46 protein-coding genes, 1 tRNA gene and 1 pseudogene (1 of these 48 running past the window's edge) are annotated in these 57,671 nt (G+C 60.4%); 28 read left to right on the plus strand and 20 right to left on the minus strand.

Annotation, left to right across the window (positions count from 1 at the left end; genetic code table 11):
- Positions 1-1,330, plus strand: partial view of a UdgX family uracil-DNA binding protein gene (locus ACRQ1B_RS04475; RefSeq protein WP_432292454.1) — the 3' portion only. 143 nt of this gene lie to the left of the window's left edge; 1,330 of the gene's 1,473 nt are visible here — the last part of the coding sequence; its start codon lies beyond the left edge, outside the window; the stop codon is at positions 1,328-1,330.
- A gap of 21 nt (positions 1,331-1,351) precedes the next feature.
- On the opposite strand, the gene ACRQ1B_RS04480 is transcribed toward ACRQ1B_RS04475, so the two are convergent.
- Both ACRQ1B_RS04480 and carB read right to left on the minus strand, forming a co-directional pair.
- Entirely contained in the window at positions 1,352-2,539 is a 1,188-nt protein-coding gene (locus ACRQ1B_RS04480; protein WP_432292455.1) for a T6SS phospholipase effector Tle1-like catalytic domain-containing protein, read from the minus strand.
- 133 nt (positions 2,540-2,672) lie between these two features.
- Positions 2,673-6,158, minus strand: a complete 3,486-nt coding sequence (carB, locus tag ACRQ1B_RS04485; RefSeq protein ID WP_432292456.1) for a carbamoyl-phosphate synthase large subunit — start codon at positions 6,156-6,158, stop codon at positions 2,673-2,675.
- 277 nt (positions 6,159-6,435) lie between these two features.
- Here carB and ACRQ1B_RS04490 point away from each other — a divergent pair, with 277 nt between their 5' ends.
- Positions 6,436-7,602 carry a glycosyltransferase family 87 protein gene (locus ACRQ1B_RS04490; protein ID WP_432292457.1) on the plus strand — a complete coding sequence of 389 codons (1,167 nt, stop codon included), beginning with the start codon at positions 6,436-6,438 and terminating at the stop codon, positions 7,600-7,602.
- A 145-nt stretch (positions 7,603-7,747) separates the two neighbouring features.
- Entirely contained in the window at positions 7,748-8,959 is a 1,212-nt protein-coding gene (locus tag ACRQ1B_RS04495) for an MFS transporter (protein WP_432292458.1), read from the plus strand.
- Between the two features lie 80 nt (positions 8,960-9,039).
- Here the strand turns inward: ACRQ1B_RS04495 and ACRQ1B_RS04500 are convergent, their stop codons facing one another.
- Entirely contained in the window at positions 9,040-10,485 is a 1,446-nt protein-coding gene (locus ACRQ1B_RS04500; RefSeq protein WP_432292459.1) for a methyl-accepting chemotaxis protein, read from the minus strand.
- 322 nt (positions 10,486-10,807) lie between these two features.
- Between ACRQ1B_RS04500 and ypfJ the strand changes: the two genes are divergently transcribed.
- Positions 10,808-11,704 (plus strand): KPN_02809 family neutral zinc metallopeptidase, encoded by an 897-nt coding sequence (ypfJ, locus tag ACRQ1B_RS04505; RefSeq protein ID WP_432292460.1) that lies wholly within the window; start codon positions 10,808-10,810, stop codon positions 11,702-11,704.
- 3 nt (positions 11,705-11,707) lie between these two features.
- Here ypfJ and ACRQ1B_RS04510 read toward each other — a convergent pair whose 3' ends face one another.
- Entirely contained in the window at positions 11,708-12,187 is a 480-nt protein-coding gene (locus tag ACRQ1B_RS04510; RefSeq protein ID WP_432292461.1) for a DUF2938 domain-containing protein, read from the minus strand.
- 221 nt (positions 12,188-12,408) lie between these two features.
- On the opposite strand from ACRQ1B_RS04510, the gene ACRQ1B_RS04515 reads away from it, so the two are divergent.
- Entirely contained in the window at positions 12,409-13,815 is a 1,407-nt protein-coding gene (locus ACRQ1B_RS04515; protein WP_432292462.1) for an MATE family efflux transporter, read from the plus strand.
- 39 nt (positions 13,816-13,854) lie between these two features.
- Here ACRQ1B_RS04515 and carA read toward each other — a convergent pair whose 3' ends face one another.
- On the minus strand, positions 13,855-15,072 hold the full coding sequence (gene carA, locus ACRQ1B_RS04520) for a glutamine-hydrolyzing carbamoyl-phosphate synthase small subunit (RefSeq protein ID WP_432292463.1): 1,218 nt from the start codon (positions 15,070-15,072) through the stop codon (positions 13,855-13,857).
- Positions 15,073-15,352: 280 nt separating this feature from the next.
- Here carA and ACRQ1B_RS04525 point away from each other — a divergent pair, with 280 nt between their 5' ends.
- Positions 15,353-15,805, plus strand: coding sequence for a GatB/YqeY domain-containing protein (locus ACRQ1B_RS04525; RefSeq protein ID WP_432292464.1), 453 nt, complete (start codon positions 15,353-15,355; stop codon positions 15,803-15,805).
- Positions 15,806-16,162: 357 nt separating this feature from the next.
- On the opposite strand, the gene ACRQ1B_RS04530 is transcribed toward ACRQ1B_RS04525, so the two are convergent.
- A complete protein-coding gene (locus ACRQ1B_RS04530; protein WP_432292465.1) occupies positions 16,163-16,555 on the minus strand; it encodes a hypothetical protein in 393 nt (130 codons plus the stop codon).
- Positions 16,556-16,693: 138 nt separating this feature from the next.
- On the opposite strand from ACRQ1B_RS04530, the gene dnaG reads away from it, so the two are divergent.
- Both dnaG and rpoD read left to right on the plus strand, forming a co-directional pair.
- Positions 16,694-18,697 carry a DNA primase gene (gene dnaG, locus ACRQ1B_RS04535; protein ID WP_432292466.1) on the plus strand — a complete coding sequence of 668 codons (2,004 nt, stop codon included), beginning with the start codon at positions 16,694-16,696 and terminating at the stop codon, positions 18,695-18,697.
- Positions 18,698-19,120: 423 nt separating this feature from the next.
- Positions 19,121-21,166, plus strand: coding sequence for an RNA polymerase sigma factor RpoD (gene rpoD / locus ACRQ1B_RS04540; protein WP_432292467.1), 2,046 nt, complete (start codon positions 19,121-19,123; stop codon positions 21,164-21,166).
- Positions 21,167-21,246: 80 nt separating this feature from the next.
- Here the strand turns inward: rpoD and ACRQ1B_RS04545 are convergent, their stop codons facing one another.
- From ACRQ1B_RS04545 to ACRQ1B_RS04560, 4 genes are read right to left on the minus strand one after another with little or no spacing between them, the layout of a single operon-like run.
- Complete coding sequence (locus ACRQ1B_RS04545) at positions 21,247-21,669, minus strand: type II toxin-antitoxin system VapC family toxin (RefSeq protein WP_432292468.1); 423 nt, start codon at positions 21,667-21,669, stop codon at positions 21,247-21,249.
- A complete protein-coding gene (locus ACRQ1B_RS04550; protein WP_432292469.1) occupies positions 21,669-21,929 on the minus strand; it encodes a type II toxin-antitoxin system Phd/YefM family antitoxin in 261 nt (86 codons plus the stop codon). Before ACRQ1B_RS04550 ends, ACRQ1B_RS04545 begins: the two co-directional genes overlap by 1 nt.
- A 55-nt stretch (positions 21,930-21,984) precedes the next feature.
- Positions 21,985-22,329 (minus strand): DMT family transporter, encoded by a 345-nt coding sequence (locus ACRQ1B_RS04555; RefSeq protein WP_432292470.1) that lies wholly within the window; start codon positions 22,327-22,329, stop codon positions 21,985-21,987.
- Positions 22,326-22,895, minus strand: a complete 570-nt coding sequence (locus ACRQ1B_RS04560; protein WP_432292471.1) for a TetR/AcrR family transcriptional regulator — start codon at positions 22,893-22,895, stop codon at positions 22,326-22,328. Before ACRQ1B_RS04560 ends, ACRQ1B_RS04555 begins: the two co-directional genes overlap by 4 nt.
- Positions 22,896-23,005: 110 nt before the next feature.
- On the opposite strand from ACRQ1B_RS04560, the gene ACRQ1B_RS04565 reads away from it, so the two are divergent.
- Positions 23,006-24,196 (plus strand): DUF930 domain-containing protein, encoded by a 1,191-nt coding sequence (locus tag ACRQ1B_RS04565; RefSeq protein ID WP_432292472.1) that lies wholly within the window; start codon positions 23,006-23,008, stop codon positions 24,194-24,196.
- On the opposite strand, the gene ACRQ1B_RS04570 is transcribed toward ACRQ1B_RS04565, so the two are convergent.
- Positions 24,190-25,062, minus strand: a complete 873-nt coding sequence (locus ACRQ1B_RS04570; RefSeq protein ID WP_432292473.1) for a polysaccharide deacetylase family protein — start codon at positions 25,060-25,062, stop codon at positions 24,190-24,192. The genes ACRQ1B_RS04565 and ACRQ1B_RS04570 overlap by 7 nt on opposite strands.
- 192 nt (positions 25,063-25,254) lie before the next feature.
- On the opposite strand from ACRQ1B_RS04570, the gene ACRQ1B_RS04575 reads away from it, so the two are divergent.
- Together ACRQ1B_RS04575 and ACRQ1B_RS04580 are read left to right on the plus strand one after the other, a co-directional pair.
- Positions 25,255-25,677 carry a secondary thiamine-phosphate synthase enzyme YjbQ gene (locus ACRQ1B_RS04575; protein ID WP_432292474.1) on the plus strand — a complete coding sequence of 141 codons (423 nt, stop codon included), beginning with the start codon at positions 25,255-25,257 and terminating at the stop codon, positions 25,675-25,677.
- A gap of 134 nt (positions 25,678-25,811) precedes the next feature.
- The gene (locus ACRQ1B_RS04580) at positions 25,812-26,156 is read left to right on the plus strand and encodes a hypothetical protein (RefSeq protein WP_432292475.1); all 345 of its coding nucleotides are present in this window, start codon (positions 25,812-25,814) and stop codon (positions 26,154-26,156) included.
- A gap of 101 nt (positions 26,157-26,257) precedes the next feature.
- Here ACRQ1B_RS04580 and ACRQ1B_RS04585 read toward each other — a convergent pair.
- A tRNA-Ile gene (locus ACRQ1B_RS04585) sits at positions 26,258-26,333 on the minus strand.
- 160 nt (positions 26,334-26,493) lie between these two features.
- Between ACRQ1B_RS04585 and ACRQ1B_RS04590 the strand changes: the two genes are divergently transcribed.
- The 3 genes from ACRQ1B_RS04590 (at position 26,494) to ACRQ1B_RS04600 (ending at position 28,761) form a co-directional block, all read left to right on the plus strand.
- Entirely contained in the window at positions 26,494-27,252 is a 759-nt protein-coding gene (locus ACRQ1B_RS04590; RefSeq protein ID WP_432292476.1) for an SIMPL domain-containing protein, read from the plus strand.
- A gap of 241 nt (positions 27,253-27,493) precedes the next feature.
- A complete protein-coding gene (locus ACRQ1B_RS04595; RefSeq protein WP_432292477.1) occupies positions 27,494-27,703 on the plus strand; it encodes a hypothetical protein in 210 nt (69 codons plus the stop codon).
- 80 nt (positions 27,704-27,783) lie between these two features.
- Positions 27,784-28,761: a LacI family DNA-binding transcriptional regulator gene (locus tag ACRQ1B_RS04600; RefSeq protein WP_432292478.1), complete on the plus strand. Its 978-nt coding sequence runs from the start codon at positions 27,784-27,786 to the stop codon at positions 28,759-28,761.
- Between the two features lie 64 nt (positions 28,762-28,825).
- On the opposite strand, the gene ACRQ1B_RS04605 is transcribed toward ACRQ1B_RS04600, so the two are convergent.
- Genes ACRQ1B_RS04605 through ACRQ1B_RS04625 form a run of 5 tightly spaced genes read right to left on the minus strand, consistent with a single transcriptional unit; the run spans position 28,826 to position 33,946 of the window.
- The gene (locus ACRQ1B_RS04605) at positions 28,826-30,094 is read right to left on the minus strand and encodes an ABC transporter substrate-binding protein (protein WP_432292479.1); all 1,269 of its coding nucleotides are present in this window, start codon (positions 30,092-30,094) and stop codon (positions 28,826-28,828) included.
- A 55-nt stretch (positions 30,095-30,149) separates the two neighbouring features.
- Positions 30,150-30,986: a carbohydrate ABC transporter permease gene (locus ACRQ1B_RS04610; protein ID WP_432293810.1), complete on the minus strand. Its 837-nt coding sequence runs from the start codon at positions 30,984-30,986 to the stop codon at positions 30,150-30,152.
- A complete protein-coding gene (locus ACRQ1B_RS04615) occupies positions 30,983-31,933 on the minus strand; it encodes a carbohydrate ABC transporter permease (RefSeq protein ID WP_432292480.1) in 951 nt (316 codons plus the stop codon). Before ACRQ1B_RS04615 ends, ACRQ1B_RS04610 begins: the two co-directional genes overlap by 4 nt.
- On the minus strand, positions 31,926-33,089 hold the full coding sequence (locus ACRQ1B_RS04620; protein ID WP_432292481.1) for an ABC transporter ATP-binding protein: 1,164 nt from the start codon (positions 33,087-33,089) through the stop codon (positions 31,926-31,928). Before ACRQ1B_RS04620 ends, ACRQ1B_RS04615 begins: the two co-directional genes overlap by 8 nt.
- Positions 33,086-33,946: a metallophosphoesterase family protein gene (locus ACRQ1B_RS04625; protein WP_432292482.1), complete on the minus strand. Its 861-nt coding sequence runs from the start codon at positions 33,944-33,946 to the stop codon at positions 33,086-33,088. Before ACRQ1B_RS04625 ends, ACRQ1B_RS04620 begins: the two co-directional genes overlap by 4 nt.
- 250 nt (positions 33,947-34,196) lie before the next feature.
- Between ACRQ1B_RS04625 and ACRQ1B_RS04630 the strand changes: the two genes are divergently transcribed.
- The 5 genes and pseudogenes from ACRQ1B_RS04630 to ACRQ1B_RS04650 all read left to right on the plus strand — a co-directional run bounded on the left by ACRQ1B_RS04630 (position 34,197) and on the right by ACRQ1B_RS04650 (position 36,962).
- A complete protein-coding gene (locus ACRQ1B_RS04630) occupies positions 34,197-34,472 on the plus strand; it encodes a hypothetical protein (protein ID WP_432292483.1) in 276 nt (91 codons plus the stop codon).
- Between the two features lie 86 nt (positions 34,473-34,558).
- Positions 34,559-35,380: a bifunctional allantoicase/(S)-ureidoglycine aminohydrolase gene (locus ACRQ1B_RS04635; RefSeq protein ID WP_432292484.1), complete on the plus strand. Its 822-nt coding sequence runs from the start codon at positions 34,559-34,561 to the stop codon at positions 35,378-35,380.
- Positions 35,381-35,503: 123 nt separating this feature from the next.
- Complete coding sequence (locus tag ACRQ1B_RS04640) at positions 35,504-35,701, plus strand: hypothetical protein (protein WP_432292485.1); 198 nt, start codon at positions 35,504-35,506, stop codon at positions 35,699-35,701.
- Positions 35,702-35,956: 255 nt separating this feature from the next.
- A pseudogene (locus ACRQ1B_RS04645) lies at positions 35,957-36,313 on the plus strand (response regulator); the annotation flags it as partial.
- Positions 36,314-36,413: 100 nt separating this feature from the next.
- Positions 36,414-36,962, plus strand: a complete 549-nt coding sequence (locus ACRQ1B_RS04650; RefSeq protein WP_432292486.1) for a GNAT family N-acetyltransferase — start codon at positions 36,414-36,416, stop codon at positions 36,960-36,962.
- Positions 36,963-37,053: 91 nt separating this feature from the next.
- Here ACRQ1B_RS04650 and ACRQ1B_RS04655 read toward each other — a convergent pair whose 3' ends face one another.
- Complete coding sequence (locus ACRQ1B_RS04655) at positions 37,054-38,379, minus strand: dicarboxylate/amino acid:cation symporter (protein ID WP_432292487.1); 1,326 nt, start codon at positions 38,377-38,379, stop codon at positions 37,054-37,056.
- Positions 38,380-38,661: 282 nt separating this feature from the next.
- Here ACRQ1B_RS04655 and ACRQ1B_RS04660 point away from each other — a divergent pair, with 282 nt between their 5' ends.
- From ACRQ1B_RS04660 to ACRQ1B_RS04685, 6 genes are all read left to right on the plus strand, one after another.
- Positions 38,662-40,491 carry a sensor histidine kinase gene (locus tag ACRQ1B_RS04660; RefSeq protein ID WP_432292488.1) on the plus strand — a complete coding sequence of 610 codons (1,830 nt, stop codon included), beginning with the start codon at positions 38,662-38,664 and terminating at the stop codon, positions 40,489-40,491.
- The gene (locus ACRQ1B_RS04665; protein WP_432292489.1) at positions 40,488-41,843 is read left to right on the plus strand and encodes a sigma-54-dependent transcriptional regulator; all 1,356 of its coding nucleotides are present in this window, start codon (positions 40,488-40,490) and stop codon (positions 41,841-41,843) included. Before ACRQ1B_RS04660 ends, ACRQ1B_RS04665 begins: the two co-directional genes overlap by 4 nt.
- A gap of 1,263 nt (positions 41,844-43,106) precedes the next feature.
- Positions 43,107-45,443 carry a DNA translocase FtsK gene (locus ACRQ1B_RS04670; protein WP_432293811.1) on the plus strand — a complete coding sequence of 779 codons (2,337 nt, stop codon included), beginning with the start codon at positions 43,107-43,109 and terminating at the stop codon, positions 45,441-45,443.
- Positions 45,444-45,609: 166 nt separating this feature from the next.
- Positions 45,610-46,620 (plus strand): iron ABC transporter substrate-binding protein, encoded by a 1,011-nt coding sequence (locus ACRQ1B_RS04675; protein ID WP_432292490.1) that lies wholly within the window; start codon positions 45,610-45,612, stop codon positions 46,618-46,620.
- A 76-nt stretch (positions 46,621-46,696) separates the two neighbouring features.
- Positions 46,697-48,235 carry an ABC transporter permease gene (locus tag ACRQ1B_RS04680; RefSeq protein WP_432292491.1) on the plus strand — a complete coding sequence of 513 codons (1,539 nt, stop codon included), beginning with the start codon at positions 46,697-46,699 and terminating at the stop codon, positions 48,233-48,235.
- Positions 48,232-49,275 (plus strand): ABC transporter ATP-binding protein, encoded by a 1,044-nt coding sequence (locus ACRQ1B_RS04685; protein WP_432292492.1) that lies wholly within the window; start codon positions 48,232-48,234, stop codon positions 49,273-49,275. Before ACRQ1B_RS04680 ends, ACRQ1B_RS04685 begins: the two co-directional genes overlap by 4 nt.
- Before the next feature lie 75 nt (positions 49,276-49,350).
- Here the strand turns inward: ACRQ1B_RS04685 and ACRQ1B_RS04690 are convergent, their stop codons facing one another.
- Positions 49,351-51,138 (minus strand): putative bifunctional diguanylate cyclase/phosphodiesterase, encoded by a 1,788-nt coding sequence (locus ACRQ1B_RS04690; protein ID WP_432292493.1) that lies wholly within the window; start codon positions 51,136-51,138, stop codon positions 49,351-49,353.
- 158 nt (positions 51,139-51,296) lie between these two features.
- Between ACRQ1B_RS04690 and ACRQ1B_RS04695 the strand changes: the two genes are divergently transcribed.
- From ACRQ1B_RS04695 to ACRQ1B_RS04705, 3 genes are all read left to right on the plus strand, one after another.
- Positions 51,297-51,539 carry a hypothetical protein gene (locus ACRQ1B_RS04695; RefSeq protein WP_432292494.1) on the plus strand — a complete coding sequence of 81 codons (243 nt, stop codon included), beginning with the start codon at positions 51,297-51,299 and terminating at the stop codon, positions 51,537-51,539.
- Between the two features lie 355 nt (positions 51,540-51,894).
- Positions 51,895-52,596: an EAL domain-containing protein gene (locus tag ACRQ1B_RS04700; RefSeq protein WP_432292495.1), complete on the plus strand. Its 702-nt coding sequence runs from the start codon at positions 51,895-51,897 to the stop codon at positions 52,594-52,596.
- The gene (locus ACRQ1B_RS04705; protein ID WP_432292496.1) at positions 52,593-55,757 is read left to right on the plus strand and encodes a UDP-N-acetylmuramoyl-tripeptide--D-alanyl-D-alanine ligase; all 3,165 of its coding nucleotides are present in this window, start codon (positions 52,593-52,595) and stop codon (positions 55,755-55,757) included. The genes ACRQ1B_RS04700 and ACRQ1B_RS04705 overlap by 4 nt, the downstream gene beginning before the upstream one ends.
- Before the next feature lie 53 nt (positions 55,758-55,810).
- On the opposite strand, the gene ACRQ1B_RS04710 is transcribed toward ACRQ1B_RS04705, so the two are convergent.
- A complete protein-coding gene (locus ACRQ1B_RS04710) occupies positions 55,811-57,208 on the minus strand; it encodes a TolC family outer membrane protein (RefSeq protein WP_432292497.1) in 1,398 nt (465 codons plus the stop codon).
- Positions 57,209-57,671 lie beyond the last annotated feature (463 nt).

Consider the following 57,671-nt stretch of genomic DNA (forward strand, 5'->3'; position numbering starts at 1 on the left):
CGGTTGCTCGTCCTCGGGTGCAACCGTGCTTCCGGTCGTGAACGGAGATGCGGCACAGGTGTGCGTGCCGCCAGCCTTTCTTCGGCTTGCGGAAGCGGTTGTCTGTCACGCTGATCCCGGGCGATTTGCATTGCTTTATCGCCTTCTGTTTCGCTTGCGGCAGGAGCGGCATCTGCTGGAGGTGAAATCGGATGCCGATGTGGTGGCGGCGCATCGCATGCATAAATCGGTGGGCCGCGATTATCACAAGATGACAGCCTTCGTGCGTTTCAAGGAAATGCCCTTGGCTGCGGGCGTGGCCGGCCGACGCCGCTTTCTTGCCTGGTTCGAGCCGGATCATTTTATCGTCAATCGGGTCGCCCCGTTCTTCCAGCGGCGGTTCAACGATATGGATTGGATCATCGCTACACCGCGCGGATCGGCCTCCTGGGATGGCCAGACATTGCGGACTTCGGCGGAGCCGGCACAAAAGCCTGACATAACGGATGAGACCGACGAGCTCTGGCGTACCTATTACGCCTCCATCTTCAATCCCGCCCGGCTGAAGGTGAAGATGATGATGACGGAGATGCCGAAGAAATATTGGAAAAACCTGCCGGAAGCGGACCTCATCCCCGGCCTGATTGCCGGCGCTGAGGCTCAGGTTCTCGACATGGGGCGACGGCAGGCTACGGAACCGTTGACCTTCCATCATCGCCTGCAGGAAGCGGCAGCGCGTGTGCCGGCTGCGCCAGCGGCGCAGGCCGGCACGATCGAGGCTCTGCGGCAGGAGGCGCGGCATTGCAACCGCTGCGATCTGCATTGTCGCGCCACGCAGACGGTGTTTGGCGAAGGACCGGTCGATGCACAGGTGATGATCGTCGGCGAGCAACCGGGCGATCAGGAGGATCTGGCGGGGCGTCCGTTCGTCGGGCCTGCGGGCCGCGTGTTTGATGAGGCTCTGTCGCTGGCCGGCATGGATCGGCGCAGGCTTTACGTCACCAATGCGGTCAAACATTTCAAATATGAACCGCGCGGCAAGCGCCGCATCCACCAGCGCCCGAACATGGGCGAGGTGCAGCAATGCCGGTGGTGGCTGACCCGCGAGATCGACCTTGTGCAGCCGAAGCTGATCGTGGCGATGGGAGCGACGGCGCTTTTTTCGCTTACGGATCGAAAAGACCGACTGGAGGATGTGCGCGGCCGGCCGATCGAGATGAGCAAGGGCCAGGCGCTGTTTGTGACCGTGCATCCCTCCTACCTGCTGCGCATTCCCGATGAGGGGCGAAGGGCAGCGGAACTGAACCGCTTTCGCGAGGATATCGCGTGTATCGGCCGCCTGTCCGCATAAGCGTAAGCCGTGTCCATTCCCTCAGAATACGAATTCCGCACCGGCTGGCAGATTGGGTGGATTATAGCCTCCGCCATCAATGCGGGCCTGAACTGTTTCATGCAGCAAAGCATTGGCGGGAATCAGGCGCGGATCCGAGCGCGGGATGTAATAACCGCCTGTGGCCGCGGGCTTGCGCCAGGAGTTCTTCGGCACTTTTCGAGGCAGCCATTCCAGCAACGTCCAGCCCGCATTCATCGAGTCGTGAAGGGGCGCGAGTGCGTCCGGTTGCACATAGTCAGCGGTATTTTCTCCGAATACGATCCTGTCGATGGTGTGGTCTTTGTAAAACAAGCCGCTCGGGCGGGTTTCGCGTATCATCCAGGAAAGCGGGATTTTGATCTGGGCGCTGTCCTTTTCCGGAAATCCGCCGCCGACGTCGCGGTGATAGCCAGCGAACCAGACTTCCTTGGCGTTCTGCTTGCCCTGCACCGGCGCAAAAGGATTGCCGCGATAATCCTGGTCCGGAACCCATAATTCCGGTCGGAACATCGTCCTGCGTTCGTCGATCGCCACTGCATGCCGCACCCATTCGACACTGGGATTTTTCTGGGTGAAGGGGTGGGTTTTCAGTTGCAGCCGGCCGTTGCCGTTCTCGATCATCGAGGCGACGGTATCGAACAGGCCGAGCAGCCGTATGGCTGGGCGGTCATTGTCGAGCGTGCGCTCGTAAAGGCGCATGGTTGCAAAGGGGGAGGCGTCGGCGCTTGTCCGGGTCGAGGACTGGTCCGGGATGTCCTTGTATGCGCCGTAGGCATAATCGAGCAGATTGAGATGGGACGCGGACATCAGGCCGAAAGCGTGAATGAAGCCGGCGAGCACTCTCGCCGTGTAGGCGCCCCGGCTGAAGCCGAACAGATAAATGCGATCGCGGTCAAAGTGGCGTCCGTCTTCGCGTGGTCCGGCCTGATAGTTCTCGACGAGAAAACGATAGGCCTGCTTGACGTTGTGATCGAGCCCCCAGCCGGTGGCCAAGCCCCAGATTTCGGCGGCATCGCGACGGAAGGACCACCAGTTCTCGTCGGCCCCGAACGTGCCGACACCCGGATCGTAATAGACCATCTGGCGCTCGGAGCGTTCCAGCGTGCCGAACAGGCGCAGGATGTTGCTTCGGTTGGCTGCAATTTCATTGGACGTGCCGTCGAGCAGTATGACGATATTTTTGCTCACATCCTTCTCCCCCGTTTCCCGAGGGGAGGCTAGCAGCCGGTCTTGTCCGGTGCAATCTTGGGTGCGTGTGGAAAACGAAAAACCCGCGATCGATGTCGCGGGTTTTTGCCTGTTTTCATGCGGATCCGTAGGCTCAGAAATAGCTCTGCAGCGGGCGCACTTCGAGATTGCCAGCCTTGAGCGCCTTGATGGCCATGGCGGCGGCTTCGGCACCGGCCATGGTGGTGTAATAGGGCACTTTCTGCATCAGCGTGGCGCGACGCAGCGACTTCGAGTCCGAGATCGCCTTGTTGCTATCCGTCGTGTTGATGACCAACTGGACCTGACGGTTGCGGATGGCGTCCTCGATATGCGGACGGCCTTCCAGAACCTTGTTGATCTTGGTGGCTTCGATGCCGTGTTCTGCCAGGAAGCGGGCGGTGCCGCCGGTTGCCAGAACCTTGAAACCGATCTCCACCAGAATGCGGATCGCCGGCAGGACACGTTCCTTGTCGCTGTCGCGAACCGATACGAAGACGGCGCCATCACGCGGCAGTTCGACGCCAGCGCCGAGCTGGCTCTTGGCGAAGGCCAGCGCGAAATCGGTGTCGAGGCCGATGACTTCGCCGGTCGAGCGCATTTCCGGACCGAGCAGCGTATCGACGCCCGGGAAACGAGCGAACGGGAAGACGGCTTCCTTGACGGCGATGTGCTTGAGATTGCGCGGATCCGGCTTGGTGCCGTAGGCGGCGAACGTTGCATCAAGCTGTTCACCAGCCATGGCGCGGGCGGCGATCTTGGCGATCGGCGCGCCGATCGTCTTGGCGACGAACGGTACGGTACGCGAGGCGCGTGGGTTGACTTCCAGCACGTAGACCGTCTCGTCCTTGATGGCGAACTGGACGTTCATCAGGCCAACAACGTTTAGTGCCATGGCCATCGCGGTCGCCTGACGCTCGAGTTCGTCGATCATCTCGGCAGACAGAGTGCGCGGCGGCAGCGAGCAGGCGCTGTCGCCTGAGTGAATGCCGGCTTCCTCGATATGCTCCATGATGCCGGCGATGAAGACGTCCTTGCCGTCGCACAGGCAATCGACGTCCACTTCAATGGCGTTGGACAGGTAGCTGTCGAACAGAAGCGGGTTCTTGCCGAGCAGGGTGTTGATCTGGCCGGTCTTGTCGTTCGGGTAACGCTGCTTGATGTCTTCCGGAACTAGTTCCGGCACGGTGTCGAGCAGGTAGGTCTGCAGCATCGCTTCGTTATGGATGATCTGCATCGCGCGGCCGCCGAGGACGTAGGACGGGCGAACGACCAGCGGGAAGCCGATTTCGGATGCGACTGTGCGCGCCTGTTCGACCGAATAGGCGATGCCGTTGTTCGGCTGCGTGAGGTCGAGCTTCATCAGCAGCTTCTGGAAGCGGTCGCGGTCTTCGGCCAAGTCGATCATGTCGGGTGCGGTGCCGAGGATCGGGATACCGTTCTTTTCCAGCGCTTCGGCGAGCTTCAGCGGGGTCTGGCCGCCGAACTGGACGATGACGCCCACAACTTCGCCCTTTTCCTGCTCCGCGCGGAGAATTTCGATGACGTCTTCAGCCGTCAGCGGTTCGAAATAGAGGCGGTCGGAGGTGTCGTAGTCGGTCGATACGGTTTCCGGGTTGCAGTTGATCATGATCGCTTCATAGCCGGCATCCTTCAGCGCGAAGGCGGCATGGCAGCAGCAATAATCGAACTCGATGCCCTGGCCGATACGGTTCGGGCCACCGCCGAGGATGACGACCTTCTTGCGATCCGAAACTTCGGCTTCCGAGCGCAGCGCGCCGACGAACGGGGTCTCGTAGGTCGAGTACATGTAGGCGGTGGGCGAGGCGAATTCGGCGGCGCAGGTGTCGATGCGCTTGAAGACCGGGCGCACATTCAGCGTGTTGCGCAGTTCGGCCACTTCCTTCGGGCGCTTGGAGGTCAGCGAGGCGAGGCGGGCGTCGGAGAAGCCCATGGCCTTCAGCTTGCGCAGGTTTTCGGCATCGGTCGGCAGGCCGTGCTCGCGGATGCGGGCTTCCATGTCGACGATCGCCTTGAACTGGGCGATGAACCACGGATCGATCTTGCAGGCTTCGTGCACTTCTTCCTCGGTGAGGCCGAAGCGCAGCGCCTGTGCGACCTGGCGCAGGCGGTCAGGCGTCGGCGTGCCGATGGCGGCGCGAATGGCGTTCTTGTTGCCTTCGCCCTCTTCCATGCCGGGGATTTCGATTTCGTCGAGACCGGTCAGGCCGGTTTCAAGGCCGCGCAGCGCCTTCTGCAGCGATTCGGCAAAGGTGCGGCCGATGGCCATGACTTCACCGACCGACTTCATGGCGGTGGTCAGGACCGGCGAGGCGCCCGGGAATTTTTCGAAAGCAAAACGCGGGATCTTTGTAACGACGTAGTCGATCGACGGCTCGAAAGAGGCAGGGGTCGCGCCGCCGGTGATGTCGTTTTCCAGCTCGTCGAGCGTGTAGCCGATGGCGAGTTTTGCCGCGACCTTGGCGATCGGGAAGCCGGTGGCCTTCGATGCCAGAGCCGAGGAGCGCGATACGCGCGGGTTCATTTCGATGACGACGAGGCGGCCGTCCTTCGGGTTGACGGCGAACTGCACGTTCGAGCCGCCGGTTTCAACGCCGATCTCGCGCAGAACCGCGATCGAGGCGTTGCGCATGATCTGGTATTCCTTGTCGGTCAGCGTCAGGGCCGGCGCGACAGTGATGGAATCGCCCGTGTGGACGCCCATCGGGTCGATGTTTTCGATCGAGCAGATGATGATGCAGTTGTCCGCCGTGTCGCGGACCACTTCCATCTCGTATTCCTTCCAGCCCAGAACCGATTCTTCGATGAGAACTTCGGTGGTCGGGGAGGCGTCGAGGCCGGAGCCGACGATCTCGAAAAACTCCGAGCGGTTATAGGCGATGCCGCCGCCGGTGCCGCCGAGCGTGAAGGACGGGCGGATGATGGCCGGCAGGCCAACGACGTCGAGCGCCTGCGCGCCGATCGCGATGGCATGCGCCATGTAGCGCTGCTTGCGGTCGGTTTCGCCAAGATTCCACTTGTTTTCCAGCTCGTCGAGCGCCTTGTCGAGATCGGCGCCGGCAAGCGTTTCGCGCAGTTTTGCGCGCTCGGCTTCGTGGGCCTTGCGGTCGGCATCCTTGATGTCGGTGGCGTTGGCCAGCATCGACTTCGGTGTTTCAAGGCCGATGCGGGCCATGGCCTCGCGGAACAGGGCGCGGTCTTCGGCCATGTCGATGGCGGCGGGTTTTGCGCCGATCATCTCGACATTGTAGCGATCAAGGACGCCCATACGCTTGAGAGAGAGCGCGGTGTTCAGCGCCGTCTGGCCGCCCATGGTCGGCAGCAGCGCGTCCGGGCGTTCCTTGGCGATGATCTTGGCGACGACTTCAGGGGTGATCGGCTCGACGTAAGTGGCGTCGGCGAGGCCCGGATCGGTCATGATCGTTGCCGGATTGGAGTTGACCAGGATGACGCGAAAACCTTCTTCGCGTAGCGCCTTGCAGGCCTGAGTGCCGGAGTAGTCGAACTCACATGCCTGACCGATGACGATCGGACCCGCGCCGATGATGAGGATCGATTTGATGTCTTGGCGCTTTGGCATGGTCTCTATCCGCTGTTTTTCTGCGCGAAAAGCCGGCACGGGGCGTGGATGCTCCGGTCGGGTCGCGTGCGTAACATTATTTCTGGCTAGACGCGGCTTATAGGCAAAAGCGGCGCCAATGAGAACCCCATAAATCGGCAAATCGACAGGAAAACGCGAATGTCGTTTGAAACCATCATCGAAGCATTCACCGTTGGTCGGAAGAAATTATTCAGGTGTTGATGACATAGAAGAGCAATTGAAATCGCGGGATCAAGCAAAGGAATAAAGCTTGAGGATGTCTGATGATTTAAATCGTTCGCTGATTGGATTGGCGCTTCTTGGGACATCGCTCGCGGTCGTCACGTTATGTCTATGGCTCATAGGGGATCCCCAAAGCCTCATTTGGACCAATCGGGATTTTTCCAATTACTGGCTAGCGTCGCGGATGTTTCTCGATGGGCAGGTTCAGGACCTTTTCAACGGCCACGAAGCCTATTTTGCCTATATGCGCCAAGCTTTTGGAGCGGACTATCCCTGGCATTCGTGGAGCTATCCGCCCCATTTCCTGTTTCTGATCTGGCCGCTTGCGTTTCTGCCGCATGGCATTTCGATGATCGTCTTTCTGCTGGTGACACTGTTTGTGTACCTGCACGCCGTTTCCATCTTTGCGCGTCGACACCCGCAGTTTCCGGTCATTCTGCTGCTGCCGTTTCTATTGTGTAACATTCTGGCCGCGCAAAATGGTTTCATTACCGCATCGTTGTTTATCTATGGTTTGGTTCTAAGGGACCGGCGGCCAGTCCTCGCAGGGGTGATGATCGGCATGCTGACTGTAAAACCGCAACTCGGAATATTGATTCCGATCTTGCTCATTTATGAGCGCCGCTGGCTCGTCATCGCCTCGGCCGGCGTCACAACTGTCGTCATGATTCTGATGTCCGCACTGATTTTTGGGCCGGATACCTGGTTCGGTTATATTCAGAATACATGGGCCTACCAGAGTTCGGTCATGAATTCGGCGACGGGAATATTCCTCGCGATGATGCCGTCTGTTTTTGGTGCTTTGCGTGGTCTCGGATACGACGCGACATTCGCCATGACGGTGCATGCACCAGTGGCGGTCGTTGCGTTATGTGTCTTCTTGTGGACGCTTCCGAGGATGAGATCGTCAGACAGCCGAATTGCCAGTCTCGCTTTCGCTACCTTCCTCGTCACGCCCTATTCCTTGACTTATGATCTTGGCGCGTTGGTCGTGTTCGCGGCCTTGCTCCATAATCCGGGCCGATGGTCTGGCGCGCGGCGGTCCATCTGTCTTGCCGTCGTCATGACGCCGATGCTCGATTGGTTCGTATTCCTTTTCGCAATTCCACTCATGCCGGTCATTCTTGCGGGGGGATGGGGCGCGTTGATATCTCAGGAAATTCGTGCAGAAAAAGTCGTTTTGAAAGAGTTGCCGACCTAGCGCCTTTGTAGGGACGCGGGACAGCGTACCGATTTACCCTTTACTGTCGTAGACAGGTTGTGATGTCGGGACTACTCCTACGGCTTATCAAAAACGATATCGCAAGGGCCTTCCAAGTCGACGACCGCTTGCGCGGAGGAACTCTATGGCCGATGCGACCTCCAAACCTGTGGCGGCAATTGCCGCCGAGGTGACCGTCTTACCGATCATCCTCGCCGTCAGCTTCAGCCACATGCTGAACGACATCATGCAATCGATGATCGCCGCCATCTATCCGATGCTGAAAGCCGATTATCAGCTCGATTTCTGGCAGATCGGCATTTTGACGCTCGCTTTCCAGTGCACCGCATCTCTGCTGCAGCCGGTGGTCGGTATCGTCACCGACAAGAAGCCCTATCCTTATTCGCTGCCGGTCGGCATGGCGTCCACGCTCATCGGTCTCGTGCTGCTGGCGACAGCGCATGACTACAATATGCTGGTACTTGCCGCATCGCTGGTCGGCATCGGCTCGGCGATATTCCATCCCGAATCGTCGCGCGTGGCGCGCCTTGCTTCCGGCGGTCGTTATGGATTCGCGCAGTCGGTCTTTCAGGTCGGCGGCAACCTCGGCACCGCCATCGGGCCGCTGCTTGCAGCCTTCATCATCGTGCCGCGCGGGCAGGGCAGCGTCGCCTGGTTCTGCATCGCCGCGATTATCGGCATCATCGTGCTTGGCCGCGTAGCGTCCTGGTACAAGGCGCACATGGCCGCCAATGCCGGCAAGAAGAAGGTTGTGCATGCCCATTCCTTGCCGCGCAATACCGTCATCATCGCATTGGTCATTCTGGCGTTGCTGACATTCTCCAAGAACATCTACATGGCCAGCATCGGCAGTTATTACACCTTTTTCGTGATCGAGCGGTTTGGCGTCACCGTGCAGCAGTCGCAATTGATGCTGTTCGTATTTCTCGGTGCCAGCGCGCTTGGCACCGTGGTGGGTGGGCCGATCGGCGACCGGTTCGGCTCCAAGGTGGTGATCTGGTTCTCGATCCTCGGCGTTCTGCCGTTTACGCTCGCCATGCCGTTCGCCAATCTGCCGCTGACAATCCTGTTGTCGGCGATCGTCGGCTTCATCATGGCGTCGTCATTTCCGGCGATCATTGTCATGGCGCAGGAGCTGGTGCCGGGGCGTGTCGGCATGATTGCCGGCGTGTTTTTCGGCTTTGCCTTTGGTATGGGCGGTATTGCCGCCGCGGTGCTCGGCCTTCTGGCTGACGCGCACGGCATCGCTTTCGTTTATGCCGTTTGCGCCTTCCTGCCGGCATTGGGCCTCTTGACGATCTTCCTTCCCAGCAAGGCATCTTTGCGGGTCGCTTGAGGCGACACCCGGTATTCCTCAAGGTGATAAACGACAGAAGCCCGCTCTTGTGAGCGGGCTTCTGCTTTGGGGATGTCAGGTCAGGCGGCGCGGCGATGTGCAGGCTGGTATGAGCGGCCAGCCGTTTCGTCCGCAAAATTGAACTTTGCGACCATCTGCGACAAATCCTGTGCTTCCTTGACGAGGCCGTGGCTGGATGCCGTGGTTTCCTCGACCATGGCAGCGTTCTGCTGGGTCATCTGGTCCATCTGGTTGATGGCGGTGTTGATCTGCTGCAGGCCGGTCGACTGTTCCTGCGTCGAATAGGCGATGTCGCTGACGACAGTGTTGATCTCGTTGATCTGGTTGGAAATGTTACGCAACACTTCGCCGGTCTGATCGACAAGGGCGACGCCTTCCGTCACCTGACGCGACGAGGTGTCGATCAGCGTCTTGATTTCCTTGGCTGCATTGGCGGAGCGCTGTGCCAGTTCGCGGACTTCCTGGGCGACAACGGCAAAACCACGACCGGCTTCACCGGCGCGGGCGGCCTCGACGCCGGCGTTCAGGGCCAGAAGGTTGGTCTGGAAGGCGATTTCATCGATGACGCCGATGATCTTGCCGACCTGTTGTGAGGATTGTTCGATCTGGGACATGGCGGTGACCGTGCTGGCGACGACCGAGGCCGAGGTTTCCGCGACCTTGCGGGCCGACAGGGTAAGTGATGCCGCCTGCTTGGAGCCGGAGGCCGTTTTGCTCACTGTCGAGGTAATCTGGTCGATGGCGGAAGCCGTCTCTTCAAGGGCTGCAGCCTGTCGCTCGGTGCGCGTCGCCAGATCGTCGGAGGCATGGCTGATTTCCGAGGCGGTGCTGTGCATGCTCTGTGTTGCGTGAGCGACGGAAGACACCATGCTCTGAACGGTGCGGACAGCGCGATTGTAATCCTCCTTCAGGAGGCGGGTCTTTTCAGATAATTCGGCATTGACGCGGTAGGTCAGGTCGCCGCTTGCCAGTGCGGAGAGACCATTGAGCAGGCTGTCGATGGCGATCTTGTCCTCGGCCGCCTCACGGGCGGTTTTTTGTTCCAAGAGGATCTGTTCGTGAACGTCCGTCAACGAACCGCAAGCGCGGATGGTCTTGCCGTCAGCCTGATGGCGGCAGCCGCCGGTGGCGCGGAACCAGCGGTAAGAGCCGTCGCGCATCTTGAGGCGGTAGTTGACGCGGTAACGGGCGCGGCCGGTCTTGTCGGTCAGGTGGCCGGCGAATGCAGCGAAGGTCGGCTGCACATCATCGGGGTGAAGCTTGTCGGACCAGGACTGCACGACATTCGGGAAATCGGCGGCATTTTCATAACCGATCATGCGGCGGAATTCCGCCGACCAGGTCCAGCGGCTCTGCGGATGCATGGCATCGCCATCGACCAGCACGGCTTCCCACAAGCCGATGCCGCAGGCTTCATCCAGCAGTTCGGAGCGTTCGCTTACCGCGGCCAGGCGCTCTTCGATCTTTTTGGTATTCGCGCTTTGTTTGCCACCGAAGAACGACATCGAAATATTCCCTTTTGAAATGGTAAGGCGTGGTGGGGAATAGATATCTGTTCATGGTTATTACTTCGTGAATCGGTCAGTACGTCAAAACATGACTATGTGTATTTGTTTCATCTGTTCATGGTTGTTTCTTGCGCTTCGAACGTATGTGCTGAGATGTGCGCTGTCTTCGTTGCTGATCTGATCGTAAGGTGTATTTTGTTCTGCGGATTTTCTTTTAGTTGTATTCGTGGCTTGCTGAAACCGCATTTCTGATGCCGTGGATTTCCTCATCGCCTGATCTATATTGCTCGTCTGAAACTGTTGCGTTGGAGAGCATGTCATGCAGTGGAGAGGTCGGCGCCAGTCGGATAATGTCGAGGATCGACGCGGTGGTGGATCCATGGGCGGCGGAGGTTTCCGTATCCCGATCGGCGGCGGTGGGCGCGGAGGCGGCGGCATCGGTATCGGCGGGCTTATTCTCATTCTCGGCATCTGCTGGCTGACGGGCATCAATCCCCTGACTTTGCTGTCCGGGGGTGACATCATGAGTGGCGGTGGCGGCAGCTATGAGGAGAGCGGCCAGCGTCGAACACCTGCCAATGACGAGATGGGCCAGTTCGTTCGCACCGTTCTTGCGGATACCGAGGACACGTGGGCGCAAATCTTTCAACAGGCGGGAGAGCGCTATCAGCCACCGACCTTGGTGATGTTCAGCGGCGGCACGAATTCCGCCTGCGGAACAGCGTCATCTGCGACCGGGCCGTTCTATTGCCCAAGTGATCGCAAGGTCTATCTCGACACGGATTTCTTCCGCGAGCTCGACCAGCGTTTTGGCGCATCGGGGGATTTTGCCGAGGCTTATGTCGTGGCGCATGAAGTCGGACATCATGTGCAGAACCTGTTGGGTGTGTTGCCAAAATTCAATCAGGCGCGTCAGCGCATGAGCGAGGTGGAGGCCAATCGCATGTCTGTGCGTGTCGAGTTGCAGGCCGATTGTTTTGCCGGCGTCTGGGGCAAATATACCGAGCAGCAGGGTATTCTGGAGCGCGGCGATCTGGAGGAGGCGTTGAATGCCGCCCAGCAGATCGGCGACGATACGCTGCAGAAGCGCAGCCAAGGCTATGTCGTGCCCGACAGTTTCAATCACGGCACGTCGGCACAGCGCATGAAATGGTTCAAGCGCGGTTTCGACAGCGGCAACATCAAGAACTGCGACACGTTTTCGGGCGACGTCTGAGCTTTACGCAAGCAGCAGTGCTGTGCCGTAAAGTCCGATTGCAAACACGGTGTGTGCGGCAAAATTCATCAGCCGCACCTTTCGCGGATTGGCCGTTTTGGACGCGGCCCATCCAAGCCCCATGCCGGGCTGCATCAGGAACCAGCCCGCACCAATTGTGACGATGCCGAGAACCCATGCCGGGATGAAGGTTGGGCCTGAGAACCATTGCGGGCCGACCACAACGGCCAGAATGATGCCGTAAACAATGCCGACGGCATAATGCCCGGTCCAGCCGAGGGCGTTTTCATGGGGATAGGGTTCGGCTTTGCCCATGTCGTCATGAAAGACCTTGCCGCGTGAGAGATGGAAAAACCAGCGGCCGCCGGGTGCCCAATTGGGCTTTGGTTCGCCGAACAGGACATGCAGGGCAAAGGCCCAGATATCCATCAGCGCGGTTGCGCCGAAACCAATCACCGCGCCCTTGAAAAGCAATTCCAGCATTCGCTCCACCCCTTGTTGTTCATCCGTTGTGGGATGAAAACCGGCGGGTTGTCGAGGCGTGCTTCGGCACTTTGGGCGACTGATCACCACAATTGAAGCGATCGGCCAAAAATCCTGCTGGGTTGCCTCTCAAGGTTGCCGTGTCGTGTCATGTGGTCTATGGCGAAGGCACATCGCCGCTCTCCAGACCTGGAAGCGGCGTTTTCCTTTAGGAGGTTAAAATGTCTGTCGCAGCGGCGCGGCCTGAAACGACGCCCGAGAAAGAAATCGACAACTCGTGGTTCACGCATATGCGTGCCACGCTGATGCTTGGCGTGCCGCTGGTCGGTGCGCAGCTTGCACAGGTCGCGATCCATACGACAGACGTCATCCTCGTCGGCTGGCTCGGCACGACGGAACTTGCCTCCGTGGTGATCGCCACGCAGCTCTATTTCATTACCTTCATCTTCGGCAGCGGCTTTACCAGCGCGATCGTGCCGATGGTGGCACAGGCGCTCGGCCATGGCGATACGACCGGCGTGCGTCGTTCGGTGCGCATGGGGCTTTGGGTGGTTCTTGCCTATTGTGTGCTTGTCTCGCCGATCCTGTGGTTTTCCGAGCCGCTGCTGCTGAAGCTGGGGCAGGAGCCGGATGTTGCCGCAACGGCGCAGAGTTATCTGCGCACCGCGATGTGGGGCATCTTTCCGGCACTCGGCTTTTTCGCGCTTCGCGCCTTCGTGACGGGGCTCGAAAAGGGCGGCATGGTGCTGTTCGTCACGCTTGGCATGTTCTTCATCAACCTGATCGTGGCCTATCTCCTGATCTTCGGTCATTTCGGCGCGCCGCAGCTCGGCTTGCATGGCGCGGCGATTGCAGCCGTTTGCGCCAATCTGACGGGTTTTGTCATCATCGTCGCCTATATCGAGGTTTTGCCCGATACCCGCGCCTACGAAATTTTCGTGCGTTTCTGGCGGCCTGACTGGGGCATGATCCGTGAAGTGTTTGTGCTTGGCCTGCCGATCAGTTTTACCATTCTGGCCGAGACCAGCCTGTTTGGCGCAGCGGCACTGCTTATGGGCATGATCGGCAAGCTGGAGCTTGCTGCGCACGGCATTGCTCTTCAATTGGCGTCAATCGCTTTCATGATCCCGCTCGGGCTGGCGCAGGTTGCCACCGTGCGTGTGGGCTTGGCGCATGGCCGCCGTGACATGCAGGGTGTGCGGCGTGCCGGCGTGGCTGCTCTTGTGATCGGTGTGGTGTTCACGACCATCGGCACCATTCTGTTCCTTGGCGTGCCGCGTTTCTTCGGCGGTCTGTTTCTGGATACGACCAAGGCCGATGCCGAAACCGTGCTTGCACTGGCCGTGCCACTGATCATGCTTGCCGGTGTGTTCCAGCTCGTTGATGGCCTGCAGGCCGTCGGCGCCGGTATTCTGCGTGGTTTGAAGGACACGACCATCCCGATGATCCTGGCACTGATCGCCTATTGGCCGATCGGTTTCGTCTGCGCCTGGGTGTTTGCCTTTCCGCTCGGTCTGCGCGGCGAGGGGGTGTGGTTCGGCTTCGTGCTCGGTCTTGCCGCCGCTGCCGCCTTTCTGTGCGGTCGCTTCTGGCTGTTGGTAAAAGACCAAAAAGAAACGGCCCGCTGACAGCGAGCCGTTCGGTATTTCATTCAGAAACTCTGTTGCTTAGCGTTCGGCCAGAGCCGGTTCGCCCTTCTTTTCGCGCACCATGTTGATGAAGCGGCGGAAGAGGTAATGGCTGTCCTGCGGGCCCGGAGAGGCTTCCGGGTGGTGCTGCACGGAGAAGACCGGCTTGCCGGCAAGGCGCAGGCCGCAGTTCGAACCGTCGAACAGCGAAATGTGGGTTTCTTCCACACCGTCCGGCAGCGATGCCGAGGAAACCGCAAAACCGTGGTTCATCGAAACGATTTCCACCTTGCCGGTCGTGTGATCCTTGACCGGGTGGTTGCCGCCGTGATGGCCCTGGTGCATCTTTTCAGTCGTGGCGCCGAGCGCCAGGCCCAGCATCTGGTGGCCGAGGCAGATGCCGAAGGTGGGCAGGCCCGACTTGACGATGTCCTGAATGACCGGGACCGCGTATTCACCGGTGGCTGCCGGGTCGCCCGGGCCGTTGGACAGGAAGACGCCATCCGGGTTGAGGCCGAGGATCGTCTCGCTGGACGTGTTGGCCGGAACCACCGTGACCTTGCAGTCGAGGCCGGCGAACAGGCGAAGAATGTTGCGCTTCACGCCGTAATCGACACAAACCACGTGGTACTTGGCATCAGCCGGGTCGAGGTCGGAAAGTTCCTCGTTCCAGACCCATGGCGTCTGCGTCCACTGCGACGACTGGCCGGACGTTGCTTCCTTGGCGAGGTCGAGACCGACAAGGCCGCCCCATGCCTTGGCTTCGGCCTTCAGGGCCTCGATGTCGAAGACGCCGTTCGGGTCATGCGCGATGACGGCGTTCGGTGCGCCGTTCTGGCGGATCCAGGCGGTCAGCGCACGCGTATCGATGCCCGACAGGCCGATGACGCCGCGTGCCTTCAGCCATGCGTCGAGATGTTTTGCGGAACGGTAATTGGACGGCTCGGTGATATCGGCCTTGAAGATTGTGCCGACAGCGCCGCGACGTGCTGCCGGTGTCAGATCTTCGATATCTTCGTCATTGGTGCCGATATTGCCGATATGCGGGAAGGTGAAGGTGACGATCTGGCCGAGATAGGACGGATCGGTCAGGATTTCCTGATAACCGGTCAGCGCCGTGTTGAAGCAGACTTCCGCCGTCACCTTGCCGGTGGCACCGATGCCGGTGCCTTCGATGACGGTGCCGTCGGCAAGCACGAGAAGGGCGGTGGGTTTGCTGGTGGTCCAAGGGGCGGTAGAAGGGGCTGTCGCGGTCATTCGGTTCGTCTCCGCCCGTGTCCGCCAGAGTGTTCTAGCAGAGTGCAGGGCCATCACTGTGGTCGCAAGGAAAGGGGCACGCGAATGGGCGCGTGAAAACCTTCGTTCAATTGTGTGCTAGGTGCGGGAAAATATCGAAGCGACGCTTTGCGGTCAACTGACCGAGCGGCCTGATACGGTATTTATTCGCCTATCATCGCATTGAACGGGCGGTTTGCCTCGTCTATGTACGCGTTACATTATTATAATAGGCCGAAAACGGCTTTGAAGGAGTGAGATCATGATCCGCGAAACGCTTTCTACCGCCATGAAGGAAGCGATGAAGGCCAAGGACACGCGCCGTCTTTCGACCGTGCGCCTGATCCAGGCTGCCGTGAAGGATCGCGATATCGCCAATCGCGGCGCCGGCAAGGACGAGACCAGCGAAGACGAGATCCTGCAGATCCTGCAAAAACTGGTCAAGCAGCGCGACGAATCGGCCAAGATCTACGACGAAGCCGGCCGTGGCGAACTGGCCACGCAGGAGCGCGAGGAAATCGCCGTCATCAAGACTTTCATGCCCGAGCAGCTGTCGGACGAGAAGGTAGGCGAGATCATTGCCGGCATCATTGCCGAGATCGGTGCGAGCGGCATCAAGGACATGGGCAAGGTGATGGCGGCGCTGCGCGAGCGTTATGCCGGCCAGATGGATTTTGGCAAGGCATCAGGCACGATCAAGGCGCAGCTTGGCTGAGCGAAGACGCTGAGCGCACAAAAGAAAAAGGCCGGGATCCGATCATGGAGCCCGGCCTTTTTGCTCTTCATCCATCCCGCCGGCCGACTGCGGACTGGCCGCCGGCGAGGTAGGCGGTCAACATCACCGTAATGATGACATCTCCACCCGAAGAGCGAAGGAAGTTTGCACCCGGTTGCGCGGTGCATTGTCGGCGCTTCACAAAAAGCCGCTGACGCTTCCTGACCTGAGATGGAGATTGATCCCGCGCGGCGTGCTTTTCAAATTACAAAAATATAATTTTGGGACGGGGCAAGTTGCCGCAAATTCGCCTGAACTGCGGTCAACGGCAAACGCTGTCGTTTTATGTAGCCGGTGTTATCCTTCCGATGGCAACAACGTTTCGAGAGATCCGGTAACGAGCACTTCGCCGATCACCGATCCCACAATGATTGCTGCCACCACGCCGATCATAAAGCCGATGTAAAGAATGACGGCTGGAAGCGGCCTTCTGGATTGCAGGCAGTAGACAAGCAGGCCGAGCGGTGCAAACAGGACCGTCAATATGCGCGCGCTGCGTTTGTACGGTATGTCGCGCATTTTTGCGTCCTCGATCTCCCATAGAGCCGAGAATGTGATGATGAGGATCATCTGGGTTATGTCGTTTAGGATCAGCAGGCGTTCGTTATAGGCAAATATATAGGCATCGATGATCGCGCCGATCATGAGCGTGACCATGAGAGCCACGTAAAGCAGACTGCGCTTGTTCATATGTGCGGTTCCAAGGTGGGCCGGGATGTTTGCAGGACGGTGGTCAGGCATAGACCCTGTGAATTGCGGGTATCACCCGGCATTTGAATGGCGCCGGGGCAATATCGGGCTTATATGGAGGCAGGCTCCGAGGTGACAATGCGCTTTTCCGATACCTTTCTTGATGAAATCCGAGACCGTGTGCCGATCTCTTCTGTGATCGGACGACGCGTCACGTGGGATCGCAAGAAGACCAATGTGTCGCGCGGCGATTATTGGGCCTGCTGCCCGTTCCATGGCGAAAAAAGCCCGAGCTTTCACTGCGAGGACCGCAAGGGCCGCTACCATTGCTTTGGCTGCGGCGTATCCGGCGACCATTTCCGTTTTATGACGGAGCTGGAAGGCCTCAATTTTCCTGAAGCCGTGCAGCAGATTGCCGACATGGCCGGCATTTCCATGCCCGCACCCGATCCGCAGGCGCAAAAGCGCGAGCAGCAGCGCACCAGCCTGCAGGATGTCATGGAAATGGCGACCCTGTTCTTTCAGGAGCAGCTGCACGCGCCGATCGGTGCCAAGGCGCGCGCTTACCTGCGCGATCGCGGTCTGACGGCCAAAACCATTGAGACGTTTCGTCTCGGTTTTGCCGCTGACAGCCGCAATGCCTTGAAGGAGCATCTCGCCAATAAGGGCGTGCCGAAGGATCAGATCGAGGCCTGTGGGCTGGTGCGCCACGGCGAAGGCATTTCGGTTTCATACGACTATTTTCGCGATCGCATCATGTTCCCGATCCTTTCGGTGCGGGAAAAGGTGATCGCCTTCGGCGGCCGCGCCATGGCGGCTGATGCGCCGGCGAAATACATGAACTCGCCCGAGACCGAGCTCTTTCACAAGGGCAATGTGCTTTATAACCATGCGCGCGCCCGCCAGTCTGCCCAGATGGCCGGTCGCCAGGGTGGCCGAGCCGAGCCGGGCGATGTGATCGCCGTCGAAGGTTATATGGACGTCATCGCGCTGCATCAGGCCGGCGTCGAAAATGCCGTGGCACCGCTTGGCACCGCGCTCACCGAAAACCAGCTGGAACTGATGTGGCGGATGACGCCGCAGCCGATCCTCTGCTTCGATGGTGATGGCGCCGGTATTCGTGCCGCCAACCGCGCCGCCGATCTGGCGCTGCCGCATATCAAGCCCGGTCGTTCCGTGCGCTTCGCCATGCTGCCGGATGGCAAGGACCCGGATGATCTTGTCAAGCAGGATGGACGTGCGCCATTCGACCGCGTGCTGGCCGATGCAAAGCCGCTCGCCACGATGATCTGGCAGCGCGAATCAGTTGGTGCGACATTCGATACGCCCGAACGGCGTGCCGAACTGGAAGCGCGACTGAAGCAGATCGTGTCTGTTATCGCCGACGAAAACGTGCGCCGTTATTACCAGCAGCATATGCGTGAGCAGTTGAACGGCCTTTTTCGCGGATCGGAGCGCCGTGGCGGTTTCGAGCCGGGCAGGGGCGGTGGCGGTGGTCGCCAGAATTTTCGCGGCGGTGGACAGCAGGGCCGTGGCGAGTTTCGCGGCAGCATGGCTGTCTCCGACCGGCTGGCAAAATCCGGCCTCGTGCGCGGCCATGTGGAGCTGCCGGCGCTGCGCGAGGTGGTGCTGGCGCTGACCGTGGTCAATCATCCGCTGCTTCTGCTCGATCAGTATGATGATGTTTCGACCGTCGAATTCGAGAACCGCGATCTGCAGCGGTTCTGGGCCTGTGTGCTGGCCATCATCACCAAGGCCGGCACGCGGGCGACGCCGGCGCTGGTGCGCGAACAGCTGGAAGAGAATGGTTTTGCCGATCTTCTGAAGTCGATGACCGTTCAGGTGCGCAATGCGCGCCTGTGGACCGCGACCGAGGAGGCCGACATGCAGGACGCGCTGCAGGCCTATATGCAGACGCTGGCGCTTTACCTGCGCAACAAGGAGTTGCGCTGGCAGAAGATCGAGCTGGAGCGGGAGATTGCCGAAACGCCGGGTGACGAGCCGGAGCGTGGCGATGCGTTGCTGCGGGCATTATCTGAAGTTCACAATGAAATTCTGCGTCTGGAGAACCAGGAAGCGATCATCGATGGTTTTGGCGTGATGTCCGGACGTATCAAGGGAGCAGCCGTTGGTCACGGCTGAGTAAAAGCGCCGGTTGTTTTGTGCGTTGGCGAGGCTTGTCTTTGACGATCCTCTGCCTACATATCAGCCGGACGTAGTGATAGGGCTCTTTAACCCGCGTACCCAGCACTCTCAACTTTTTCTGATTAAAGCCCGATTTCAGTGGGTATTTTCCGGGAAAAGCTTGACGGGAAGGAATTTTGTGGGAATCACCGTTTCAGGCAGAATTAGGTGGATGGATCGGACAGGCCAAGGAACCAAGAGCGGGGCTCCGACGGTCAATCGATCCTTTATGGCGATCGCCGACGGCGTGGTTAAGCACGAATTAAAGGTCAGTCGGTTAGGTGAGTGATTGCGATTCGCGGCGGCGGGTGGCACATCACCCGTAACAGGCAGTACCCGATAACCGCGACGGAATGGCGTCCAGGGAAAGCGACGAATTAAATGGCAACTAAAGTCAAAGAAAACGAAGAAGCAGAAACCGAACGCGAAGGCGCTACGGATGGTCCGCTTCTCGATCTTTCCGATGACGCGGTCAAGAAAATGATCAAGGCCGCGAAGAAGCGCGGCTATGTGACCATGGACGAGCTGAACTCGGTGCTTCCTTCCGAAGAAGTGACGTCCGAGCAGATCGAAGACACGATGGCGATGCTTTCGGACATGGGCATCAACGTTGTCGAGGACGAAGAGGCTGAAGAGAAGGCCGAATCCGACGACGACGGCGATGACGATGGCGACAGCGAAGGCGGCGAACTGGCGCCTTCTGCCGGTACTGCCGTTGCGACCGCGAAGAAGAAAGAACCGACCGACCGTACCGACGACCCGGTGCGCATGTACTTGCGCGAAATGGGGTCCGTCGAGCTTCTATCGCGCGAAGGCGAAATCGCCATCGCCAAGCGTATCGAAGCCGGCCGCGAGACGATGATTTCCGGTCTCTGTGAGAGCCCGTTGACGTTCCAGGCGCTGATCATCTGGCGCGACGAGCTCAACGAAGGCACGACGCTGCTGCGCGAGATCATCGACCTCGAAACGACCTATTCGGGTCCGGAAGCCAAGGCTGCACCGCAGTTCCAGAGCCCGGAAAAGATCGAGGCAGACCGCAAGGCTGCCGAAGAGAAGGAAAAGACCCGCAGGAGCCGGGCTGCCAATGACGACGACATTACCGCCGTTGGCGGCGACATGCCGATCGAGGAAGAGGAAGAGGACGACGACGAGTCGAGCCTGTCCCTGGCTGCCATGGAAGCCGAACTGCGCCCGCAGGTCATGGAAACGCTCGACGTCATCGCGGACACCTACAAGAAGCTGCGCAAGCTGCAGGATCAGCAGGTTGAGGCACGTCTTTCCTGCACCGGTACGCTTTCGAGCGGTCAGGAGCGCCGTTACAAGGAGCTCAAGGATCAGCTGATCACGGCGGTAAAATCGCTGTCGCTGAACCAGAACCGCGTCGACAGCCTTGTCGAGCAGCTCTACGACATTTCCAAGCGTCTGATGCAGAACGAAGGCCGTCTGCTGCGTCTGGCCGAATCCTATGGCGTCAAGCGCGACAGCTTCCTGGAACAGTATCAGGGCGCCGAGCTCGATCCGCACTGGATGCAGTCGATCGGAAATCTTGCCGCGCGCGGCTGGAAGGAATTTGCGAAGTCCGAAAACAGCACGATCCGCGACATCCGTCAGGAGATCCAGAACCTCGCAACGGAAACCGGCATTTCGATCTCGGAATTCCGCCGTATTGTGTCGATGGTGCAGAAGGGCGAGCGCGAAGCGCGTATCGCCAAGAAGGAAATGGTCGAAGCGAACCTTCGCCTCGTCATCTCTATCGCCAAGAAGTACACCAACCGCGGCCTGCAGTTCCTCGACCTCATTCAGGAAGGCAATATTGGCCTGATGAAGGCGGTCGACAAGTTCGAATACCGTCGCGGTTACAAGTTCTCGACCTATGCGACATGGTGGATCCGTCAGGCGATCACCCGTTCGATCGCCGACCAAGCCCGCACGATCCGTATTCCGGTGCACATGATCGAAACGATCAACAAGATCGTTCGTACCTCGCGCCAGATGCTGCACGAGATCGGCCGCGAGCCGACGCCGGAAGAGCTGGCCGAAAAGCTGGCCATGCCGCTCGAAAAGGTCCGCAAGGTCCTGAAGATCGCCAAGGAGCCTATCTCGCTCGAAACCCCGGTGGGTGACGAAGAGGATAGCCATCTCGGTGACTTCATCGAGGACAAGAACGCGCTTCTGCCGATCGACGCCGCCATTCAGGCGAACCTGCGTGAAACGACGACCCGTGTTCTCGCTTCGCTCACACCGCGTGAGGAGCGTGTTCTGCGCATGCGTTTCGGCATCGGCATGAACACCGACCATACGCTCGAGGAAGTCGGCCAGCAGTTCTCGGTGACCCGCGAACGTATCCGCCAGATCGAAGCGAAGGCGCTGCGCAAGTTGAAGCACCCGAGCCGTTCGAGAAAACTGCGCTCGTTCCTCGATAGCTGATCGGCTGACGGCAGCACGAAGACATCAAAAGACCCGGCCCACCGCAAGGTTGGCCGGGTTTTTGTTTGGCTTGAGTTTGGTCAGAGAAGCGTGCAGCGGACACCAAGGGTTTGGGCGGCTGTGGCAAAACGTTTGTCGAGGGTGATGATTTCGGCGGAGAGTTCCATTGCGACGGCGAGGTGGAGGGCGTCGCCGGAGCGGAGGCCGAGCTCCATGTGATCGGCCAGTTGGGCCGCTGCTTTAAAGTGGTGAGAAAGGATCGCTGCCACTTCGAGCGAATTGTTGCCCATCTGATAAAAACCGCTCAAAGCGAGCTTTCGCAACGAGGGTGAGAGTTTTTCGACACGAGCCTTCACGGACAAGGCGGACGAAAACTCCGTGTAAGTCCATTCGCTGATGAACATCCGTTCGTCTCGGTGATGGTCCATCCATCGTGACACGAGGTCGACTGACGGTTCACCAACGAGAAGTGCAATCAGTGCTGATGTATCTATGTAATACATCAGTATCTTTCGCCGTCGCGTACCTTCCGCATGAAATCGCCTGCACTTTCGGTCTGTGTCGGCATCTGATCGCGAATTGCCTTCAGTTGCTCAAGGTCGATTGGGGCTTTTCGGCGTGCCGGCGCTGATTTGCTCTCCGGCGCGCTCAGCGTCGCCACCGGTTCGCCATCGCGCAATATTTCGACCCTTTCGCCGCGTGCGACTCGGTCGATCAGTTCGCCGAGCTTTTCCTGTGCTTCTTCAAGAGAGACGGCTGCCATCGGAACCTCCAGGTCTCGTCCTCTCGATCATACGCTCAGGCGAAAATTCCTGCAATCAATGCGAGACGCTTCTGGAAAACACGTTGACCACCACCACGCCGGCGATGATCAGGCCAAGGCCGATGATCGCGGCAAGATCCAGGGTCTGTTTGAACAGGACGACGCCGACCGCCGATATCAGGACGATGCCCAGCCCGCTCCAGATGGCGTAGGCAATGCCGACTGGCATGGTTTTGAGGGTAATCGTCAGAAGGTAGAAGGCAGTGCCATAACACACGGCCATGCCAAGTGTGGGCAGAAGACGGGTGAATTGCTGGCTTTGCTGCAGAAGTGTTGTGCCGACAACTTCGAGTGCGATGGCGGTAGCGAGCGAGCCGTAGGTGAGAAGGGCAGGGGTCATGGTTTTCCCGTGGATGTCATTGTCTTGAGTTGATCATGCAGCCGGTCGAGTTCACCTGCGGGCAGGCCGGATATTTCCGTGAGGTTGGCGAGCCAGATGCCATCGGTGGCATAACGGGCGACTGCCAGGTGAGGGGTGCTGTCCGTTGCCGCGTGCCGCTCCAGCCGCTTGTGCATCCATTCGGACCAGCGCGTGCGCAGCTTTGCGTCGGTCATGCAGGACACCGATAGCGCTGCCCATGGGCTGGCGTCGCCTTCGCGTGCTACCTCGAAAAATGCATCGATATAGGCGCGTGTAAAACTGCCATTGGCGACCGCATCAGCTTCCATCAAGCGGTCGATCTCGTCATCGAGCGTTCCAAGCAGGTCTTCGAAAACAGCTTCGATCAACGCCTGCTTGCTGGGGAAATGGTGCAGAAGGCCACCCTTGGTGACATGTGCGGCATCGGCCACCGATTGCAGCGTGATCGCCGACAGGCCGTCTTCCGCCGCATGGCGCGCAGCCTGGTCGAGAAGGGAGCGGCGCACCGCATCCGGTTGTTTTTCGCGTCGGTGAGCTTTGGACATGAATAAACATACCGTACGGTCGGTTTGTTTTCAATCCACAAAAACCGCCCCATCATTCGTTTTTGATTAAGGGAGGACTCGATCATGGACCGTTTCCATCTTACATCGGCATGATGACGCAGGATGTTGAGACGCGGAACGGCATGTGGAAATGGGGCATTGCTGCCTCTTTCCTGATCCATGGCCTTATCGCATTCGTCATCCTTGTCGGCATTCCGTTCGAACTGCCAAAGCCCGAGGCCGAGGAGGTCGTCAGCGTCGAAATCGTGCCGCCGGAACCGGAAAAGGCGGACGAAGAACCGCAAGCTCCGCCCGCGCCGCCCGAGGAAGCTGAGGAAGAAGCGCAGCAGCAACCTCCGCCACCGCCGCCGGCTGCCGAGCCATCGCCTCCTCCGGCGCCGCCGGCTGCTGAAACACCGGAGGCGCCGGAAAACACCGGTGCAGGGCAGCCGCTTGATGCCTTCCGTCCTGTCGTCCAGTTCGGGGAGAAGGATGCCGGCCCGGAGAAGGCCGATGATGGCGCTTCAGCCGATAAAGGCGAAGCGGCGGAAGAACCACCTGAGGCAGAGCAGGCCCAACAGGCCGAGATACCGCCGCAAGCCGAGCCCGAACCTGAAAGTGCTGCCGCACGCGATGTGCCGCAGGCCGATACCGATGCGCAGGCCAATGAGCCGGAAATCGCCAAGATTGAGGATAGCGCCGAGGCGCCCGGTGCGCCCGTGCCGGAGGATGTCACCGTGCCCGATGTGGGGCTTGGTCCAACCGCCGGCGGAGGGGATGGCATTCCTGTGCCTGTGCCTGTGCCTGTGCCTGTGCCTGTGCCTGTGCCTGTGCCTGTGCCGGCGCCGCGGGAGGAGATGGCGAATGCGGAAATGACCGCCGCAAATCCATCCAAATCAACGCAGGCGGACGATGAGGCCAAGCCGGCTGGGCAGGCTGCTCTGCCAAAGGCAGGACAGCTGTTCTCACCCAGCGTGACCGATAACCCGATGGCGACCATTGCGATGGGCAACATGTCGCGCGGGGAGAGGGCGGCGGAACTCTGCAATACGGAACTGCGCGAACAGCTGCGGCATGGCACGCCTTCGTACCAGCCCAACCTCCTGCCAAAGCCGCGTCTGGCGAACGGGAACGTGATCGATGCACGCTCCATCGGCTTTCGCGCCCGTGACCAGTGGTATGACGTGAGTTTCCGCTGCGAAGTGGACGGGCAGGCGATGAAGGTCGTTTCCTTTGCCCATCAGGTCGGCGGCGTCATCCCGAAAAGCGAATGGCGCAAACGCGGTTTTCCGGCTTACTGACCGATCGCGGCCACGAGGTCGCGTGTGGTGTCGTGATCGCCGGTCTCCTCGACGTCCTGCAGCCGCACGAATTCGACGCCGCGTTTTTTCAAGATCAGGAGTGCGCGTGCCACGCCTTCGCCGGCGGCATGGGTCGGCTGGTTGATATGGGCGATCACCACGTCACCATCTTTGGCGCCGGCAATCTTTTTCTCGCTCAGGGCTGATCCCAGCAATGAGCCGCCGTCACCGTTTAGCGAATAACCGGCTATCTTGTATCCCATGTCGCGAATCTGGCGAATGGCCGAGGCATCATATTTGGCGGTCGCGCCGCGGAACCAGTGGGGCTGGGCAAAGCCTGCAGCGCGAATGGCATCGGCACCGCCGGCGACTTCCCGCTGCACCGCATCGGTCGATCCCGCCGCCGCGATGCCATAGATCGAGGCCGGCACGTCGACGGCCGGGATGTGGTTCTGGCCGTGGTTTTCGATCTGGAACAGGTCGGGGTGCTGCTTGAGGATCGCCACAGCCTGCGGGTTGGTTTTCAGCCAGCGGGCAGTGACAAAAACAGTGGCCGGCACACGCTCGGAAACCAGCACGGAAAGGATACGGTCATCCGTCTTTCCCATGCATGCATCGAAGGTCAGAGCGACGCGCGCAGGTTTTGCATTGCCGGCGCGCACGACATGCAATTGCGGCTCCATCAATGACGGGCCTTTTGGGGGCAAACCTGAAGGTTTCGGCGCATTGACGTGGCTGACAGCCGCGCCAGGCATCGATGTCGCCGGCTTTACCATAACGGCCTTGTCGTCGCTGACGGCGTGAGACGCAGAGGCGATCAGGGCGACAGTTGCAAGTGTGGCAAGGCGTGGAGGGGATGACAGCATGGGACAACGTCCAAGGAACAGGCCGCTCTCCATACAGGCCATGCTCTCAAAACACCATTGGTCTGGATGCCTGATCGACAGGCGCCCGCACGATTGTCCGTCGGTGTCACTTTCGGGACAATAATCCGGTCAGTCTTCTTTGCCGGACCGCATCGGCCGGTTATCGTCGAATGGAAACAGGAGATTGCATGCATGGCACAAACGATGATCAGCATTTCCACACGCGGGCAGGGGCTTTACGAATTTACCCGCGATGTCGAAGCCTTCATTGCGAAGAGTGAGGTGGAATTCGGTCTTTTGACGGTGTTTGTCCGCCATACATCCTGCTCGCTGATTATTCAGGAAAATGCCGATCCCGATGTCCAGCACGACCTGACGGCGTTTTTTCATCGCATGGTGCCGCCGTCCGATGATCCCGCCATGCGCTGGATGCGCCATACGAGCGAAGGACCGGATGACATGCCGGCCCATATCAAGGCAGCACTGACGGCGGTATCGATCGGCATTCCGGTGTCGGGCGGGCGGCTTGCGCTTGGCACCTGGCAGGGCATCTATCTTTTCGAGCACCGGCAGCGACCGCATCGACGCGAGGTCGTCCTGCATTTGAGTGCATGATGGCAGGATATCGGCCGAAACGTTTCTTTGCTGAACAGCAGATGAATGCAGCCTTCGGAACCCGTTCAGGTCTCGCCCCATAATTTTCAGAGGTCTCCGGGTAGCCGGAATTATTTCTTTTTTTGGAGAGAAACGTGACCCATGTTTTTGTGAAGGCTGGCCTTGCCGCCCTGGTCGCTTTGACTTCGTTCGGCGCGACCCTGACGGGTGCCGCCGCCGCAGGCCCGGAATACGGTGTCTATGTCCAGTATTACGACCGCGACCGCGGCCCGCCGCCGCGCGATTTCCGTGGTCCGCCGCCGCGCCGCGACCGTTGCGATTCCTGGCTGGCGGAAGACAAGGCAAGCCGCATGGGTCTGCGTCGCGCCCGCGTTGTCGATGTTTCGCGCCGTGTCGTCGTGGTTGAAGGTTATGACCGTCGCGGTCGCGACCGTATCGTTTTTGCGAATGAACGCGGTTGCCCGGTGATTCGCCGGTAACAATCGTCTTTGAAATTCCATCTCCGTCGCCCGTTGATGGAATGTTGCCGCTCTTCGTTTCCGTCTCCCCGACTGGCGAAGGGCGGCATTTTTTTGGGGAATGGTAGACCCGGAGGGACTCGAACCCCCAACCAAGCGGTTATGAGCCGCCGGCTCTAACCATTGAGCTACGGGTCCAGCCGTGGAGACGGCTTGCGGTGGCGCAATGGTTCGCCTTCCGCGAAAAACGCTCTAACTTAATTCCGCAGCCCTCACAAGCCGTTGCCGCAATAGGTTCACAATCGATCGTCACTGAGTTGTGGCCGAAGTTTTTTGTATCCATACAAGGACCGTTTCCATGCGCCGAATTTCTCATCGCTCCGCCGGCCCTCTCTCCGCCCTGTTCGCTGCCACACTCATTGCCGTGCCGCTTGCTGCAACCTCCGTGTCGGCTCAGGAACGGCCGGCCCGCGAACCGGTTATTCGCGTGACCGGCACCGGCGAAGCCTCCGTCGCGCCCGACATGGCGATCATCAATCTCACCGTGGCACGCAATGCCGAGACCGCGGAAAAGGCGCTTGCCGATAACAATACGGCCATGAACCAGGTGCTTGCAGCCTTGAAGACGGCGGGTATTGCGGAGAAGGATCTGCAGACCAGCAATTTTTCGATCTATCCGCAGTACCAGCAGAACGAACCGAAAAACGGCCGTGTCGATCCACCAAAGATCATCGGCTACGAGGTGCAGAACGGTGTGACCGTTAAAATCCGCGACCTGAAGGCGCTGGGCGGCATTATCGATCAGTCGGTCAAGCTGGGCGTCAATCAGGGCGGGCAGATCACCTTTACCAATGACGATCCGTCCGGCGCCCGCACCGAGGCGCGCAAGAAGGCGGTGGCAGAGGCCATGGACAAGGCGCGCACGCTGGCCGACGCCGCCGGCGTGAAAGTGGGGAAGGTCGTCGATATCAGCGAGGGTGAGGATCGGTTCATGCCGCCGTCGCCGATGCCGCGCATGGCGGCGATGAAGGCTGAGGCCGATAGCTTTGCCGTGGCTGCCGGCGAAAATACCTATTCCATCTCGGTGACGATGACGCTGGCGATCGACCAGAACTGATTTTTCATCCGGGCGGCTGCACGCGTAGCCGTCCGGTTTGCGCCCGCTATGGGTTGACGCTCCCGGCTAGGCATGTCCTTGTTCCGGAAAAACGTTCGGATTTTCAATCCCTTGTTTGCGCGGGTACGGCCTTCTGTCGCAAACTCACCTTAACGCTTTACTTTAAATCTAAATCTACCGAATGCAGCTTTTGATTGCATGTAGTCTCGCGCATGTGGGGAACACATCGGGGGCTTTTGACATGCAGGATATCGAAAGCGTGGTGGCCGGGTTGAAGACGGTCCGGGACGAGATTTACAGTATCGACGAGCGCAGCGTCGTGGCCCAACTGGTCGGGCTTGCCTTGCATGAGGCGCTGCTGATGGCCTGGGAAAGCGTCCGGCGCGATCCCGATGAAAAGCGCAGGGCGGCGCGTTTCTTCCGGCTTTATGCGATCATGCCGAAAGACTGAGCGTTTTCGACTGTCGTAAAACTGTCGTGCAATCTTCATAATCCTCACGCGCCCTGAGGCAACCGACGGAGCGGAAGAGCATGGCAACATTGGAAGAGGTCGCGAAACGCGCGGGCTGTTCGGTGGCAACGGCCAGCCGAGCCTTGACCGACAAGGGTGCCGTCAGCGACAGCGCGCGCAGGCGGGTGGTCAAGGCGGCGGCCGAGCTGGGATATCGGGCCTCCGTCGTGGCTGCGGGCAGGGCGGCGCGGCGGCCGGTTGTCGGCCTGCTCATTCCCAGCATCACCAATCCGGTTTTTGCAACGTCGGTGTCCATCATCCAGAACCGCATGCTGGTGGCGGGGCATGGCGTGCTGATTGTGCAATCGAATTACGATCCGGCGCAGGAAGCGAATGCCATTGCGGCACTGCTGAACGAACGGCCCACCGGGTTGATCCTGACCTTGTGTGATGCCGCAAGCTATCGGCCGCCGGTAGCGAACATGCCGCCGACGGTGCTGATGCATAATCGCCCGACTGCAGATTTTACCGCCGCCGTCACCACCGACAATTTTGCGGCGAGCCGGATGATCACCCGACATATGATCGCGCACGGGCACAGCCGCATCCTGTTCGTATCCGGCAGTTTTGCGGCCTCCGACCGTGCGCGTCATCGGTATGAGGGCCATGTCGAAACGATGCGGCAGGCGGGGCTGGTGCCTATGCCGGCGGTGGAGATCGGGTTTACCGAATATGACCGGCTCGATCTCGGCGAGGCTCTGCGGGTGGCGCGGCCGACGGCGATCATCGCCTCCAACGATTTGTTGGCGCTCGGGGTGATCGGGGCTTTGAAGCGCGAGGGGCTTTCCGTGCCGGGTGATGTTTCGGTCGCGGGTTTCGATGGTATCTCCATCGGCCGGCTGATCGATCCGGTGCTGACGACGATCGAGATGCCGGATGTCAGCATGGGGGCAGCCGCTGCCTCGCTGCTGCTGGATATCGCCGAAAACCACGCGCCGGCGCGGCATCTGGATGTGCCGTTCACGATGCGGCCGGGCGGGACGGTTCGGGCGATCTGACCTTGCAAACGAAAACCGCCGCACGATTGCTCGTACGGCGGTTCTTCATCACGGTGCCGGCCTTTTAGCTGCGGGGCAGCAGGCGCTTCACTTCCTTGGCGGCATCGTCCAGTGCTTCTTCCGGCTTGGCCGACTGATCGACAACGCGCGAAGAGTTGTCGACGATCGTCTGGGTGACACGGACACCGTTGGAGCCCGGGAAGGCGTACCACGGGATCATGCGCGGCATCTGCTTGAGACCGGCCTGGAAGAGCGGGTTCTTCTGGTAGAACTCGCCGAGATATTCCGGCGATTTTGCTGCCAGTTCGTTGTTCGGAACGTAGCCTGTGCCCGGGACGACGACGGAGGCGCCGTAAGGGCCGGCTGCGAATTTTGCGAACTTCCAGGCTGCGTCCTGCTTGGCAGCGTCCTTGGTCAGGATGACGACGGCATTGCCGCCGGTCGGCAGCTTGCCGTTGACCGGGTCGAGAAGCGGGATTTCAGCGGTGCGCAGGTCGAACTTGCCACCAACGTTCTTGATGGTGTTGGCAAGAGCGCCCGTCGTCTGGAAGGCAAAACCGACCTTGCCGGCAACGAAGGCCTGCTCACCGGCAGCCTTGGTGAAGACCGGCATGCCGGCTTCCTTGACCAGACGGTCGAGCACGCCAAATGCCTTCTGGCCTTCAGGACCGTTGAAAGCGACCTTGCTTTCGTCTTCCGACAGCATGGAGCCGCCGGCGCCGAACAGCAGCGCCGAGAACATCCAGTCGTCACCCTGCCAGCGGAAATCGACCGAGTCGACGCCATTGCCGAGCGCCTTGATCTTGGCGCCAAGGGCGATCACTTCGTCCCATGTCTTCGGCGGCTGGTCGGGGTTGCCACCGGCAGCTTTCACCAGATCGGCATTGTAGTACATGATCGGGTTCGACGTTGCGAAAGCGAGGCCGACCTGCTTGCCGTTGACCTGTGCGAGCTTCAGGATCGTGTCCGAAAAGCCCTGTTCGGCCATCGAAGCCTTGTCCTTGGCCATGAACGGCGCGAGATCGACCGGGATCGAACGCTCGTCGGCCATGCGCAGACGGTTGAGGCCGATAAAGGTCAGGTCCGGCATTTCGGACGTGCCGGCCTGGCGCATGATCGTCTGGATGCCTTCCTCATAGGTCGGCGACGGGTTTGCGAACTCGATCTTGATGTCCGGGTTTTCTTCCATGAACTTCTTGGACACCTTGTCCATGACGTCCTTGAAGAAGCCCGGCATCGGGTAATGAACCGTCAACGTGGTTTCGGCGTGGGCCGGGAAAGCGGCTGCCATGGTGATGGCGGCGGCCGAGAGAAGTTTTGCAAAATGCTTCATTGCATTTCTCCGTGGGAGGATAAGGCGGGGGAGGTGAGGCGACCGGTTGTTCGGGCTATCCCTTCAGACCGGTCATGGTGATGCCCTCGACGAAGCGTTTTTGTGCGAGAAGAAATGCCGCAACGAGGGGAAGGGTGATGATCAAAGTGGCGGCCATCAGCGCGCCGTAGTCGTCGCCGGCCTCGGCTGCCCGGAAGAACAGGAGGCCGAGCGGCGGCGTGGCATAGGCCTGATTGGAGACGACGATCAGCGGCCAGTAGAGGTCGTTCCAGTGGGCAACCACGGAAAAGATCGCAAAGGCGGTGATGGCCGGCCAGGCATTGGGAACGATGACGCGCATCACGATGCCGAGTTCCGACATGCCGTCCAGACGGGCGGCGTGGATGAGATCATCCGGCATGGCGCGAAAGAACTGCAGGAACAGGAAGATCGCAAACACCGAGATCGAGAAGGGGGCGACGAGAGCCGTATAGCTGTTGAGCAGAGCGGCGCTGTCGAAGGCGACATAGAGCGGCAGCGAGGTGGCGTGGATCGGCACCAGCAGGCCGAGCATGACCAGCGCCATCAAGAGGCGGGCAGCGCCAAATTTCAGCTTGGCCATGGCATAAGCGCAAGGGATGGCGATGATCACCTGAATGACAAAAATCAGGCCGCAGACGATGACGCCGTTCCAGAGCAGCTGGCCCATCGAGACGCGACCAAAGGCTTTTGCGAAGTTCTCGAGATAGAAGAACTGCGTCGGGATGAGCGACAGCGACGAGGTGAAGATCTCGCTCTGGCCCTTGCCGGCGGTGGAGATCATGAAGATGTAGGGCGCGAGGAAGATCAGCGCGCCGAGCGACAGGAGGGTGAGGCGGACGGCCCGGCCGAGGGAAAAGGTCCCAGTCATCAGTAATGTACCTTCCGGTCGACGAGGCGGTATTGCGCGAACATCATCACCACCAGCACGGCAAGGAAGACGACGGTCATGGCCGAGGCGTAACCGACGCGCAGGTAGACAAAGCCCTCCTGGTAGATGGTGAAGAGCAGGACTTCCGAGGCCTTGTTGGGGCCGCCTTCGGTGAGCGTTTTCACCGTTTCGAACACTTTGACCGCGTTGATGATGCTGATCGTGGTGACGAAAACCGTGGTCGGGCCGAGCATGGGCAGGGTGACGAGGAAAAAGCGATCCAGCGAGGATTTTGCGCCATCGATTTCGGCGGCGGCATAAAGATCGCGCGGGATGGCGGTGAGGCCGGCGAGAAACAGGATCATGTTGAAGCCGACCGTCTGCCAGACGCCGATCATCGACAGGCTGTAGAGGACTGTGCCGGCGGAGCCGAGCCAGTTGGGGCCGGGCAGGCCGATCAGGTTGAGCAGGCTGTTGACCGGGCCGATGGTCGGATGCAGCAGGTATTGCCAGACTGTGGCCATGGCGACGAGCAGTGATGCGACGGGGAGAAAATAGGCCGTGCGGAAAAAGGAGCGGCCGACCGTTTCGCTTTCGATGAGGAGAGCCACGCCGAGGCCGAGCAGGATCGAGGCTGGGGCGACGATGGCCGTGTAGATGGCGGTGTTCCACAGCGACTGGCGGAACGTGCGGTCGCCCATCAGTTCGGCGTAGTTTTCGAAGCCGACAAACTTGAAGGTGCTGTAACCCAGTTCGAAATCGGTGAAGCCGAGCGTGATGACGGCGACGACCGGTGCGAGAATGAACAGCACGATGAGGATCATCGCAGGCGCTGCGAGCATCCATGCAACGCGGGCTTCGTGGCGTTCGCTGACGTTGACGATGGGCTTGGGTGCCTTCTCGCGCGAAGACGAACCGGCCGGAATGGAGATGGCGGTCAGGTCAGCCATGCGCCCGCTCCAGCTGGGTGGTGAAGGTGAGATCGGCACGCAGGCGGGCACCATCGGCACCGAATACCATCAGGCGTTCACCCTGCGGCACGATCGTGACCGGCTTGCCGGCGACAAGGCCCCTGGCGTCGGACGGAGCGAGCTTGACGACCATGCTTTCGCCGATGGCATCGAGCTTGGTGTAGACGATCACTTCCGAGCCGAGGAATTCCAGACGCTCGATATGGGCGGGAAGGCCCGGTGCGCCGAGATCGGCGATCGACAAAAATTCCGAGCGGATGGCGACGGTGATATCAGAGCCGGGCGCAAGCGTTTCATGCGGCTGCAGGCGCCATGTGCCGAGCGTGACGGCGCCATCGGCATCGACGCGGCTGGCAATGGTGTTGATGCGCGGCTGGCCGACGAATTTTGCCACTTCGATATGGGCCGGATCGTCATAGATGACTTCGGGTGCTGCGAGCTGCAGCAGGTTGCCGGACATCATCACCGCGACGCGGTCGGCCATCGACAGGGCTTCCGCCTGATCGTGGGTGACATAAAGCGTCGGCACGCCGGCGCGACGGTGCAGGTCGACGATTTCGCCACGGGCATGGACGCGCAGGTTGGCATCGAGGTTGGAGAGCGGCTCGTCCATCAGGAACAGGCCGGGCTGGCGCACCATTGCCCGCGCCAAGGCGACGCGCTGGCGCTGGCCGCCGGACATCTGGCCGGGCTTGCGGTCGAGAAGGTGATCGATCTTCAGCGAACGGGCCATGTCGGTGACTTGCCGCATGATATCCTTGCGGATCGCCTTCTGACCCGGCAGCAGCGAGCCGATGACCGGCAGGCGCTGCATCGAGGTGAGGTTGCGCATGGCGAGCGGCACGGCGATGTTCTGGCCGGCGGTCAGATGCGGATAAAGCGCGTAGGACTGGAACACCATGGCGACGTTGCGTTCGGCCGCGACCAGGCGCGTCAGGTCGCGGCCGCCGGCAACGATCTCACCGCTGTCGGCGCCTTCAAGTCCGGCGACGATGCGCAGCAGCGTGCTCTTGCCGCAGCCCGAGGGACCGACCAGCGCGATGAACTCGCCGGCTTCCGCCTCCAGGCTGATGCCCTTCAATATGTGGTTGTCACCAAAGGACTTGGTGACGTTTTGGATCGAAAGCGCGCTCATTCCGCCGCCTCCGGTGCAGTTTTCTTGGCGCTCTGCGGATAAACTTCCTCGATGACGTCATCTATGACATGGGCAACCATGCCCGGAACGGCGACGATGGTGCTTTTCACCGTCGCGCCGAATTCGTGGACGACGGAGCCAACGAGACGCTCGCCCGGCATTTCGCGCTCCAGCGTGTCGATGATGAAGGCCGCAGCCGGACCCCAGACGAGGGCGGTGTCTTCGAACTTGCCTTCCCAGGCCCAGTGCAGGTGGCCGCTGGCGAAGAGCGCAACGTCGTGGGCGGCGATCAGGTCATACATGCGGCCGCGCTGGGCCGGGCGCAGGCCCCAGTAACCGGTATCGCCTTCCTGCGGCTCATCGACGAAAAGCGGCTTGTGGGAGAACATGGCGACGCGGCGGTCGCCACGGTTTTCCAGCACTTCCTTCAGCCAGATGAACTGGGCTTCTTCTTCCGTACCGTCGGCGTCGTCGCCTTGGCCGAACAGGAGCGCGTTGAGGCCGATGAGACGCCAGTTGCCCTTGTCTGTATCGGCATCGTGGAACCAGTAATCGCGGCCGACCATGTCACGCCAGCGGTTGAGGCGCTCGGCATTGACGGGTTGCGGCGAGCCGGGCAGGTGGCCGACATCGTGATTGCCGGGAATAATCAGCATCGGGGCCGACACTTCGCGCATCAGGTCCATGGAGAAGGAGAGATCGTTGGCGTGGTCGGCGCCATCGACGGAAAGATCGCCCGTGTGGATGATCAGATCCGGATCCTGCGCCTCGATCCACTGCATGAGCGGGGCCCAGTTGCCGTTGAAATGCGGCTTCATGGGGCTCAAGTGCGTATCGGTGATCTGGATGACTTTCATGGGGCAAACTCCAACATTCCGGCGGGCGGCCTTCATGGCGCCACGCATCTGTTGAGCGGCGTCTTAGCGAGCTTGCTTGTCAGTCAAATTACAGGGGTTTCCAGTTTCCTTCCATTTTCGTCATGGAACCGTCATGCGAGGCGATTTTCCCTGTCTTTGCTGGAAAAGCGGAGGGCGAGAAGAAAAATCCCCGATTGAAATAAAGCTGTCGCATGAAGCGTGTATTGGCCGGCGCAAAGGAGCCAAGATCATGTTTCGAGACCTCACATTGCACCAGGCCATTCAGGACCCGCTGATCGCGCAGATGCGCAAGGCGGATGGCATCGGCATGGAGGAATTCGCGACATTCATGATGAAGGCGGCCGACCATTATCGCGTGACCGAGATCGAAAGTCTGCAGCGCCGCCGTGTCGACCAGTTCTACCGGATGATCGGGGCAGGCGACATTCATGTGCCGCCGCCGCGCGAAACCGTTCGCGATATGCCCAAACACATGGTCAAGGGCCCGATCTGGGACCTTTGCTGAGCCGGCGATTTGCGCAGCCAATAAACCGTTGCCTCGCCCGGATGTGGTGCTTACACCTTGAGCATCAATAATAACGGGTGCAGCGCATGACATCTTCCAGCTATTTTTCCGCAGTGGGCGGCCTGCCGCCGCAGACGCAGACGCTTTCCAGCAAGGCGGTGTTCACGACGGCTTATGCGGTCATTCCAAAAACCGTGATGAGCGATATCGTCACCAGCATTCTGCCGCACTGGGAAAAGACTCGGGCGTGGATTCTGGCACGGCCGATGACCGGTTTTTCCGAGACGTTTTCGCAGTATATCGTCGAGGTTCTACCGGGTGGCGGCAGTGTTCGCCCGGAGCCGGATGCGCGGGCGCAAGCGGCAATCTTTGTCGTTGCCGGCGGCATGACGGTCACACTGGATAGTGAAGTGCATTACCTGAGAGCCGGTTCGTTTGCCTATCTTCCGGCCGGTTCCGCCTGGACGATCGCCAACGATACCGGAGAGGCGGTGCGGTTCCACTGGGTGCGCAAGGTGTTCAAGGTGGTGGAGGGGCTCGAGTTGCCGCCAGCGATCTTTTCCCACGAAGACGACTGCGAGATGTCGGCTATGCCGGATACCGACGGCCGCTGGGCGACGACGCGCTTCATCGATCCGTCCGACGTGCGTTACGACATGCATCTCAACATCGTCACCTTCGAGCCGGGCGCCACCATTCCCTTCATGGAAACCCATATCATGGAGCACGGGCTTTATGTGCTGGAGGGCAAGGCTGTGTATCGGCTGAACTCCGATTGGGTCGAGGTCGAGGCCGGTGATTTCATGTGGCTGCGCGCCTATTGCCCGCAGGCCTGTTATGCCGGTGGCCCCGGGCGCTTCCGTTACCTGCTCTACAAGGATGTGAACCGTCACCCCGACCTTTGGTAGGTCGGCTCTTGCCGAGTCGGGCTCCCGGCAAGTCGCAGCCTGGTGATCGGTTGCCTTCGGAACCGCTGACCCGCCGCAACGTTATGCCATCAGACCAGATCTATGGAAATGATGGAGGACAATATGCCTATGGCTCATGACAATTCCAACAAGACGCCCTCCGATGCGGTGAAATCGCTGAAGGATGAAAAACGCGCGCAGACGCGCACAGACGTCGATAGCGAGCTGGACGAAGGTCTGGAAGACACGTTTCCGGCCAGCGACCCGGTCTCTGCGACCCGCTCCGGCAATGCGCCCGACGACAAGGGCGGCAAGCGCTGATTTTTATAGCCGGCTTATGAAGGTGCCCGGTCGCATTGCGGCCGGGCCTTTTACTGGCGAAAGTGTGCGATACCGGACGAAGAAACTTCTCGCGCAACCTCAATCTTGTCGTAATAATACCCCACGCTATCTATCTGGTGGAATCCGCTCAAGGAGGCGGGGCGGATTCCGAGAACGAAAAATCCCTGGTGCAAAGCCGTGGGGATACAAAATATGCCGGGGGTAAACCGCATGAGCGACCTGCAGACACAACGCCGTATCCTGATGGTGGACGACGACGTTCTGATCGCCATGACATCCGTCGACATGCTCGAGGAACTCGGTCACAAGGTTATCGAGGCGCATTCCGGACGTGAAGCCCTGGAGCTGTTGGGCAAGGCCATCAATGGTGGCGATCGCATCGATCTGATGATCACCGATTTTTCCATGCCCGGCATGAATGGTGCCGAACTGGCCCAGCAGGCTCGCCAGCTTGTGCCCGGCCTGTCGATCCTGCTTGCCAGTGGCTACAGCGACCTGCCGGAAGGCATGGATATCGATGTGGGTCGGCTCGGAAAACCCTATTCGCAGGAAGACCTGGCAAGCGAAATTGCCAAGGTGATGATCGGCTGAGATTTCAGGCGGCCGTCTTGCCGCCTTGTGGTGCTTGTCTGCGATCAATGAATTCCGACCGGACAGCCGATATGGTTGCCCGTAATCGGAGGATGCGGTGATGCTGCGTTATGAGACAGACAGGCTGATCGTGCGGCGGCCCAACCTTGCCGATCTCGGCGATTATCTCGCCTTCAGAAATCATCCCCAAAATCTGCGTATGCAGCCCGCCGACCCGGCGACACCTGAAAGGGCATCGGCGCTTTTGGCCCGACAGGCGGAGATGCCGGTTGGCGTCGAAAACATCTGGGTGATGCTGGCCGTTGAACTCAAAGGCGAAGGTCGCATGATCGGCGAGGTGGGCGTTTTTCTGTTCGACAGGGCCGCCAGTCTCGGCAATCTCGGCTGGATCATCCACGCCGATTTTCAGCGGCGTGGATATGCGCGTGAGGCGGTTCAAGCGCTTTTGCATTACGTGTTCGATGTGGAGGGATTGCGCCGGGCGACGGGAAATTGCCCGACCTATAACGAGGCTTCCTTTCGGCTGATGGAAAAACTGGGGATGCGCCGCGAAGCCCATACGCGCCAAAGCCGACAGTGGAAGGGCGATTGGTTCGACGAATATGCCTATGCGCTCTTGCGCGACGAGTGGCTGGGCTTTGGTCGCTGACGCCGTGTTACCGGTATCCAATGGGCCATCAGAAAAGCCCGCCGCTTGCGCGACGGGCTTTTCTTCATGCGGGTCTCTTGGGAGGACCTGATTATTCGGCGGGCTGCAACGCTGCCGGGGCCGGTTCGCCGGTGAGTTGGCCGGACATCGCCTTGTCGAGCATCGACTTGTCCAGTTCGCCTTCCCAGCGGGCAACCACGATGGTGGCGACCGCATTGCCGACGAGGTTGGTCAGCGCGCGGCATTCCGACATGAAGCGGTCGATGCCGAGGATCAGCGCCATGCCGGCAACCGGAACGGCCGGGACGACCGAAAGCGTGGCGGCGAGCGTGATGAAGCCGGCGCCGGTGATGCCGGCGGCACCCTTGGACGACAGCATGGCCACGAGCAGAAGCAGGATCTGGTCGGTCAGCGACAGATCTATGCCGGTTGCCTGTGCGATGAAGAGGGCAGCCAGCGTCATGTAGATGTTGGTGCCGTCGAGGTTGAAGGAATAACCCGTCGGGATGACGAGACCGACAACCGAGCGCTTGCAGCCGGCGCGTTCCATCTTCTGCATCAGGTTCGGCAGGGCCGCTTCCGAAGAGGACGTGCCGAGAACCAGCAGCAGTTCCTCCTTGATGTAGCGGATCAGGGAGAAGATCGAGAAGCCGTTATACTTGGCGACTGCGCCGAGGACGACGACCACGAACAGGAATGCCGTGAGGTAGAAGGTCAGGATCAGGAAGGCGAGGTTGGCGACCGAACCGATGCCATACTTGCCGATGGTAAACGCCATGGCGCCGAAAGCGCCGATCGGGGCGGCCTTCATCAGGATCGCGACGAGGCGGAAGATCGGGGTGGTGAGCGCGGTCAGGAAGTCGAGAACCGGCTTGCCCTTTTCGCCGACCATGCCGAGCGAAATGCCGAACAGCACCGAGAAGAACAGGACCTGCAGGATATCGCCCTGTGCGAATGCGCCGACAATGGTTTCCGGGATGATGTTCATCAGGAAGCCGGTGATCGTCGTTTCATGCGCCTTGGTGGCGTAGGATGCGACTGCCTTGCCGTCGAGCGAGGCCGGATCGATGTTCATGCCGGCGCCGGGCTGCAGCACGTTGCCGACGATGAGGCCGACGATGAGGGCCAGTGTCGAGAAGCAGAGGAAGTAGAGCATCGCCTTGCCGGCGACGCGACCGACCTTCTTCAGGTCCGACATGCCGGCAATGCCGGTGGCGACGGTGAGGAAGATGACGGGGGCGATGATCATCTTCACCAGACGGATGAAGGCGTCACCCAGCGGCTTCAGGCTGGCGCCGAAATCCGGATAGAAATGGCCGAGCAGCATGCCGGCAACGATCGCCACGATGACCTGGAAATACAGGTGGCGATAGAATGGCAGGGCCTCCGCCTTGGGGGCGGGTGCGTGGATATCCATGATGTCCTCCAGTTGCCCCGCTCAAGGTTTCCTACCCGGGGCAGCAGTTGATAGAATGCAAGGAGAGCAGCAAGGGCCGTGCCAGTTTGCGTTTCAATCGATTAAGCCCTTGAAATAACAAGTGCCAATTTGATCTGGATTAACTTTTCATTTGTAAATTGTGCGGATATCCGCACTTTCTGTTGATGGCTGTGCGAAATCATGCTCATTGGTGGCATGTCAAAATCAACACGCCAGCAGACCGAACATATGTTGCATCGGCAGTTTCGCCGGACATGGGCCATGTTTGCCGTAGCAGCCTTGTGTCTGGCTCTGGTGCTGGGCTTTCTGGTGGAGCATTTCGGCCGGGTTTCGGCGCTCGAACGACTGGAAAGTCAGGGGAGAACGGAGGCGGATCTCAAGGTGGCGCTGCTGCGCGCCTCGCTGGAGCGGCCGCGCGCCTTGCCGCTGCTTCTGGCCGGTGACCGCGATGTGCGCGATGCACTGACCGATCCTGCCGGCGCGCGGGCGACCGAGCGGCGCGCGTTGCTGGATGCCAAGCTGGAAGATCTCGTCGTTCAGACCAATGCCTCGGTCATTTACGTGATCGGGCTGGACGGCATCGCCATCGCGTCGAGCAACTGGCGCGAGCCGACCAGTTTTGTTGGCAATGATTATGCTTTTCGTGCCTATTTTTCCGGGGCGATGAAGGACGGTTCGGCCGAACATTTTGCGCTCGGCAGCGTCAGCAAGCGGCCGGGGCTTTATATCTCGCAGCGCGTGGGACCGGCGGAAGCGCCGCTTGGCGTCGTTGTTGCAAAGATGGAATTCGACCAGCTGGAAGCGGAGTGGCGCAATTCCGGCCGGCCTTCCTATGTGGTCGACAACAATCATGTCGTGCTGGTGTCGAGCGTGCCCTCATGGCGTTTCATGACGACGCAGGCGCTTCATCCCGAAGACCTCGGCGCGATCAGGGAAAGCCTGCAATTCGGCGATGCACCGCTTCTGCCGCTACCATTCTCCCGCGAGCGCATGGTGAATGACGGGGCGGCGATCCTGTGGGTGGTGATGCCGGGTGAGGCCGAACCGCAGGACTTTTTGCGCATCACGGCGCCGATTGCCTCGACCCCGTGGCGGTTCGAATATCTGATGCCGATCCGGCTGCCGCTCGCCGACGCCATGCGCGAGGCGCGGCTGACGGCACTCATCGGCTGGGCGGGTCTGGTCGCGCTGGCTGGCCTGCTGTTGCGGCGCCGGCAGGTGACGGTGATGACGATTGCCGGCGAGCAGCGGGCGCGCGAGGAGCTTGAGGAGCGGGTGGCGGCGCGCACGATCGACCTCAGCCTGGCGCGCGACCGGCTGGAGGCAGAAATCGCCGACCATGAAATGACCGATCGCAAGCTACATGCCGTGCAGCAGGATCTGGTTCAGGCGAACCGGCTGGCGATCCTTGGCCAGGTGGCGGCCGGGGTGGCGCATGAGATCAACCAGCCGGTCGCGACCATTCGTGCCTATGCCGATAATTCCAAGATCTTTCTGGCGCGCGGCAAGACGGAAAGCGCGGTGGAGAACCTCGATCTGATCGCCTCACTCACCGAGCGGATCGGCGTGATTACCGAGGACCTGAAGGCGCTTTCGCGAAAGGGGCGGGCGGAGGCAGTCCCGGTGCTCCTGAAGGATGTTCTCGATGGCGCGCTGATGTTGGTGCGCAGCCGTTTTGCAGGAAAGCTGGATACGCTGACAATCTTTCCGCCACCGCAGGGCTTGCAGGTGATGGGCAGCCGGCTGCGGCTGGAGCAGGTGTTTATCAATCTCATTCTCAACGCACTGGAGGCCGTCGAGGGGCGTGACGACGCGCATATCACTGTCACCACGGAGGTGGCGGGTGAGCGCGTCGCGATCCGCGTGTCCGACAATGGGCCCGGTGTGCCGGAAAAAATTCTGGCTGCGATGTTCGAGCCGTTCAACTCCTCCAAGGAGCATGGGCTGGGGCTCGGGTTGGTGATCTCCAAGGATATCGTTTCGGATTATGGCGGCCGTATCGAGGTGGAAAGCGTGCCGGGCCATACGTGCTTTACGGTGTTTCTGGCGCTGGTGGTGGTGAGCGAAGGCAATGAAGAGGCAAAGGCATGAGTGAGGCGACAAAAGTCTATCTGATCGATGACGATGCCGATCTGTTGCGCGCTACCGGCCAGACGCTGGAGCTGGCAGGTTTCGAGGCGACGCTGTTTACCTCTGCGACGGATGCCTTGTCGCGGCTCGATGCCGGGTTCGAGGGTGTGATCGTCTCGGACATTCGCATGCCGGGTCTCGACGGGCTGGAGCTTTTCGAGCGTGTGAGGGAGTTGGATGCTGAACTGCCAGTGATCCTGATGACCGGGCATGGCGATATTCCGATGGCCGTCAAAGCCATTCAGGACGGGGTTTATGATTTTATCGCCAAGCCGTTTGCCACTGACAGGCTGCTGCAATGCATTCGCCGGGCGGCGGAAAAGCGCCGACTGATCGTGGAGAACCGCCGGCTGCGGCAGGACGCGGCGGAAGGCGGGGCGGGCCCGCAGCTTCTCGGCCAGACGCCCGTCATGGTGCGGTTGCGGCAGACCTTGAAGCAGATTGCCGATACGGATGTCGATGTGCTGGTGACCGGCGAGACCGGCAGCGGCAAGGAAGTGGTGGCGAGCCTGCTGCATCAATGGGGGCGCCGCGCGCAAGGGCATTTTGTGGCGCTGAACTGCGGGGCCTTGCCGGAACAGATCATCGAGAGCGAGCTTTTTGGGCACGAGCCGGGTGCCTTCACTGGTGCGCAGAAAAAACGCGTGGGGCGGATCGAGTACGCGGATGGCGGCACGCTGTTTCTCGATGAGATCGAAAGCATGCCGATGGCGACGCAGGTGCGCATGTTGCGTGTGCTGGAGATGCGCGAGGTGGCGCCTTTGGGCACCAACGATATCCGGCCGGTCGATCTGCGTGTCGTCGCGGCGGCCAAGGTGGATCTGGGTGATCCCGGTCAGCGCGCGAGTTTTCGCGAAGACCTTTATTACCGTCTGAACGTGGTGTCGTTGTCGATCCCGCCGCTGCGCGAGCGGCGCGAGGATGTGCCTCTACTGTTCCATTATTTTGCGGAGAAGGCGGCGAGAAAATTTTCCCGCGATGTGCCGGTCATGTCCGATGCGGTCACGCGTTATCTCGCCGACCATCACTGGCCGGGCAATGTGCGCGAGTTGTCCCATTTTGCCGAGCGCGTGACGCTGGGTCTGGAGCCTGTGCCGGTGTCCGTTGGCGTGATGCCGGAGAGGGGAGGGGGAGAGGGGCTTTCTTTGCCCGAGCGAGTCGATGCGCATGAGGCGGAAATCATTCGTGACACGCTGACCTCCTTCAACGGCAATGTGCAGCAGACCATCGCTGCGCTGAAAATTCCGCGAAAAACCTTTTACGACAAGCTGCAGCGCTACGGTATCATACGTTCCGACTATGCCGAGCGGTGAGGGCGGCGTTTACCGGATCCGGTTTCGGATCATGTTTTTTGCGAATTATTTTCAGTGAATGAAATCAATCGCATGAGTGTTCGATAGGGTAATTTTCTCAAGGGTTTCCGGCGTTTCGGGATGGTACGGCGAGAGGTGGTTTAAAGGACCTGTTAACCTTTATTTCCTATCTCTTGAACCGTTCGTGCCACTCCTGTCCTTCGTTCGGTGCCCATGCAATTTTCTCGTCAAAATCCATCCCAGACTAACGAAAAAAATATCGCCGAGGACGGCGGATCGCAGAGCGTAGATGCCACCCCGTCTCTGGCAGAGCAGGAGGCGGCCTATGCGGCGGCCCAGGCGCGCAAGGACCTTCTTGCCCGCATGCAGGCGCCGGTTCAGCTTTCGGCGCAGGCACGCAAGGCGGCAGCAGCCGCCGCCGCATCTGCTGCTGGAGCCGATGTGCCGCCGCAGGTAAAGGAAGATGGTGTCTGGCAGCAGGCCTTTAGCCTTGCGCCGAATGTGCGGTTTACGCGCACACCTGAAGCTACGCTGTCCTCTCGCCATGCCGATGCGCATGAGCCGGAAGCGGCGGTGATGCCGGATGCCTATGCCCAGCTTTCGATCGAAGGGGCCGGCGAGCATTCCGCCCGCAAAGTGGCGTCTGCGCCTTCCGTCAGTGATGAAGCCGAGCGTGTGGCGGCTGAAGCCGCCGCGGCACGGGCGGCCGCTGCCGAGGCCTTTCGCAACTCCCTTCCCAAGACGGGTTCGCCCCTGATCGTGCCGCGGCGCGTGCCGGCTGCTCCGATCGCAGCAATGGCGCCGGTGCCGATGACGCCGGTCAGCGGTCCCGTTTCGCAGATCCCTGCTGCAGAGCAGGTCCCGGCTCAGGTTCAGGCGCAGGCCGATGTGCAGCAGATGGTCGCCACCACTGCGACCGTCGCCGCGCCCTCGATCCTGATGCCGGATGGTTTCGATGGATATGTCGCGGTTGCGCCTCAGGCGCCTGCGTCGCATCCGAAATTCTCCGCGGGCGGTTCGGTCGATACGATTGCCGGCCTGCAGCAGCTGGCGGCCGCCATGCGTCGCGGTCTGGTCCAGACGATGCCGACGCCGGCCGGTTCGCTGGTGGCCAATGATGTTGCGCCGGTCGCGGTCGCTCCCGTTGCTGTCGCGTCTGGCACGCAGGCTCAGGCCGTTGTCGAGCAGGCGGCCGCACCGGTTGCCGTGTCCGACTTCGCCTTCTGGGAAGTTATGCCTTTCGATATCGCGGCAATTCCGCCGATGTCCGAAGCGCTGGATGGTCACCAGATCGCCACGCCGGTAGAAAAGCCGGTCGTGTCAGCACCTCTGCCGGTGATCGTGCAGACGCCGATAGCGCCCAAGCCGGTCATGGCACCGGAAATGCTGACACTGTTGAACTCGAAGCGCCGTTATGCGCCGGCAGGTTCGGTCGTTGCGCTTTACCGTGAAGTGGCGACCGCCAAGCACGCGCAGGCCGTTGCCGAAGAACTGCCATCCCTGCCGCCACTTCTGCAGGCAGTCATCGAAGGTCCTGTCAGCCACGCGAGCCAGCCGACTGTGCAGGCGGCACCCGTGCCTGTCGCGCCGGTGCCAGAGCCTGCCAACCAGCAGGCCGCACCGGCCATGCCAATGGTCGCCAATGCGCATCCATTCCTGCAGCCTGGTATGATGCAGGTCGCAGCCATGATGCAGCCGACCGTTGCCGCCGTGGCGACGCCAATGGCCGCGCCGGCTGGCCTGATCCAGACGACGGCATTCGTTCAGTCGACGCCTGTCACCGCCGAGCCAGTGGTTGCCAGCCCGTTTGTTGCTTCTCCGATCTTCGGTAGCCCCGCCTTTGGTCGCTCGTCGTTTGGCTCTTCGGCTTTTGCTGCACCGGTTGCGCCTGCTGCGGAAGTCACTCCAGTCGTGCTTGCTGAGACCGTTGCCGAAGCTGCTAAAGTCGAGGCACCGGCCGAAGCCGCCGTTGCTCCGGCTCCCAGCAATGTCACCATCACCGTTCCGGCCGCAACGCCGGCACGCGCCCAGACCGTGCGCCCGAGCCTTGCCGAATACGAGTTTCCGCCGATCGGCCTGTTGCAGGAACCACGCGGCGAGCGTGGCCAGGCCATGCAGCCCGACGCGCTGCAGCAGAGCGCCGGTCTTCTCGAAAGCATTCTGGAAGATTTCGGGGTCAAGGGTGAGATCATCGACGTGCGCCCCGGTCCGGTCGTCACGCTTTATGAATTCGAGCCTGCTCCGGGCGTGAAATCTTCCCGCGTCATCGGTCTTGCCGACGATATCGCCCGTTCGATGTCGGCCCTGTCGGCCCGCGTCGCCGTGGTGCCCGGCCGCAACGTCATCGGCATCGAACTGCCGAATGCCGTGCGCGAAACCGTGTTCTTCCGCGAACTGATCGAGTGCGAAGATTATTGGGAAACCAAGCACCGCCTCGCGCTGTGCCTCGGCAAGACGATCGGTGGCGAGCCGGTGATCGCGGAACTGGCAAAAATGCCGCATCTTCTCGTGGCCGGCACGACCGGTTCGGGCAAGTCGGTTGCCATCAACACGATGATCCTGTCGCTTCTCTACCGGTTGCGCCCGGAAGAATGCCGCCTGATCATGATCGATCCCAAAATGCTGGAACTGTCGGTTTATGACGGCATCCCGCACCTGCTGACCCCGGTCGTGACCGATCCGAAAAAGGCCGTGCTGGCGCTGAAATGGGCCGTGCGCGAAATGGAAGACCGTTATCGCAAGATGTCGCGTCTCGCCGTTCGCAATATCGACGGCTACAACCAGCGTGCCGCTGCGGCGCGTGAGGCCGGCGAGGTGATCACCGTCAACGTGCAGGTCGGTTTCGACCGCCACAATGGCGAGATCGTCTACGAGGAACAGGAAATGGACCTCGCGCCGATGCCTTACATCGTCGTCATCATCGACGAGATGGCCGACCTGATGATGGTGGCCGGCAAGGAAATCGAAGGTGCCGTCCAGCGTCTGGCGCAGATGGCGCGTGCCGCCGGTATCCATGTGATCATGGCGACGCAGCGTCCCTCGGTCGATGTCATCACCGGCACGATCAAGGCAAACTTCCCGACGCGCATCTCCTTCCAGGTGACGTCGAAGATCGACAGCCGCACCATTCTGGGTGAGCAAGGTGCTGAAAACCTGCTTGGCCAGGGCGACATGCTGCACATGGCCGGCGGCGGACGGATTTCGCGCGTCCACGGTCCGTTCGTTTCGGATGCCGAGGTGGAACATGTGGTCAAGCATCTGAAGCTTCAGGGCCGTCCAGAATATCTCGGCACCGTGACCGAGGACGAGGAAGAGGGCGGCGCCGAGGAAACGACCGACGAAGCCGTGTTCGACAAGAGCTCGATGGGTTCGGAAGACGGCGGTGACGATCTTTATGAAAAGGCCGTCAAGGTCGTGCTCAAGGATCGCAAATGCTCGACTTCCTATATCCAGCGCCGTCTGTCGGTGGGCTATAACCGCGCCGCCTCGCTGGTGGAACGGATGGAGCAGGAAGGTCTGGTCGGCCCGGCCAACCATGTGGGCAAGCGCGAGATCATCGGCGATGGCCGCGGTCCGCAGGGTTCGGGCATGGACGACTGAGGTTTTTGCCTCGGATGTGAACGATGAGAGAGGGTCCGCTTGCGGGCCCTTTTTCCGTTTGCGTTGCCGACAGAGGACATAGCCAAACTTGACGGCCATCCTCGCCTTTCAATAAAACAGTTCGGTCGCGATCCCTGCGTCGCGCGATGTCCCGGAGGATGTTTTCTTGAGAAATTCCGTTGCCCTTACCGTCGGCACTGCCGCGCTGGCGTTTTCCGTTTTTGCGCTGCCGGCTTATGCGCAGGTGGCCGATGCCATCACCATCTATAACGCCCAGCACGAGGGGCTGACGAAGGAATGGGCGCAGGCCTTTACCGAGGATACCGGCATCGTCGTCACCATCCGCAACGGTTCCGACATGGAATTCGCCAACCAGATCGTGCAGGAAGGCGAAAACTCTCCGGCCGACATCTTCCTCACCGAAAATTCGCCGGCCATGGCGCTGGTGGATGGCAAGGGCCTGTTCGAGCCGGTGGCCGCCGACACGCTGGCGCAGGTGCCCGAACAGTTCCGGCCCGCCAACGGTCACTGGATCGGGGTTGCGGCGCGCTCCACTGTGTTTGCCTATGACAAGACGAAACTCTCCGAAGACAAGCTGCCGAAATCCATGCTCGACCTTGCCAAGCCGGAATGGAAGGGCCGCTGGGCGGCGTCGCCGTCCGGCGCGGATTTTCAGGCGATTGTCGGCGCTCTCCTGCAGTTGAAGGGTACTGATGCGACGGAAAGCTGGCTGGAAGGCATGCAGGCCAATTATACCGCCTACAAGGGCAATTCGATCGCCATGAAAGCCGTCAATGCCGGTGAAGTAGATGGCGCGCTGATCTACCATTATTACTATTTCGGCGATCAGGCGAAGACCGGCGAAAACAGCAACAATGTCGGACTGCATTATTTCAAGGGGCAGGATCCGGGTGCCTTCGTGTCGATTTCCGGCGGCGGCATTCTGAAATCGTCAAAGCACAAGGAACAGGCGCAGGCCTTTCTCGAATGGCTGACCGGCGAAAGCGGCCAGCGCGTGCTGCGCGAGGGAACCTCCTTCGAATATGCGGTGGGCAAGGGGGCGGCCTCCAACAAGGCGCTGGTTCCGCTTGATGAGCTTGATGCGCCAAAAGTGGAGCCTTCGACGCTCAACAATGCGCAGGTGACGGACCTGATGACCGAGGCCGGGATATTCTGACGGGCGACAGCCGCTTTCTCCTTCCTCGTCTTTCAGGTTGGCCATGACGTCATCCGTTTCAGATATCCCAATCCCGATGGTCCGACGCAGGCGTAGAACCGGCGCGTCGTCATGGACGTTTGCCACCGCCGTCATCATCGCGCTTTTGGCGCTCCTGCCGCTGTTTTTCGTCATCTGGGCGACGATCGCGACCGGGCCGGAGACGGCCTATAAATTGATTGCGCGCCCGCGTGTCGGGGCGCTGTTGGCAAATACCGTGGCTCTTGTGCTGATCACCGTGCCGCTTTGCGCAGCTCTTGCCGTGGCGCTGGCCTTCCTGACGGAGCGAACCGACATGCCGGGCAGGCGGTTATGGGCGTGGTTGTGCATCACGCCGCTTGCCGTGCCGGCCTTCGTGCATTCCTATGCCTGGATTGGGCTGTGGCCGAGCCTCAACGGTCTTGGTGCCGGCGTTGCGATTTCGGTTGTCGCCTATTTTCCGTTTCTCTACCTGCCGGTGGCGGCTGCCTTCAGATTGCTCGACCCGGCACTCGAAGATCAGGCTGCGTCCCTCGGGCTGTCTCCCTTTGCCGTCTTCCGTCGTGTCATTCTGCCGCAATTGCGGCTGTCCTTGTGCGGGGGCTCGCTTCTGGTGGGGCTGCATCTGCTGGCCGAATACGGTCTGTTCGCGATGATCCGCTTCGACACGTTTACGACGGCGATCGTCGAGCAGTTCCAATCCACCTATAACGGCGTGGCAGCGCATATGCTCGCGCTGGTGCTGGTGATCTGCTGCTTTGCGCTGATTGGGTTCGAAGTGGTTTTGCGTGGACGCAGCCGTTATGCGCGGCTCGGTTCCGGCGTGGCGCGGGCGGCGGGTGTCACGCAGTTCGGGCGTTGGCGGTATGCGGCGATGCTATTGCCGGCGCTGACGGCGGTGTTCGCGCTTGGCATCCCGGCCTACACGCTGACGCGCTGGCTTGTGGCGGGTGGTGCAACGATCTGGCGGATGGACGAGATCGGCCTCGCACTGTCGCAGACGCTGGTGATCTGTCTGATCGGTGGTGTCTGCACCGTCCTGGCGGCATTGCCGATTGCCTGGCTTTCTGTGCGCAGGGCGGATCGGAGGAGCCGGATTGTCGAGAGCTGTTATTATCTCGCAAGTTCGATGCCGGGCGTGGTGGTCGCGCTGGCGCTCGTCACGGTGACGGTCAGGGTGGCGCTGCCGCTTTACCAGACACTGGCGACAATCACGCTTGCCTATGTGATCATGTTCCTGCCGCGGGCGCTGGTCAGCCTGCGCACCAGCATTGCGCAGGTACCGGTGGAACTGGAACAGGCGGCCGCCAGCCTCGGACGCTCGCCGATGCGTGCGCTTGTGGCAACGACGGTGCGGCTGGCGGCGCCGGGGGCTGCCGCCGGCATGGCGCTCACCTCGCTCGGCATCCTCAACGAATTGACGGCAACACAGATGCTGGCACCGAACGGCACCCGCACGCTCGCCATGGCCTTCTGGGCGCTGTCGAGCGAGATCGATTATGCGGGGGCCGCCCCTTACGCGGTGCTGATGGTCATGTTTTCTCTGCCGATGACCTGGCTTCTCCACCACCAATCCAGAAAGATCGCCGGACGATGACGTTTTTGCATGTGAGCGGCTTGCGCAAACAATTCGGCAATGTCGCGGCGCTGGATGGCGTCGATCTGGCGATCACGACTGGCAGTCGCACTGCGATCGTCGGGCCTTCGGGCTGCGGCAAGACCACGCTTCTGAGAATGATCGCGGGTTTCGATGTGCCGGACGGTGGTTCAATCACGGTGGATGGCGTGCCGCTGGCCGATGCGGAGGCACAGGTGCCGGCGCATAAACGCGGTATCGGTCTGGTGGCGCAGGATGGCAGCTTGTTTCCGCACCTGACGGTCTACGACAATGTTGGCTTCGGCTTGGACAGAAATTTTGACGGGCGGGAAAGGCTGATCGGCGAGCTGATCGACATGGTCGGGCTGGAACGGGCGATGCTGGCCCGAAAACCTGACCAGCTTTCGGGCGGCCAGCAGCAGCGCGTGGCGCTGGCGCGCGCGCTTGCGAGAAAACCGCGGCTGATGTTGCTGGACGAACCGTTTTCGGCTCTTGATACGGGCCTGCGGGCGCAGACGCGGCGGGCGGTGACGGAGGTGCTGGTTTCAGCCGGCATCACCACCATTCTTGTGACCCATGATCAGGCCGAGGCACTGGCCTTTGCCGATCAGGTCGCGGTGATGCGGGCGGGGAAATTCGCACAGGTGGGAACGCCGCGCGAAATTTATGCCCGCCCGGCCGACGCGGCAACGGCGCGTTTTCTGGGTGAGGCGATCGTGCTTGCGGCAGATATGGGCGATGGTTTCGCGGATTGCGCGCTGGGCCGCGTGGTGGTGGATGGTGGCGCCAAGCCGGGCAGGGCGGAGATCATGGTGCGGCCGGAGCAGATCGAGATTATGGCATATGGTGAAGGCGGTGAGGGCGTTTCCGGCATTGCCTCGCAGATCGATTTCTGCGGTCCGCGTTACGACGTGACGATCACCACGGAAGGACCGGAACCATTCGTGATGCGGCTGAGCCTGCCAAGCCGTAACATTTTAGGCGAGGGTGAGCGGATACGGCTGACCGTGGCGGGGCCAGCGCATGTGTTTGGCTGCTGATGGCCGCCACAATAGTCTGAATGGATTTATATGAAGCTCGAGCCGGCGTGCTCTGCCGCCCCTGTCGCGCTGCGGTTATGCCCCTTGTCTTTTCGACTTCTCCAGCGTTGCTGCGTTTTCCGAAATCAGTCGCCGTGCCACCGTCTGCGCAGGTTCCGGCCGGCCGAAATGGTAGCCCTGAAAGATATCGCAGCCGAGACGGCGCAAGGCTTCCGCATGCTGCTTGGTCTCAATGCCTTCGGCAATCACGCCCACCTTCAGCGTCTGGGCGATCTGGATGATCGATTTGAGGATGCGGCGCTGCTCCACCGACACCACCACGTCCTTGACGAGATTGCGGTCGATCTTCAGCCGGTCCGGCCTGATCTTGACGAGGCCGAGCAGGGAGGCGTGGCCGGAGCCGAAATCGTCGAGTTCGATTTCGATGCCGAGACTGCGCAGGCTGCGGATGCGATCAAGGATTTCGTCGGAGGATTCGTCTAGAAAAATGGTTTCCACCAGTTCGAAAGCGATGCCATGAAAATCCGTAGGGCGTCTTTCCAGTTCCGTCAGCAGTTCGGCATCGTGAAGCCGCGTTGCCGAAACGTTGACGGCAATGCGCGGCACGCATAGTCCCTCCGCCTGCCAGCTGATGCGATCTTCCAGCACGCGCTCGAGCATCGTGGCGTCGATCACGTTGGCAAGTCCGGTCTCCTGCGCAATGGGCAGGAATTCGAAAGGGGAAAGCAGGCCGCGCGTCGGATGGTTCCAGCGCACCAGCGCTTCCAGCCCGGCGATCGCGCCGGTTCGCGCATCGACCTGTACCTGGTAATGCGGCACGATCTGCCGATCTTCGAGGGCCTCCTGCAGTTCAGCTGCCAGTGTGCGACGCGCCGACAGTTCGTCCTGCAGGGCGGGATCGAAAAAGGCGATGCGGTTCTGCCCCAGCCGTTTGGCCTGATAGAGCGCAACGTCGGATTCGGTCAGCAGGTTCGCGCCGGCGCGGGCGTCCAGCGTGTAGCCGATGCCGATCGACACGCCCGACCGCAGGATGTCGTTTCCGAAGGCCACTGGTTCGCTCAATGCCTTCTGCATGCGTCGGGCGATATCCTCCAATTCCTGCGTCGAGGAAAAATCAGTTAGCACGATGACGAACTCGTCGCCGCCGGTGCGGGCGGCAACCGCACTGGCGGGGGCTGCGCCGATGATGCGGGATGAGGCTACACGCAGGACATGATCACCGGCAGCGTGACCGTGGCTGTCGTTGATCTGCTTGAACCGGTCGAGATCAAGATGCAACACGGCAAGCGATCGATATTTGTCGTCTGCCTGCAATGTGCGCAGGCGGGCATCGAAAAAATTGCGATTGGGCAGGCCGGTCAGGTAGTCGTGTTGGGCGGCATGCTCGATCTCTGCATAACTTTCGGCGAGTTCGCGCGCGCGCTCTTCAAGCTGCGCCTTCTGGCTCTGGAGCGCGTGATGCAGGACGACGTCCTCGGTGACATCCCATTCGGCGCCGATGACGGACGGCTCGCCTTCGTCGTTGACATAATAATGACCGCGTGAGCGCAGGTGGCGGATTTCGCCGCCCGGCAGCACGATGCGAAATTGCGAATCGTAACGACCACGACTGCTGATGGCACGGTCGAAATCGGCATTTGCGCGGGCCATATCATCCGGGTGTATGGCATTTTGCCAAGCATCGGCAGACACCCGCCGCGCGCTTCCACCGGTGCGATAGATCTTGTGCATCTGGGAATCCCAGAGCAGTTCGTCACGCGCGAGATTATGCTCCCAGACACCCATCTGCGAGGCATCGAGCGCCAGTTCAAGCCTGCGGAGAAGATCGCGGTTTTCGCGGGTGGAAGATGCGTTTTTTGCCACTGTAGTCCTCGATATTCGAGAATATAGTAGGTCTTGCTTATTAACGTAGTGTTTGTATCAGCGAAATCTTTCTATCGCTCGGATTTTCACGGTCCGGAACATTTTCTGGATGATCGTCGTTGGATCCCACGATCCAATCCGCATTCAGGGAGGCTTCCATGCCGGGAACCAACAATGTCGTCATGTTCGTCGCGTTTGATCGCAACGACCGGGGTGAGGCGGTGCCTGCATTCACGCCGCGCCAGGCATCAGACGAGGCGGAGGCCGTGCATGCCGTTGAAATACTGGGCGGTCGTCACGCGGGAGCCGTGGCTTGGAAACGTGAGGCGCAGCCGGCCGTCGGAGAAATCGGCGAACCGCAGGTCATCGCAGAACGCGGTGCTATCGGTGATTTTGACTGATTTTTACGCATCATTCACCATGTTGGCGCATTAGTTGACGCTAAATGAGGCAATGTCGACTTTTGCATGAGCTTATCGATTTTTGGACTGGACTGCACGCAATGGATGTGTTTCCATTGCTGTCATAAGTTTGCGTCGCGCTGAAATTCACGCAGCGGATGTATTTGCACGAAGCCCAGAACGAGAAACGGTAGTGCCTGATAAAGCCGGATTTCGACACTTATCCCTTCGTGTCCCTACGCACCTGAATACGGACCTTTCGTCGGTGTTCGGGCAGAGGTCTTTGCGACCTGATACCGGCATTCGCCGGCCAGGGGCCTCCAGCGAGATCATCAAGGGTTTGCCACGATTTGCGATGGCGTTTCAGCCAGTCGCCGACACGATGACGGGTGCCGTCTTCGCACAGGAAGCTCTGGTGCGCGGACGCGACGGCGAGGGCGCCGCATCCGTGTTCGACAAGGTTCCCCAATCCAAACGTCATCTGTTCGAAGCGCTGTGCCGCCAGAGGGCGCTGGAGGCGGTAAGCGAAACCGGTCTCAACGATGCGCGCATCAGCCTCAATGTATCGCCGGATGCCGTGCTCAATCCGGAATTCGGGATTTGCGAAACCATTCGCGTAGCGCGCAGTCTCGGCCTGCATGAGCGGCAACTGATCCTTGAGTTCACCGAGAAGGAAAAGGTTGCCGATATCCGCGCCATCCGCGATCTGATCGTGCCGTTCCGCAAACGTGGGATGATGGTGGCGCTCGATGATTTCGGCGCAGGCTATAATGGTATCCAGACGCTGCTCGAACTGAAGCCCGACGTGGTGAAGTTCGACATGGGCCTGATCAGCCGCATAGACACCTGTGACATGCAGCAGACTCTGATCTCAAGTCTTGCAGAAGCATGCAGCCGTCTCGATATCATCGTCGTGGCGGAAGGCGTGGAGACGCTGCCGCAGGCGCGCATGTTGCAATCCATAGGAATTGCGCTGATGCAGGGCTATCTCTTCGCCCGCCCCACGGTCGGTTTGCTGCCGGCACCGGCGGCCGATATCATGGCGCGGCTGATGTGATCGTGGAGGCCGTGAAGGGCGGGACGGAGGAGCGGCAAAGTCTGCCGCTTTCCGAAATGCTTGCTCTCACCCGCTCCATCGTGTTGCCGCACTGCCGCCCGTTGGCGGAGCCTTTTCCGCGCTTTTGCCTTTTCTTCTCGTATACCGATGGTCATCACCGTGCCCGCGTGGTGCATGTCACCGGCAGCGATTTCGACCGCGTCTGGGATGACGGTGCTGCCCGTATATCGGGCCTGGCTGTATCCGATCTGGGTGGGGGTAAGGGGGCCGTCAATGCCGCTGGCTGGTTGCGTGTCGACTGGATTGATACGGTCGAGGCCAGCAACTGGGTGCGGCTGAACTCTGCGCTTGGCGATACCAAACGCAACTATTTCCGTTACGGGATAGCCTTCGATCCCGACCTCAAACATGCCTTGCTGGAACAGGAACTCAACGCCAACGCCGTGCTTTATGCGGGCAATACGGTGACGAACGCACAACTCAATGCCGGCAATCTGGCGATCTATGCCCAGCAGCGATTTGGCGATACGTTTTCGCAACCGGCAGATGACGGGCCGGTCTTCGTGTTTTCGACTTCTGCCGTCTTTTGCGACGGGCAAAACGCCTTTCCGCTGCATGGGCGTGGATTGGAAACCGGCCGGCGGGTGATCGAGACGCTCGATACCGATACGGTCGAAATGATGATCCGTTCGGGTTCGGATTTCCTGGCGCGTCAGGTGGGTGGCGATGGCCGGTTCGTCTACGGTTATCATCCGTGTTTCGACCGGCCGATTGCCGCCTATAACACGCTGCGCCATGCCAGCACGACCTATTCCATGATCGAGGCTTTCGAGGTGACGCGCGATCCGGCCTTGAAAGTGGCGATCGAACGATCGCTCATGTATCTGACCGGGCAGTTGATCCGCGAGGTGGCTCTCGAGGATGGGCGAATGGCAGCCTTCCTTGTCGATACCGGCGGTGAGATCAAGCTTGGCGGCAATGCGGTCGCCATTCTGGCGCTGGTCAAGCATTGCGAGGTGACCGGCGAGCGGCGACACGTGGCGTTGATGGAAAAGCTCGCGGTCGGCATCTCCACTATGCAGGATGCGGCTTCCGGTGGTTTCGTCCATGTCCTCGGTTTTCCGGACCTTTCGGTCAAGCAGGCATTCCGCACGATCTATTATGACGGCGAGGCAGCTTTTGGGCTGATGCGGCTTTACGGGCTCACGCGCGATCCGCGCTGGCTCGCTGTCGTCGAGCGGGCCTTTGACTATTTCATCCGGGAAGAACACTGGCGACATCACGATCATTGGCTCGGGTATTGCGTCAATGAATTGACGCGATACCGGCCGCAGGAGCGGTACTTTCGCTTCGGGTTGCAGAATGTCGCCGACTATCTCGATTTCGTCACCGACCGCATCACCACCTTTCCGACACTGCTGGAAATGATGATGGCGGCGCGCGATATGCTGGTGCGCATGCGCGCCATGCCGGACCTGCATCCCCTGTTTTCAACGATTGATCTGCAGAAATTCGAAAGGGCATTGGAGGCACGCGCGCGGCATTTGCTCAACGGTTTCTTCTGGCCGGAAATGGCGATGTTTTTCCGCAATCCCGCCCGCATCGCCGGCTCGTTCTTCATCCGCCATCAGGCCTTTCGCGTCCGCATCGATGATGTGGAGCATTACCTGTCCGGTTACATCGCCTATCTGCGGCAACTGGCCGGGAAAAAGGCGTTCCATGATCTGGTCGCTTCGCATGGACGAGGACCGATGCCATCGGGGCCACGCCTTTGGACGGCGGAAGCGGTGGCGCAAGCGACGGGCGGACGCTGGCGGCAACAACCGCCGGCGGGTTGGGTGGCGAAAGGATTGTGCACGCATGCACCGGCGATGCGTGATGGATATATGGCTGTCCTGCGCTTCGAGGGCGACACGAAGGGAATGACGCCGGTGGCGCTGGCGCGCATGTCGATCCGCCCGGCGGCGATCATCACGAGCAGATCGTCCGAGCGGTTCGAGATGGAGAATGGCAAGGATGTCCCGGTTCTCGATGTCGACGATACCGGGGTGGCCGTTCTGGCGCTTGGCGACTATGCCCGCGACCGGATGGCGGCCAAGGTGCTGGCGGTGACCGGCAGTGCCGGCAAGACGACCACCGTCGCCATGCTGGCAGATGCGCTTTCTGCCTATGGCGATACCGGCGTGACCGATCACAATGCCAACCTGCCGCATGGTGTGGCCTGGAACCTTGCTTCCATGCCGCCGGAAGCTGCGCATGTCGTTCTGGAACTGGCGATCGGAAAAATGGGCACAAGTTCGCGGCTGGCGCGCCCGCATGTTGCCATGGTGACGAATATCCAGCCGGCACATCTGGCCGAGGGCAAGACGCTCACCGATATCGCCCGCACCAAGGCCGCGATCTTTTCCGGCGTGCCCGAAGGCGGCATGGCCGTTATCAATCGTGACATGCTGGAATGGGCGACGGTATTTGCCGAAGCGCGAAGGCGGCGCCTGACGGTCGTGCATTACGGCGTGTCAGAGGACTGCGATGTGCAGATGCTGGACTATGCACCGTCGGAACGGCAGGTGACGGCGCGGATCGGCAAGGAGCGGGTCGTTTTCCGGCTCGCCGCGGAGGGCAGGCACATGGCGGAAAATGCGCTTGGCGTGCTGGCGGCCGTGATGGCGCTCGGTTATCCGGTGGAACCGGCGATTGACCGGCTGGCCGGGTTCCAGCCGTTGCCGGGCCGTGGTCAGGGTTTTGCGGTGTCGCTGGATGGACGGCGTGTCGATGTGATCGACGACGCCTATAACGCCAATCCGGGATCAATGCGTGCCGGCCTGGAACGGCTCGCCGGCAGTGCTGCCAACGGCCGACGGATTGCGGTCCTTTCGGAAATGGCGGAGCTTGGAGCAAACAGCGAGGCTTATCATACCGGCCTTGCGCCGCTGTTGGCTCCGCTCGACCGCATTTATCTCGTGGGTACACTGTATGATCGCCTCTGGTCTGCGCTACCCGCGGACCAGCAGGGTGGGCGGGCCGAAGCGATCGAAGCGTTGAAGGCGCCGCTCCTGAAAGATCTGCGCGATGGCGATCTGGTGCTGTTCAAGGGATCGCACAGCACGGGCATGCATGAACTGGTGGATTGGCTGCGAGGGGCCGCGATACCGATCGCATAACGCCTCGCAGCATTTTCAGGATTTCAAACGGCCAGACGGCGCACGATCTGCCCTCAAAGATTTACGCCGCGAACCACGGTTCCATTCAGCCGAAACGCCTTGCGCGCCAGGCCGGAACTGAACAGGCAATCGGCATCCAGCCGCCTGAGATCATGCTCGGTCCGGACGGCATCAAAGCGGGCAGCATGCAGTTCCTGTTCGGCATTGAGAAGGTCGAGCAGGGTGCGGGTGCCGAGCTGCACATATTGCTCACGGTAGAGGTCGCGGGTCTCGATCATCATGTCGTTGCGGGATGCGAGTGAAACCAGAAGCTGTTTCAGGCCCGCCACCTGACCGCGTGCCTCGTTGAGGCTGCGGCCGGTTTCGAAACGCGCAGCCTGGCTGGCGGCCTCTGCCGCTTTTAATGCGTAACCGGCGGCATCGCGGCGGGCAGCGCTCGCGCCGCCCTCGTACAGATTCCCGACAAGATTGAGCCCGATGGTGAAATCGGGATTGTCGACGCGAGAATAGCTGGAAGAGCCGGCGACATCATAACTGCCGTCAGCCTGCAATTGCAGAGTGGGAAAGATTTCCGACTGGCTGAGCGCCAGTTTTGCGGCGGCCTCACGTTTGCTCGCCTCGGCCTGCAGCAATGTGGGCACCTCCTGCCAGTCCGGTTCCACTACCTCGCAGGCCTTCGCGAGCGTTGGCGCGCGACCCGAGGTGAGAGCCATGCGGCCACCAAGTCCTGCGAGTGCCGACAACGTGCTTTCCCAGCGGCTGAGGCTGGCCGAGATCTCAATGACCTGCGACTGCGCTGCCTGCACGCGGGCTTCCGCCTGCACCTTGTCCGACTTGGTGCTGGCGCCCTTGTCGGTGCGTTGCGTCACGAGCTCTGCGATCTTGTTCACGCCGGCGAGTTGTTCTTTCGCAACGGCAAGCGTGGCGCGGTATCGTTGCACCTCGATCACGGCATAGGTTGTCTCGCGCACGACGGTGTCGATGCTCTCCAGCATTTCCGCACGGCTTACGGCTTCGCCGGCCTTTTGCGCTTCGACCGAATTGGAGACCTTACCGAAATCATACACCATCTGCGACACCTGTAAGGTGGCGCGTGGCCGGAAACCGCCATCGGAGCCATTGCCGTAACCGGAATTCAATCCGCCCTGGATCTTCGGATAATAGCCGGCCTTGGCGACTTCGATTTCCTGCGCGCTCTGATAAACACGCCCGGCCGATGCCGAGATTGACGGGTGCCAGGCAATCGCACGCAGCACCGCTTCCTCCAGCGATCCTTTTTTGACGGAAAGCGGCGACGAGACATTGTCCGATACCGCACCTGCAGCCGGTCGCGCAGCTTGCGATCGCCCATCGGCCGCCAGTGCCGCGTCCTTCTGCTGTAAAGGTGAAAGGGAGCCGCGTTGAACGGAGCCCGTGGTCAGTTTACCGCCCTTGCTCGCATCCTGTGACACGGGCTGGGTCGTGCATGAAGTCAAAGTCCAACATCCAAGCAATACAAGAGCCGTTGGCCTTCCCCAAAGCCATCCGAACATTCACCCTCCATCACGCGCTTCATGCGCGGATCATTTCAGCCGGCAATGGGAAATGTGCCTGCTGCTTTATGTTTTTGCCCGATGGGCAAACCCCTTCCAGTTCCACTGCATCATGCCGATCAAGAATGGCGCAACGGCTCGTCTTTTGCGGATCAGCGCAACGTTGGGCAACCAAACAGACGGAGTGTCATGAGTATTTGGCACCTATCCCGCCGTAACTGACAGATTCGCGTGTTCAGTATTGCTAATATTTGAAGGTTGCGCGAGGATGTTTATCGCACGTTTTAGACGTGTTGATATCTTTTCTCAGACGGAGTTCATATCCCGATTCAACCCGATCTCGGAGAGAAAGCGCCCATCGGGTTTCATGAAAAGAGGTCTT

This window comes from Endobacterium panacihumi (genome assembly GCF_050847465.1).
Lineage (GTDB): Bacteria > Pseudomonadota > Alphaproteobacteria > Rhizobiales > Rhizobiaceae > Neorhizobium > Neorhizobium panacihumi.

Coding starts and splice junctions, on each gene's coding strand:
- ACRQ1B_RS04700 (WP_432292495.1), top strand. CDS start 51,895: ATGGCGTTTCAGCCAGTCGCCGACACGATGACGGGTGCCGTCTTCGCA.
- ypfJ (WP_432292460.1), top strand. CDS start 10,808: ATGCAGTGGAGAGGTCGGCGCCAGTCGGATAATGTCGAGGATCGACGC.
- ACRQ1B_RS04550 (WP_432292469.1), bottom strand. CDS start 21,929: ATGGCAGCCGTCTCTCTTGAAGAAGCACAGGAAAAGCTCGGCGAACTG.
- ACRQ1B_RS04680 (WP_432292491.1), top strand. CDS start 46,697: ATGGTCCGACGCAGGCGTAGAACCGGCGCGTCGTCATGGACGTTTGCC.
- ACRQ1B_RS04615 (WP_432292480.1), bottom strand. CDS start 31,933: ATGGCTGACCTGACCGCCATCTCCATTCCGGCCGGTTCGTCTTCGCGC.
- ACRQ1B_RS04530 (WP_432292465.1), bottom strand. CDS start 16,555: ATGAACAAGCGCAGTCTGCTTTACGTGGCTCTCATGGTCACGCTCATG.
- ACRQ1B_RS04570 (WP_432292473.1), bottom strand. CDS start 25,062: ATGCTGTCATCCCCTCCACGCCTTGCCACACTTGCAACTGTCGCCCTG.
- ACRQ1B_RS04635 (WP_432292484.1), top strand. CDS start 34,559: ATGACATCTTCCAGCTATTTTTCCGCAGTGGGCGGCCTGCCGCCGCAG.
- ACRQ1B_RS04665 (WP_432292489.1), top strand. CDS start 40,488: ATGAGTGAGGCGACAAAAGTCTATCTGATCGATGACGATGCCGATCTG.
- ACRQ1B_RS04565 (WP_432292472.1), top strand. CDS start 23,006: ATGATGACGCAGGATGTTGAGACGCGGAACGGCATGTGGAAATGGGGC.
- ACRQ1B_RS04495 (WP_432292458.1), top strand. CDS start 7,748: ATGGCCGATGCGACCTCCAAACCTGTGGCGGCAATTGCCGCCGAGGTG.
- carA (WP_432292463.1), bottom strand. CDS start 15,072: ATGACCGCGACAGCCCCTTCTACCGCCCCTTGGACCACCAGCAAACCC.
- ACRQ1B_RS04555 (WP_432292470.1), bottom strand. CDS start 22,329: ATGACCCCTGCCCTTCTCACCTACGGCTCGCTCGCTACCGCCATCGCA.
- ACRQ1B_RS04650 (WP_432292486.1), top strand. CDS start 36,414: ATGCTGCGTTATGAGACAGACAGGCTGATCGTGCGGCGGCCCAACCTT.
- ACRQ1B_RS04500 (WP_432292459.1), bottom strand. CDS start 10,485: ATGTCGTTCTTCGGTGGCAAACAAAGCGCGAATACCAAAAAGATCGAA.
- ACRQ1B_RS04655 (WP_432292487.1), bottom strand. CDS start 38,379: ATGGATATCCACGCACCCGCCCCCAAGGCGGAGGCCCTGCCATTCTAT.
- ACRQ1B_RS04630 (WP_432292483.1), top strand. CDS start 34,197: ATGTTTCGAGACCTCACATTGCACCAGGCCATTCAGGACCCGCTGATC.
- ACRQ1B_RS04575 (WP_432292474.1), top strand. CDS start 25,255: ATGGCACAAACGATGATCAGCATTTCCACACGCGGGCAGGGGCTTTAC.
- ACRQ1B_RS04660 (WP_432292488.1), top strand. CDS start 38,662: ATGTTTGCCGTAGCAGCCTTGTGTCTGGCTCTGGTGCTGGGCTTTCTG.
- ACRQ1B_RS04490 (WP_432292457.1), top strand. CDS start 6,436: ATGTCTGATGATTTAAATCGTTCGCTGATTGGATTGGCGCTTCTTGGG.
- ACRQ1B_RS04590 (WP_432292476.1), top strand. CDS start 26,494: ATGCGCCGAATTTCTCATCGCTCCGCCGGCCCTCTCTCCGCCCTGTTC.
- ACRQ1B_RS04620 (WP_432292481.1), bottom strand. CDS start 33,089: ATGAGCGCGCTTTCGATCCAAAACGTCACCAAGTCCTTTGGTGACAAC.
- ACRQ1B_RS04695 (WP_432292494.1), top strand. CDS start 51,297: ATGCCGGGAACCAACAATGTCGTCATGTTCGTCGCGTTTGATCGCAAC.
- ACRQ1B_RS04605 (WP_432292479.1), bottom strand. CDS start 30,094: ATGAAGCATTTTGCAAAACTTCTCTCGGCCGCCGCCATCACCATGGCA.
- carB (WP_432292456.1), bottom strand. CDS start 6,158: ATGCCAAAGCGCCAAGACATCAAATCGATCCTCATCATCGGCGCGGGT.
- ACRQ1B_RS04685 (WP_432292492.1), top strand. CDS start 48,232: ATGACGTTTTTGCATGTGAGCGGCTTGCGCAAACAATTCGGCAATGTC.
- rpoD (WP_432292467.1), top strand. CDS start 19,121: ATGGCAACTAAAGTCAAAGAAAACGAAGAAGCAGAAACCGAACGCGAA.
- ACRQ1B_RS04545 (WP_432292468.1), bottom strand. CDS start 21,669: ATGTATTACATAGATACATCAGCACTGATTGCACTTCTCGTTGGTGAA.
- ACRQ1B_RS04670 (WP_432293811.1), top strand. CDS start 43,107: ATGTCCGAAGCGCTGGATGGTCACCAGATCGCCACGCCGGTAGAAAAG.
- dnaG (WP_432292466.1), top strand. CDS start 16,694: ATGCGCTTTTCCGATACCTTTCTTGATGAAATCCGAGACCGTGTGCCG.
- ACRQ1B_RS04600 (WP_432292478.1), top strand. CDS start 27,784: ATGGCAACATTGGAAGAGGTCGCGAAACGCGCGGGCTGTTCGGTGGCA.
- ACRQ1B_RS04625 (WP_432292482.1), bottom strand. CDS start 33,946: ATGAAAGTCATCCAGATCACCGATACGCACTTGAGCCCCATGAAGCCG.
- ACRQ1B_RS04560 (WP_432292471.1), bottom strand. CDS start 22,895: ATGTCCAAAGCTCACCGACGCGAAAAACAACCGGATGCGGTGCGCCGC.
- ACRQ1B_RS04515 (WP_432292462.1), top strand. CDS start 12,409: ATGTCTGTCGCAGCGGCGCGGCCTGAAACGACGCCCGAGAAAGAAATC.
- ACRQ1B_RS04640 (WP_432292485.1), top strand. CDS start 35,504: ATGCCTATGGCTCATGACAATTCCAACAAGACGCCCTCCGATGCGGTG.
- ACRQ1B_RS04525 (WP_432292464.1), top strand. CDS start 15,353: ATGATCCGCGAAACGCTTTCTACCGCCATGAAGGAAGCGATGAAGGCC.
- ACRQ1B_RS04595 (WP_432292477.1), top strand. CDS start 27,494: ATGCAGGATATCGAAAGCGTGGTGGCCGGGTTGAAGACGGTCCGGGAC.
- ACRQ1B_RS04510 (WP_432292461.1), bottom strand. CDS start 12,187: ATGCTGGAATTGCTTTTCAAGGGCGCGGTGATTGGTTTCGGCGCAACC.